Here is a 56,079-nt window from a genome sequence, read left to right as displayed (position 1 = left end):
CGCGTCCTCGACCGCGTCCTCGACCGCGTCCGCGACCGTGTCCGCGGCGGTCCCGTGTGACCTGCCTCGCCGCAGGTCAACGGCGAGTTGACGGGCGTTCGCGGTGCGTGGTGGACTGCCCGGGCCATCACGGCGGCACGGAGAGGAAGTCCGGTGAGATTCCGGCGCGGTCCCGCCACTGTCACCGGGGCGCACGCGGCACGTGCGGTCCGGGAGCCAGGAACTCTCGCCGCCGGACACGTCGAACCAGGGCGCGGACCCTGAGTGAGGACATACCTGCAACCATGCGTGCCGATCGCGTCTTCGCGTACGGCGCCACGGCGGGCCTGATCGGCGACCGGATCCTCGGGGATCCGCGCCGCGGGCACCCCGTGGCCGCTTTCGGACGGGCCGCCGCCGCCGTCGAACGCGCCCTGTGGCGCGACGACCGCGCCCGCGGCGTCGTCCACACCCTCGTCTGCGCGGGGGGCGCAGCCGCCGTCGGCGCGCTGGCCGCCCGCGCCGTGCGCTCCCGGTCCGCGGCCGCCCGGATCGCCGTGACCGCCGCCGCCACCTGGGCCGTCGTCGGCGGCACCACCCTGGGGCGGGAGGCCCGCGCCATCGGTGGGGCGCTCGCTGCCGGGGACGCCGAAGTGGCGCGCGAGCGGCTGCCGCACCTGTGCGGGCGCGACCCGCAGGCCCTGGACGAGCAGCAGATGGCCCGCGCCGTCGTGGAGTCGGTGGCCGAGAACACCTCCGACGCAGTGGTCGGGGCCCTGGTGTGGGGCGCCGTCGCCGGCGTCCCCGGGCTGCTCGCCTTCCGCGCCGTGAACACCCTCGACGCGATGGTCGGCCACAAGTCGCCCCGCCACCTGCGCTACGGCTGGGCCTCCGCCCGGCTCGACGATCTCGCGGGCTGGCCCGGCGCCCGGCTGACCGCACTGGCGGCCGTCGTCGCCGGCCCGGACCGGCGGGGGGCCGTACGGGCCTGGCGCGCCGACGCCGCCGAGCACCCGAGCCCCAACGCCGGGCCGGTGGAAGCATCCTTCGCGGGGGCCCTCGGCGTACGGCTGGGCGGCACCCTCTCGTACGGCGGGCGGGTCGAGCACCGGGCCGTGTTGAACGGCGCGGCCGGCCGGCCGGTGGAGCTCGCGGACATCGAGCGGGCGGTACGGCTCTCGCAACAGGTGACGTGGCTGGCGCTGGGGACCTGCGTGGCACTGCGGTACGCGGTGTCGCGACGGCCCGGCAGGCCCGGGGGGCCGGGCACACCGGGGAAGTCGGGGAAGTCGGGGACGTACGGGAGGGGACGGACATGAGCGGCCGGAAGCGGGCGGGGGGACTCCTCGTCGCCGGTACGACGTCGGACGCGGGCAAGAGCGTGGTCACGGCGGGCATCTGCCGCTGGCTGGTCCGCAAGGGCGTGAAGGTGGCGCCGTTCAAGGCGCAGAACATGTCGCTCAATTCGTTCGTGACCCGCGAGGGCGCCGAGATCGGGCGGGCCCAGGCCATGCAGGCGCAGGCGGCGGGCGTGGAGCCGACCGCGCTGATGAACCCGGTCCTGCTCAAGCCCGGCAGCGACCGCAGCAGCCAGGTGGTGCTGTTGGGAAAGCCGGTGGGCGAGATGAGCGCGCGCGGCTACCACGGCGGCCGGCAGGAGCAGCTGCTCGGCGTCGTCACGGACTGCCTGGAGCAGCTGCGGGGCACGTATGACGCCGTGATCTGCGAGGGGGCGGGCAGTCCGGCCGAGATCAACCTGCGCCGGACCGACATCGTGAACATGGGCATCGCGCGGGCCGCGCGCTTCCCGGTGGTCGTGGTCGGGGACATCGACCGGGGCGGGGTCTTCGCCTCCTTCTTCGGGACGACGGCACTGCTGTCGGAGCAGGACCAGTCCCTGATCGCCGGCTACCTGGTGAACAAGTTCCGCGGTGACGTGTCGCTGCTGGAGCCGGGGATGGAGATGCTCCGGTCGATCACCGGCCGGGCCACGTACGGGGTCCTGCCGTACCGGCACGGGCTCGGCATCGACGAGGAGGACGGCCTGCGGGTCTCCCTGCGCGGCGCCGTGCGCGAGTCGGTCGTCGCCCCGCCGGTCGGCGAGGACGTGCTGCGGGTCGCGGTCTGCGCGGTGCCGCTGATGTCCAACTTCACGGACGTCGACGCCCTGGCGGCGGAGCCGGGCGTGGTGGTGCGGTTCGTGGACCGGGCCGAGGAGCTGGCCGACGCGGACCTCGTCGTCGTACCCGGCACCCGCGGCACGGTGAAGGCCCTGCAGTGGCTGCGCGAGCGCGGACTGGCCGACGCCCTGGCGCGGCGGGCCGCGGAGGGCCGGCCGGTGCTCGGCATCTGCGGCGGCTTCCAGGCGCTCGGCGAGCGTATCGAGGACGAGGTCGAGTCGAAGGCGGGCGTCGTCGAGGGGCTCGGGCTGTTGCCGGTACGGGTCCGCTTCGCGCAGGAGAAGACCCTGGCCCGGCCGACGGGCTCGGCGCTGGGCGAGCCCGTCGACGGGTACGAGATCCACCACGGGGTCGCCGAGGTGCTGGGCGGGGAGCCGTTCCTGGACGGCTGCCGGGTGGGGTCGGTCTGGGGGACGCACTGGCACGGGTCGCTGGAGTCGGACGCCTTCCGCCGGGCCTTCCTGCGCGAGGTCGCGGCCGCGGCCGGACGGCGCTTCGTCCCGGCCCCGGACACCTCGTTCGCGGGGCTCCGGGAGGAGCAGCTGGACCTGCTCGGCGACCTGATCGAGGAGCACGCCGACACCGGAGCCCTGCTCCGCCTCATCGAGGCCGGCGCCCCCGTCGGCCTCCCGTTCCTCCCGCCGGGAGCACCATGACCACCACCGTCCCCGCACGTGCGGGGAGCACGGGAGCACCTCGACCAGGTGGTCGTGCAGGAGCGGGTCAGCCCTGCCGGGGCAGGGAGCATGCAGCGGGTCCGGTTCTCCCCGGACGCATGAGCGTGCGCATCGTCGACAAGCCACTCGAAGGAGTGATCGGTTCATGAGCAGCGCCCTCTTCCCCTTCTCGGCCGTGGTCGGCCAGGACGACCTCCGGCTGGCGCTGCTGCTGAACGCCATCAGCCCTGCGGTCGGCGGGGTCCTGGTGCGCGGTGAGAAGGGCACGGCCAAATCGACGGCGGTCCGTGCGCTGGCCGCCGTGCTGCCGGAGGTCGACGTCGTGCCCGGCTGCCGCTTCAGCTGCGCGCCCGCCGTCCCGGACCCGGCCTGCCCCGACGGCCCCCACGAGCCGGGCCCCGGTACGGCACGACCCGCGCGGATGGTGGAGCTGCCGGTCGGCGCCTCCGAGGACCGCCTGGTCGGCGCGCTCGACATCGAACGGGCCCTCGCCGACGGGGTGAAGGCCTTCGAGCCGGGCCTGCTCGCCGCCGCGCACCGCGGCATTCTCTACGTCGACGAGGTCAATCTGCTCCATGACCACTTGGTGGACTCGTTGTTGGACGCGGCCGCCATGGGCAGTTGCCACATCGAGCGCGAAGGAGTGTCCGTCCGGCACGCCGCCCGGTTCCTGCTCGTCGGCACGATGAACCCGGAAGAGGGCGAGCTTCGCCCGCAGTTGCTCGACCGGTTCGGGCTGACCGTGGAGGTGGCCGCCTCCCGGGAGCCGGGGCAGCGCGTCGAGGTGGTCCGGCGCAGGCTCGCCTTCGAGGACGACCCCACGGCTTTCGCCGCCCGCTGGGCCGGTGACGAGGCCGACGTACGGACCCGGGTGGTCGCCGCGCGGGCCCTGCTGTCGAAGGTCCGGCTCGGCGACAACGCGCTGCTCATGATCGCGGCGGTCTGTGCCGGCTTCGAAGTGGACGGCATGCGCGCCGACATCGTGATGGCCCGCACGGCGACCGCGCTGGCCGCCTGGGCCGGGCGTACGGCAGTGCTCAAGGAGGACGTGCGGCAGGCCGCACTGCTGGCCCTCCCCCACCGCCGTCGGCGGGCTCCCTTCGACGCGCCGGGGCTCGACCAGGAAAAGCTCGATGAGATCCTGGACGGCTTCGCCGACGAGGAGCCCGAGCCGGACCCGGAGCCGGACCCCGAGGGCCCGGACGACGACGGCGACGGCGACGGCGCCGGCCCCGACGGCGGCGGTGGCGGCCCCGACGGCGGCGGTGGCGGCCCCGACGGCGGCGGAGTCCCCCCGCAGGCCGGGCCCGAGGCGCCGGAGGCGTCCCATGAGTCGCCCGACTCCGCCGATGCCCCGGAGGTCGCCGACTCCCCCGCCCCGCAGCCATCCGCACCGCAGCCCGCCGCCGGGCAGGGCGGGGACTCCCCCGAGCAGGCCGCCGTACGGGCCGGGGAGCCGTTCCGGACGAAGGTGTTCAGCGTGCCGGGCCTCGGCGAGGGCGCGTCCGGGCGCCGCTCCCGGGCCCGCACCGCGCACGGCCGCACCACCGGCGCCCAGCGCCCCCGCGGCCAGCTGACGAAACTGCACCTGGCGGCGACCCTGCACGCCGCCGCCCCGCACCAGAAGGCGCGCGGGCGCAGCGGCCGCGGGCTCGTCGTCCGCAAGGACGACCTGCGGCAGGCCACCCGGGAGGGCCGCGAGGGCAACCTCGTGCTCTTCGTCGTCGACGCCTCCGGCTCGATGGCGGCCCGGCAGCGCATGGGTGCGGTCAAGGGCGCGGTGTTGTCGCTGCTGCTGGACGCCTACCAGCGCCGCGACAAGGTCGGACTGGTCACCTTCCGCGGCGCCGGCGCCGACCTCGCGCTGCCGCCCACCTCCTCGGTGGACGCGGCCGCGGCCCGGCTGGAGCGGCTGCCGACCGGTGGCCGGACCCCGCTCGCCGCGGGCCTGCTGAAGGCCCGTGAGGTGCTGCGGGTCGAGCGGCTGCGGGATCCGAGCCGGCGCCCGCTGCTGGTGGTCGTCACCGACGGGCGGGCCACCTCGGCCGGCACCCTCGCCGGCGACGCCCGCACGCTCGCGGCACGCAGCGCCCGGCTGCTGGCGGCCGAGGGGGTCGCCTCGGTGGTCGTGGACTGCGAGACGGGGCCGGTCCGGCTGGGCCTGGCCGGGGTGCTGGCCGCGGACCTCGGCGGGCCGGCCGTGACGCTGGAGGGGCTGCGGGCCGACGCGCTGGCCGGGCTCGTGAAGAACGTACGCACGTCGGCGATGGCGCCGTCGTCATCGCACACCAACAGGAGGGCAGCGTAATGCCGCAGGGACAGCCGACCGTCATCCCCGACGACGGACTCACCACCCGCCAGCGCCGCAACCGCCCGCTCGTCCTCGTCCACACCGGGCCGGGCAAGGGCAAGTCGACGGCGGCGTTCGGGCTGGCGCTGCGCGCCTGGAACCAGGGCTGGCCCATCGGGGTGTTCCAGTTCGTCAAGTCGGCCAAGTGGAGGGTCGGCGAGGAGAACGCGCTGAAGGTGCTCGGCGCCTCCGGCGAGGGCGGCAGCGTCGTCTGGCACAAGATGGGCGAGGGCTGGTCCTGGGTCCAGCGGGACGCGCAGCTCGACAACGAGCAGGCGGCCAAGGAGGGCTGGGAGCAGGTCAAGCGCGATCTGGCCGCCGAGACGCACCGGCTGTACGTGCTGGACGAGTTCGCGTACCCCATGAAGTGGGGGTGGATCGACGTCGACGAGGTCATCGAGGTGCTCCGCCACCGGCCCGGCACCCAGCACGTGGTCATCACGGGTCGGGACGCGCCGGAGAAGCTGATGGAGTTCGCCGACCTCGTCACGGAGATGACGAAGGTCAAGCACCCGATGGACGCGGGCCAGAAGGGCCAGAAGGGCATCGAGTGGTGACCTCGCAGGTGTTCGGCGTCCCGCGCCTGGTGATCGCCGCGCCCTCGTCGGGCAGCGGCAAGACCACCGTGGCGACGGGTCTGATGGCGGCCTTCACGGGACGCGGGCTGGCCGTCTCCCCGCACAAGGCCGGCCCCGACTACATCGACCCCGGCTACCACGCCCTGGCCACGGGGCGGCCGGGGCGCAACCTGGACGCGTATCTGTGCGGGCCGGAGCTGGTGGCTCCGCTGTTCGCGCACGGGGCGGCCGGCTGCGACCTCGCGATCGTCGAGGGCGTGATGGGGCTGTACGACGGGGCCGCGGGGCGCGGTGAGCTGGCGTCGACGGCGCAGGTCGCGAAGCTGCTGCGGGCACCGGTGGTGCTCGTCGTGGACGCCTCCTCGCAGTCGCGGTCGGTGGCGGCCCTGGTGCACGGGTTCGCGTCGTTCGACCCGCAGGTGCGGCTCGGCGGGGTGATCCTCAACAAGGTCGGGTCCGACCGGCACGAGGCGATGCTGCGGGAGGCGCTGGAGGAGGCGGGCACCACGGTGCTGGGCGTCCTGCGGCGGGCGCCGCAGGTGTCGGCGCCGTCGCGGCACCTGGGTCTGGTGCCGGTGGCCGAGCGCCGGGCGGACGCGGTCGCTTCGGTGGCTGCACTGGCGGAGCAGGTCCGGGCCGGCTGCGATCTGGAGGCGCTGCTGGCGCTGGCCCGGTCGGCGCCGGCGCTGGACTGTGCCGCCTGGTCGCCGGAGGGCGCGCTGGCCGCAGTCGGGACCGGTGCGACGGTCACGGCCGGGGCCGACGGGCCTGCGGCGGGCCGGGGTTCGGGGCGGCCCGTGGTCGCCGTCGCCGGCGGGGCGGCGTTCACGTTCTCGTACGCCGAGCACACCGAGCTGCTCGCCGCGGCCGGCGCCGAGGTCGTCACCTTCGACCCGCTGCGCGACGAGCAGCTGCCCGAGCACACCGCGGGCCTGGTCATCGGCGGCGGGTTCCCGGAGGTGTACGCCCCCGAACTCGCCGCCAACGAGCCGCTGCGCAAGGCCGTCGCGGACTTCGCGGCGGCGGGCGGTCCGATCGCCGCCGAGTGCGCCGGGCTGCTCTACCTGGCGCGGAGCCTCGACGGGAAGCCCATGTGCGGGGTGCTGGACGCCGACGCACGGATGTCGGAACGCCTGACCCTCGGCTACCGCGAGGCCGTGGCCGTGTCGGACAGCTCCCTCGCCGCGGCCGGAACCAGGCTGCGCGGCCACGAGTTCCACCGCACGGTGATCGAGCCGGGCGCCGGCGACACCCCCGCCTGGGGGTTCACGCACTCGGAGCGGCGCGTCGAGGGGTTCGTCCGGCAGGGCGTGCACGCCAGCTACCTGCACACGCACTGGGCGGCGGAGCCCTCCGTCGCCCGCCGCTTCACGGGAGCGGCGGCGTCCCGCCCGTGAGCTCATTCCGCCAGGCCCACCACGAGCCAGATCCCGGCCACCCCGCCCACCGTGCACAGCAGCGTGGACAGCGCCGGGTGCTCGTGGTGCGCCTCGGGCAGGATCTCGGCGGCCGCGAGGTAGAGCAGTGCCCCGCCGAAGAAGCCGAGGTACGCCCCGAGCGGTTCCTCCGGAAGGGTGAACAGCAGAGTGGACGCCGCGCCCACCACCGGGGCCGCGGCGTCCGCCAGCAGCATCAGCTGGGCCCGGCGGCGGGCGTTCCCGTACACGCGGGTGAGGGTGTACGTGTTGAAGCCGTCGGCGAAATCGTGGGTGACCACGGCCAGTGCCACGGCGAGCCCCATCCCCCCGCCGACCTGGAAGGCGGCGCCCAGCGCCACCCCGTCGGCGAGGCTGTGGCCGACCATCGCCGCGGCCGCCGCCAGGCCGACCTGCGGGACGCGGCCGTTCTCGGCGCCGTGCGCGGCGTGGCGCACGGCGAGCAGGCGCTCCCCGAGGTGCGCGGTGAGGAAGCCCGCGACGAAGAGCAGCAGGGCGAGCGGGACCCCGAACACGGGGCGGCCGGCCGCCCCCAACGATTCGGGCAGCAGGTCGAGACCGACCACGCCGAGCATCAGCCCGCCGGCCAGGCCCAGGACGAGGTGGCGGCGGTCGTTGACGCGCTGCGCCGTCCACCCGCCCGCGAGGGTCATCAGGAACGCGCCCAGCGCCACGATCACGGCCATGTGCCCCTGAATACCGACTGCGGGCCGCGCGTGCACATCCGCGCGCGGGCCGCGGGCGACGCAGCATTGACGACTACGGAGGGGGCTTGATCCCGGTGGGTGACTACGCGACGAAGCTGGTGGTCGGGGTCGGCGGACGGGCCGGGGTGTCCGTGGCCGAGGTCTGCGCCCTGGTCGAGGAGACGCTGCGCGGGGCCGGGCTGTCCGCCGGCGCGGTGAAGGCACTGGCCACGGTGGAGTCGAAGGCCTGCGAGGCGGGGATCGCGGGTGCGGCGGAACGTTTCGGCGTGCCACTGCTGAGCTACCCGGCCGAGCAGCTGGCCGGGATCTCCGTGCCGCACCCCTCGGACGTGGCGCGCGACGCCGCAGGGACCTCCTCGGTGGCGGAAGCCGCCGCGCTCGCGACCGGCGGCGAACTCCTCGTCCCGAAGCGGCGGTCGGTGGCCGCGACCTGCGCGGTGGCCACGGCGCAGGCGCACGACCTGCGGCACCACGGGGACGCGGAGGTGCGGGGTGACGGGGCGTCGCTGGTGGACCTCGCGGTGAACGTACGGGCGCACATGCCCCCGGCCTGGCTCAAGCAGCGCATCGCGGCTTCGCTCGACGTCCTCTCCGCGTACCCGGACGGGCGTGCCGCCCGCGCGGCGGTGGCGGACCGGCACGGGCTGCCGGTCGAGCGGGTGCTGTTGACGGCCGGGGCCGCGGAGGCGTTCGTCCTCATCGCGCGGGCCCTGGACGCGAAGCAGCCGGTGGTGGTGCACCCGCAGTTCACGGAGCCCGAAGCGGCGCTGCGGGACGCGGGGCACCGGGTGGAGCGGGTCGTGCTGCGGGCGGCGGACGGTTTCCGACTGGACCCGGCGGCGGTGCCGGAGGAGGCGGACCTGGTGGTGGTCGGCAACCCGACCAACCCGACGTCGGTCCTGCACCCGGCGGCGACGCTGGCCGCGCTGGCCCGGCCGGGCCGGGTGCTGGTCGTGGACGAGGCGTTCATGGACGCCGTCCCGGGCGAGCGGGAGGCGCTGGCCGGGCGGACGGACGTCCCGGGGCTGGTGGTGCTGCGGAGCCTGACGAAGACCTGGGGGTTGGCGGGGCTGCGGGTGGGCTACGTGCTGGCCGAGCCGGAGGTGATCGCGAAGCTGGCGGCCGCGCAGCCGCTGTGGCCGGTGTCGACGCCGGCCCTGGTGGCGGCCGAGGCGTGCGTGACGCCGGAGGCGCTGGCGGAGGCGGAGGCCGCGGCCCGGCAGATCGCGGTGGACCGGGCCCATCTGCTGGCCGGGCTCGCCGAGTTCGAGGAGATCACGGTGTCGGGGGTGGCGGAGGGCCCGTTCGTGCTGATCCGCGTGCCGGGGGCGGCGGAGGTGCGCACCCGCCTGCGGAACCTCGGCTTCGCGGTCCGTCGCGGGGACACCTTCCCGGGCCTGGACGACTCTTGGCTCCGGCTGGCGGTGCGCGACCGCGCGACGACGGGCCGCCTGCTGCAGGCCATGGACCACGCGCTCGCCCTGACGTCCCCCTGAGCCGCCCGCCGCCCACCCCGGCGCCGGCGCAGCGCTCTGACCTGCGGCTCAGCGAAATGTGCCGGGCGTCCCCGATTGGCGGTACGGGGTCGTGTGGGTGATGATCTGCGCATCGGCACGGAGTCACCGGGGGGATCCGCGATGAAGGCAGCCGCCAAGGCAGGCGTGGCAGTGGCAGGACTGGCAGTGGCGGGCGGCGCGGTGTTCGCCGTCCCCGCCCTGTTCGACGGGGGCGGCAAGGACGGCGGCGCATCCGGCGAGCAGCGGCTCGCCGGCGGCACGTCCGGCCAGGGGAAGAACAAGGACAAGGGCGAGGACCGGGCGGGGCCTGCCGCGCCGGCCGACGCCCGCCCGTTCACGCTGCTCGCGACGGGGGACACGATCCCGTACCCGTCGATCATCCAGCAGGCGGCGGACGACGCGAAGGGCAGCGGCCAGAGCCACGACTTCCGCGGGATACTCGCCGGGGTCAAGCCCCTGGTGGCCGCCGCCGACCTGGCGATATGCCACCACGAGATACCGTACGGCCGGCCCGGCGGCCCCTACACCGGGTACCCGGCCTTCAAGGCCCCGCACCAGCTGGCCGACGCGTTGAAGGACGCCGGCTACGACAGCTGCTCGACCGCTTCGAACCACACGCTGGACGACGGCTACGACGGTCTCGTCCGCACCCTCGACCACCTCGACCGGGTCGGCATCAAGCACGTCGGCTCGGCCCGCAGCGCCGAGGAGGCCAAGGCCCCGGCGGTGCTCTCCGCGGGTGGCGCCAAGGTCGCCCAGCTGGACTACACGTACGGCACGAACGGCATCCCGCTGCCGTCCGGCAAGCCGTGGGCGGTCAACCTCCTCGACCAGAACCGGATCATCGCCGACGCGCGGGCGGCGCGGGCGGCCGGGGCGCACGTGGTCGTCCTCAGCATCCACTGGGGCACCGAGTGGCAGACGGCGCCCGACCAGCAGCAGCGCGACCTGGCGCAGGCCCTCACCGCCTCGCGCGGTCCGGACGGCCTCCCCGACATCGACCTGATCCTCGGCACGCACAACCACGTGCCGCAGCCCTACGAGAAGATCAACGGCACCTGGGTGGTCTTCGGCATGGGCGACCAGATCGCGAGCTTCTACGAGCCCGAGAAGCTGCGCGGCAACATGTCGTCGATCCCGCGGTTCACCTTCTCCCCGTCTGCCGCCCACCCGGGCCGCTGGGAGGTGGTCAAGGCCGAGTACCTGACCCAGTTCTCGGACCGGGGCGGTCCGTTCCGCGTGGTGTGCACCTCCTGCGCCGCCGACGGCGGCGGGTCCGGTGCGGCCGGGCGGTCGGAGTACGCCGCGGTCGACAAGCAGATCAGCGAGGCCGTGCTGTCGCGCGGGGCCGACAAGCAGGGCCTGCAGCGCGCGACGCGCTGACCCGGCCCGCCCCCTCCAGCCGGGCCGGGTCCGCGCCCCGGTGCTGCGGTGGTGCCGCGCCCGGTGCTATGGGGTGCGGCTGCGCCGGGTCACGACCAGCGCGACCGCTCCGGTGCCCAGCAGGACCAGTGCGCCGCCCGCGACGTACGGGGTGGACGAACCGCCGCCGGTCTCGGCCAGGTTGGCGTCCGTGGTGATTCCCGACCCGGTGCCGGAGGCGCCAGTCTGCGGCTTGATGTCGGGCTGCCCGCCCGGGGCGGCGGCGGGCTTGGTGCCGGGGCCCGCGGAAGGGGGCGGACCGGCCGGGGACTCGCACCGTGCCTCCGCGAGGACGATCTCGCCGTCGACCTGCGCCACGTTCAGGTTCAGCGGGTTCACCGACACCTTGAGCCGGAGCGCGGCCGCGGCGGCGGTGGTGGACGTCGTCTCCTTGGCGGAGAGGTCCATGCTGACCAGGCCGACCCCCGGGACCTCCACCTTGGTCGGGCCGCCGGCGGAGAGGGTGACCTTCTTGCCGAGCACGGTGGCCGCGCCGAGCACGTTGGCCTCGGCCTGCGGCTTCTTCCCGGCCTCGCAGACGGCCTTGGAGGTCACCTTCTCCACCTCGATCAGGGAGAGCGCGGGCAGTCCGGGGACGTGCACCTCGGCGTGGGCGAGGTTGGCCTCGGCCACGGCGCGCTGCTGGTCCGCGGTGGCCTTGGAGGTGGCCACGTCGGCACGCAGCACGCTGACCGGCTTGCCGCCCTCGGCCCCGTCCACGGCGACGGTGAGGGCGGTCTTCTCGGCGGTCGCCGGTGCGCTGACCTCGTTCAGGGTGGTCTTCAGCGGGACGTGGACGGCCTTGTTGAGCAGGCCCACGTCCAGTCCGGCGCGCAGCACGGCAGCGCCGGCCTTGCCCCCGCCCGCGGCGGAGCCTGCGCCGGTGCCGCCCGTGCCGCCCGTGGCGGCGGCGGGCGGGGCGGCCAGCAGGGCGACCGCTCCCACGGCGAGCAGGGCGGCCGCGGGCGTGCGGAAGGTGTTGCGGTTCACGGTGGGAAACCCCCAGGGAGACGGGAGCCGTCGCGCGCCAATGGGGGACATCGCGCCCGGACGGCCTACTACCCCCGGAATCTTTTACGCACGGAGAGTGAAGGGACAGCCACCTGAGGTGAGTTCATCCCAACGGGTGGTTTCCACGCACGCATTCGATTAGTTCTGCATCAGAAGGCACGGGAGTTCATTTCCGCCACACGCACGTACGGGTAGCCCCGGCGCCGGAGCCCGGTCGGCCAGGGATAACGACCGCCGGGACGTCCGGGTCACGCGATGTCAACCACGGCGTCAACCGTGCGGTCAACCCGCGACGTCAACCGTGGCCCCCGTCCCACGGGAGCCCCAGTGCCCCGTCGCACCCCGCCCCGCCGCACCCCGCCCCGCCGCGCCGCGCTCGGGCGCCGCCCTCAGGCGCGGACCCTGCCGTCGACGACCACCCGCAGCGGCTGCGCCAGCGCCCGTACGTCGGCCCGCGGGTCGCTGCCGTACACCACGAGGTCCGCGGGCGCGCCCTCGGTGAGCCCGGGCCGGCCGAGCCACTCGCGCGCCGCCCACGTCGTCGCCGACAGGGCTTCCAGGGGCGGGATCCCGGCCCGCACCAGCTCCGACACCTCGTCCGCGACCAAGCCGTGCGGGAGGGAGCCGCCCGCGTCCGTGCCGACGTACACCGCGATGCCCGCGTCCCAGGCCGCGCGCACGGTGTCGTACCGGCGCTCGTGCAGCCGCCGCATGTGCGCCGACCAGCGGGGGAACTTGGTCTCGCCGCCCGCCGCCAGCTTCGGGAACGTGGCGATGTTGACCAGGGTCGGGACGATCGCGATCCCGCGCTCCGCGAACAGCGGGATCGTGTCCTCGGTGAGCCCGGTGGCGTGCTCGATGCAGTCGATGCCGGCCTCGACCAGATCGCGCAGCGAGTCCTCCGCGAAGCAGTGCGCGGTGACCCGGGCGCCCAGCCGGTGCGCCTCGGCGATGGCCGCCTCGACCTCGGCGCGCGGCCAGCAGGCCGTCAGGTCGCCGGCTTCCCGGTCGATCCAGTCGCCGACCAGCTTCACCCAGCCGTCTCCGCGCCGCGCCTCGCGGCCGACGTACGCGACGAGGTCTGCGGGCTCGATCTCGTGGGCGTAGTTGCGGATGTAGCGGCGGGTGCGGGCGATGTGCCGGCCGGCCCGGATGATCTTCGGTAGGTCGTCCCGGTCGTCGATCCAGCGCGTGTCGGAGGGAGAGCCGGCATCGCGGATGAGCAGGGTGCCGGCGTCGCGGTCCGTCAGGGCCTGCCGTTCGGCGGTCTCCGCGTCGACCGGGCCGTGGGCGTCCAGCCCCACGTGGCAGTGCGCGTCGACCAGGCCCGGCAGGACCCAGCCGGACACCGTGGTCGTATCGCGGGCACCGGCCGGACGCTCGTAGGAGATCCGGCCGCCGACCACCCAGAGCTCGTCGCGCACGTCCTCGGGTCCGACGAGCACCCGCCCCTTCACATGCAGCACGTCATCGGTCATGCCCGCACTGTACGTGCGCGCCCGATGGGCCCGTCCGGCGACCTAGGCCCAGGCGAGGCGCAGCCGCCGCTGGAGGGGTGCGTCCGCGGCGGGGGCGCGGCCCGGTTCAGCAGGACGCGTGGGCGTCGGCGACCTGTGCGCGAGCGGCGCGCAGTAGCTGTTGGACGGCCCGGCGGACATTCGGGCCGTGTCGCTGTCCTAAGCGGGCCGGGGAGCGGTTCGCGCGGAACCCAGCCGCGCCGGGCCGCTCGTACCTGTCCTCGCCGGACTGCAAGGAGCGCTGGATCGACGGCGGCCGCACGGCCCTGCTGCACGCGCCGGCGCTGCTGGAGACGCTCCCGGTGGAGACCCGCCCGGACCGGATCACGGCCGGGGGCCTGGGTGCGGTGACACCCCGTCATGCGACGCCAGCGGCAGCCACCCGGGCCGGTGCGGCGGCGCTCGGCTCCACCCCGTACGTGGTGCGTGCCGCGGAGGCGGCGCCGGTGGCCGCGACGCTGCGCGTGGGGACGCCTCGTCGGTGGCGGCCAAGGCGTCCGGACGCCTTGGCCGTCGGCCCCGGTCGCGGCGGGGGCCCTCGCCGGGGACATGGTTCGGGTCAACCACTACGGCCCGGCCGCATCCCGGGAGGCGGTGCGAACCGCCCTCGCGGCCTCGCGGTGGTCCTGTCGACGGAGCCGGCCGGGGCCAGCCGCAGCCGATGGGGCCTGGGCGGCGACCGCCGGCTGGCCCCCGCCCGCGTCCCGGCAGGGGGGCGGGCCGTGCCCGGCCCGACGGTGCGAACGCGCCGGCCCGGTACGGGTTCGCCGCCCGGAACCGCGCCGAGCCGTCCCCCGGCAGGTCAGCCGACCCGTCAGGCTCCCACGGGCCCCGGCCGGACGGGCCGAAAGACGGCCGGGGCCGGACGGGTCGGAAGACGGCCGGGGCGGGACGGGTCGGAAGACGGCCGGGGCCGGACGGGTCGGAAGACGGCCGGGCCGGCCCCCTGCGCGGTGGCGGGGCCGGGGCCGTCAGGCCTGGGGGACGGCGCAGGCGCCTTCCGGGTCGCAGGCGTCGGCCGTCGGAGCCGGCTCGGCCGGCTCGCGGCCGGCCCAGGCCTGCTCCAGGGCGCGGGTGAACACCTCGGCCGGCTGCCCGCCGGAGATCCCGTAGCGGCGGTCCAGGACGAAGAACGGCACGGCGTTGGCGCCGAGTTCGGCCGCCTCCCGCTCGTCGGCCCGCACCTGTGCGGCGTACGCGGAGTCGTCCGCGAGGACGGTGCGGACCTCGGCCTCCTCCAGCCCGGCCTCGACGCCCAGCGCGACCAGCACTTCGGGGTCGAAGACGGACCGCTCCTCGGCGAAGTTCGCGCGGAAGGCCAGGTCGAGCAGCGCCTCCTGGCGGCCGCGGGCGGCGGCCAGGTGCAGCAGCCGGTGGATGTCGAACGTGTTGCCGTGGTCGCGGCCCTCGGTCCGGTACTCCAGCCCCTCGGCACGGGCGGTCGCCGCGACGTGCTCCTCCATGCCGCGCGCCTCGTCGAGGGTGCGGCCGTACTTCTTGGCGAGCATCTCCACGACGGGCGCGGTCACGCCCTTGGTGCTGTGCGGGTCGAGCTCGAAGGACCGGAAGACGACCTCCACCTCGTCGCGGTGCGCGAACCCGGCCAGCCCTTCGGCGAAGCGGGCCTTGCCGATGTAGCACCACGGGCAAGCGATGTCGCTCCAGATCTCGACGCGCATGTTCCTTCTTCTCCCGGTTCAGATGGCGCCCCGGCGGGGCCCGAGGCGGTTTCACGTTCAACCACCGCCCGGAGCGTCTCATTCCCCGGACGGGGGCCCGATCTCCAACCACAGGGTGCGGTGCGAGCCGGATCGGGGGACGGCAGGGTCGGGGCGCCAGCCGTGGCGGGTGTAGAAGGCTTGGGCGCGGACGTTGTGCTCGTACACCTCCAACCGGACCCGGCCGACGCCGGCGGTGCGCCAGGCGTCGAGGCAGGCGGCGTGCAGGGCGGTGCCGATCCGACGCCGCCAGTGCGCCGGGTCGACGTGGAGCTGGGTCAGGGTGGTCCCGTCCGCGGCGGTGCGGAACGCGGCGACCCCGGTGAGCCGGCCGTCCTCCTCGGCGCACAGCACCCGCCCCTCGGCTGCGGTGCGGGCCACGGCGAGGGACCAGTTCTCGCGGGAGCGTGCGAGTTCGGCTTCGCCCGCGTAGGCCTCCTCGGGGATCCGGCCCCGGTAGTAGGTGGCGCGGGCCCGGGCGTGGAGGGCGGCTATGGCGTCGAGGTCAGCGGGACGCGCGGCTCTGATCATGGAACGGGAACGCGCCGGGAACCGTGTCGGTTCCCGGCGCGGGGGGGGCGTGCCGCAGGCGGCTACTTCTTCAGCCAGGCGTCCATCATCTTCTGGGCGATGGGGGCGGCCAGCCTGCCGCCGCCGATCTCGGACCGGTCCATGTCCGAGTTCTCGATCATGACGGCGACGGCGATCTGCTTGCCGTTCGCCTTGCCGTACGAGGTGAACCAGGCCAGCGGCGGCAGGCTGTTCTTCACGCCGCGCTGGGCCGTGCCGGTCTTGCCGCCGACCTCGGCGCCCGACACCTGCGCGGGCTTGCCGCCGCCCTCGGCGACGACCGTCCGCATGGCGTCCCGCAGCATGGCGGCGGTCTTCGGGCTCATGACCTGCTGGACCTTCGGGTTCTTGAAGCTCTCCAGCACGGTGCCGCCCGAGTCGGTGACCTCGGAGACCGAGTGCGGGGCGACGAGCTTGCCGTCGTTCTGGATCGCGGCGGTCACCATGGCCATCTGCAGCGGCGTGGCCTGCACGTCGAACTGGCCGATGCCGGTGAGGGCGACCTGGTCGACGGACATCTTCTTCGACGGGTACTTGCTCGGCACCCGGGTCGTGACCGGGGTCTCGACGTTCGTGTTGAAGCCGATCTTCTCGGCCGTCGCCCGCATCTTGTCCTGACCCAACTTGGACGCGAGTTCGGCGAAGACGTTGTTGCAGGACAGCCGGAGCGCGGTGCGCGCGGAGGCGTTGTTGCAGGCGGCGGAGCCCGCCTCGCTGGGCAGCAGGGTCTTCGTACCAGGAATGGTGTACGGGTCGGGGGTGCCCGTCGGTGCGTCCAGGTTCGTGACGAGCCCGTTCTCGATGGCCGCGGCCAGCGTGACCAGCTTGAAGGTGGAACCGGGCGCCTGCGGCTTGCGCAGCGCCACGTTCTCCATGGCCTTGCCGTTGTCGGCGGACAGCTCCTTCCAGGCCTCGGTGTCGTTGGCACCGGAGATGCGGCCCGGGTCGAAGGAGGGGTTGTTCACGAGGGCGAGGATCTCGCCGGTCGCGGGGTCGATCGCCACGGCAGAGCCCTGCTTGCCCTGGAGCGCGTCGTAGGCGGCCTTCTGGACGCCCTTGTCGACGGTGGTCAGTACGTTGCCCGGCGAGGCCCGCTTGTTGGTGAGGAGGTCCATCACGGTCTTCAGGCGGTCGTCCGAGCCGTTGAGGACCTTCTGGTACACGCCTTCGAGCATGCTCGTGCCGAACGCCTGCGAGCTGAAGCCGGTGAGGGGCGCGTACAGCGGACCGTCGACGTAGGTCCGCTTGTACCCGAAGTCCTTGCCGCCCGTCTTGACCGAGCCGGTGATGGCCTCCCCGCCCACGATGATGTTGCCCAGCGGGTTCTCGTACTGCCCGATGAGGTTCCGCCGGTTGTTCTCGTTGTCTGCGAGGGCCTGGCCTTGGTAGGCCTGCACCCAGGTGACCCGGAGAAGCAGGGCCAGCACGAGGAGCAGACAGAAGACCGACGCACGCCTGATCGTCTTGTTCATCTCCCGGAAGGACGTACGAGCGTGGCCGGGCGTTCCGCCCTGTCCCGTTTGTGGCCGGGTTCTCAGCTTTTCTTCATGATGCGGCGCCCCTCACGGCGCCCCTCGCGGCGCCCCTCACGATGAAGCCTCCTTCGTAGGCGGCGATGACGGCTTGGGTGCGGTCACGGGAACCGGTCTTGGACAGGACGGCGGCCACGTGCGTCTTGACGGTCTGCGGCCCGACCCCTAGGCGTTCGCTCATCTCGTGGTTGGACAGCCCGCTGGCCATCAGCCGCAGTACGTCCGCCTCCCGGTCGGTGAGCCGGGCCACCCACGGGGCCCGGCCCCCGGGCGCGGCGGCCGCGTGGGCGGCGGCCAGGGAGCGGACGGCCGCCGGGAACAGCAGCGAGTCGCCCCGCGCCACCAGCCGGACCGCGCCGAGCAACTCGTCCGGGTCGGCCCGCTTGAGGAGGAACCCGGCGGCGCCCGCGCGCAGCGCGTCGTAGACGTAGGCGTCGTTCTCGAAGGTGGTCACGACCATGATCCGCGGCGGTTCGGGCAGGGTGGCGAGGATCTGCTCGGTGGCCCGGATGCCGTCGATCCCGGGCATCCGGACGTCCATCAGCACCACGTCCGGTGCCAGCTCCCGGACCACGGAGACGGCCTCGGCGCCGGAGGCCGCCTCCCCGACGACCTCCAGATCGGGTTCGGCGTCGATGATGACCCGCAGGGCGGTGCGGACCATCCGCTCGTCGTCGGCGAGCACGATGCGCAACGGCGGCCGGCTCATCGGGAGCCCCCGCCGCTGCTCCCACCGGTGCCCCCGCCGAGGGGGAGGACGGCCCGCAGCCGCCACATCCCGTCGTGCGGGCCGGCGTCGACGCGGCCGCCCAGTAGGGCCGCCCGCTCGGCGGCCCCGTGCAGCCCGCGGCCCCCGGCGGTGCGGGGCGGGGCGCCCTCGCCGGTTCCCGGTGGATTGGTCATGGTGATCTCCAGTGAGCGGTGTGCGCTGTCCTTGCCTCCCGGCACGTCCCGCGCGTCCCCCCGGTCCGTGACGGTGATGTGCAGCTCGACGGGTCCGGTGCCGTGCCGCAGTGCGTTGCTCAAGCCCTCCTGCACGATCCGGTACGCCTCACGGGAGGCGATCGCCGGGAGCTGCGCCCAGTCCCCCACCGGTCCGGGGTCCTGGTGGGCGCTGACGGTGGTGCCGGAGGCGCGGGTCCGGTCCAGCAGCCCGCCCAGGTCGGCGGCGAGGGTCGGCGCGGGCGCGGCGTCCGGCCGGGCCGGGTCCCCGTCCCGCAGCAGGCCCAGGACGGTGTCCAGTTCGCCCACCGTCCGCCGCGTGGTGTCCTCGATCGCCGCCAGCGCCTCCCGTACGAACGCGGGGTCGCTGTCGAGGACCCGTCGGGCGGCGACCGCCTGGAGGGTGACGGCGCTCAGGGCGTGCCCGACCGCGTCGTGCAGCTCCCGGGCGAGCCGGTTGCGCACGGCGAGGTCGGCGGCCCGCTCCTCGGCTGCGGCCAGCCGGTCCGCCGGCGTCGGCCCCAGCAGGACGGGGGCGAGTCGGGCCAGCAGTGCCCCGGCCCCCGCGGCGCACAGCACGAGCCCCGCCAGCAGGCCGAACCCGAGGAACGGGGCGACGTACGGATCGGCGGCGGTGCTGAGCCAGCCCGACCCGACCGGCACCTCGCGCAGCGCGCTCACGAACGGCAGCAGGATCATCACCACGGCCATGGGCGGCACCGCGAGGCTCATCCCGCTGACCAGCGCGCCGACCCCCAGGTGCAGGGACCACCAGACGGCCGTCCTCCCCCGGGCCGCCCAGGACCGGGCCGGCCCCTCGGCCAGCAGCTCTCCTGGCACCCCGCACAGCGCCCGCACCGCGACCACCGACATCTGCCGGACCAGCCCGAAGACCGCGGTCGCCGCCGCCAGCGGCACCGAGAACCCGTAGGCGATGAAGATCAGCGGGGTGGAGGCGAGCGCGTTCACCCCGCCGGCGAGAACGCCGACGAACACCTGCGCCAGCAGGAAGTACGGCATCAGCAGGGCCCCGCCGAGTACCAGGTGCACCCAGCGCAGCCGGGCCCGCGCCCCCAGCAGCCGTCCCGGGCCGACCGGCAGCCGCACCACCCGCACCCCCGTGCGCATCACTCCACCCCCTCGTTCCCCTGCCTGCTTCCGTCCGTACCCGGCCCCCGCCAGGTCCGGCGCCTGCCCCCGGTCCGGCCCCTGCCCCGGTCCGGCCCCTGCCCCCGTTGTGCCGGCCCCGGCCCGCCCGCAGACGTCGCCGGCAGCCGCCTCAGGCCGTGAGCCGTGAGCGGGTGAACCGGGCCAGGACGGCCGCGGAGAGGCAGCCGGCGAGCACCTGGCCAATGTAGGCCACGAAGATCACCGACGAGGTGCGTTCGGGATCGCCGACCTCCGGCGCCAGCATCGCCGTGAACAGGAACAGCCCCCAGCTCAGCGCGGCCGACGACCCGACCCAGGCGAGCGCCAGCGGCCACCGGGCCGTGATCGCCCCGCCCCGCGCCAGCAGCAGCGCCCCTACACCCGCCGCCAGCGCGCACAGCCCGTGGACCGCCGAGACCAGGCCGCTCTCCACCGAGTACTGCGCCACCCGCTCGGCATCCAGCCAGGCGGTACCGCCGAAGGCCCAGTACAGGTGTATCGCTCCCACCGCTGCGCCGACCGCAGCCGCGGCTCCCGCCACCACCCCCGTGGGCGACGGGAGCCGCGCGCCCAGCACGCCCCGCAGGCACCGGCCCCAGCGCTCGCGCGCATAGGGGACGAACAACCCGGCCAGGGCGAGTCCTTGGATGATGAAGCCGGGGTAGACGACGAAGTACACCCAGTCGTCGAGGAACGGCGCCCGCGCGGCCTTCACCGCATCACCCGCCCCCCAACCCAGTGCCCTGACGAGGATTTGGCCGGGGAAGCCGGTCACGATCGGGGTGAGCAGCCCGGTGGCCGTGAACACGGGAACGACCAGCAGCCAGCCGGGCACCCGTCTGCCCCAGGGCCGGGTGAGCAACAGCGCGAGCACGATCACACAGGCGTCCATCACCAGTGTGACGGCGTTGGCCACGGTGAAGAACGGTCCGGGATCCAGCAGCACGCTGCCGTCCGGTATGCCGATGCGACTCCCCGCCAGCCAGGCGGCCTTGAGGGCCAGGTACGGAAGGGTGGCGATCACGGCCGCCGCCCGCAGGAGCCTTCGGATCGGCTCGGCCCCGCTCACCGGGGTCGGCGAATCGGCCAGAGTCGTCGGGTCGGCCGGGACCGTCGGGTCGGCCGGGACCGTGCGGTCGGTCGGGGTCTTCGTGCCGGTCGTCTGTCGCACCGCTCGTGTCGTCATGGCTCAACAGTCGCGTGCCCGGCGCCCCGCCACCTCCCCCGCGAAGGTGAACCGTCTCCCCCACGCGGGGGAGACGCCCTCCCTCCCGGCTCCCCCCCTCACATGCGCCGGGTCACCACCGACAGCCTGTCCCGGGCCGCGAACAGCGCGGCCTTGATCGCCTCCTCGTGGTCCGCGGTGAGCCTGGCCACCGGCACCGAGCAGCTCACCGCGTCCCGTGCGGGCGTCCGGTACGGCACGGCGACCCCGAAGCAGCTCAGCCCGAGCGTGTTCTCCTCCCGGTCCACCGCGTAGCCCTGCTCCCGCACCATCGCCAGTTCCTCGATGAGCCGCTCCCGGTCGGTGACGGTGTGCTCGGTGACCGCCTCCAGCCGCCGCGGCAGCAGCGCGCGCACCTCCTCGTCGGAGTGGGTGGCGAGCAGCGCCTTGCCCAGCGCGGTGGAGTGCACGGGCAACCGCCGCCCGACCCTGGTGAACGGCCGCAGGTAGTGCTGGGACTGGCGGGTGGCCAGGTAGACGACGCTGCACCCGTCGATCCGGGCCAGATGAATCGTTTCGGTGGTGTCCTCGGAGAGCCGGTCCAGAGTGGGCCGGGCCGCGGCGACCACCTCGTCCCCGTCGATGTAGGAACTCCCGACGAGCAGGGCCCGAACGCCGATGCCGTACCGGGTCCCCGTGGCGTCCGTCTCCACCCACCCCAGGTTCACGAGCGTGCGCAGCAGCATGTACAGGCTGGACTTGGGCAGGCCGAGGTCGTGCTGGATGTCGGCCAGGCTGTGCAGCCCGGGTCGCGCCGCGAAGTGCTCCAGCAACACGACCGTGCGGACGGCGGACTTCACGGCCGCCGGCGCCGCGCCCGCCACCCCGGCGGACTCACCGGAGCCGTCCGCACCACCCGCACCACCGGAGCCGCCCGAACGGCCGCCCCCGTCCGCCGCGGGTGCCACGGCGTCAGCCGATGCCACAGCCGCCGCAGCATCCGCGGCCGTTCCCGTGGCCGTGTCGAACTCGATGCGCTCACCTCTGGCCATTCGCCTTCCTGCCCCTTCTTGTCTCTTGTCACGCGCACGACGCGGAAATAGAGTCCGGAACGGATGGAGATCATTCACCCATCGGAACGGCGTTCAGAATACTGAACGCCACCGCGCGGGTCGGCGTAGATCCAGGAGGCAGTGCGGCATGGCAGGGACACCAGTCTGGAGTGTGGACCCCCGCACCGGGAAGCAGCGGGCCCAGGTTGCGGTGGAAGCCGGCTCCCCCGAGGTGGACGAAGCCGTCCGCGCGGCCCACGCCGCCCGCACGGCACTCGCGGACCGCACCGCCCGCATCGCGTTCCTGCGCGCCGCCGCCGACCTGCTCGACGCCTCCGCGGAGCAGGTGGTCGGGGCCGCCGACGCCGAGACGGCGCTCGGACCGGCCCGGCTCACCGGCGAACTCGCCCGAACCACCGGCCAACTGCGCGCCTTCGCCGACGCCGTCGCCGACGGCGGCTACCTCGACGTCCGGATCGACCGGGCGGACCCCTCCCTCACCCCGCCGCGCCCCGAACTGCGCCGCTACAAGGTGCCGCTCGGCGTGGTCGCCGTCTACGCCGCCTCCAACTTCCCGCTCGCGTTCTCCGTCCCCGGCGGGGACACCGCGAGCGCACTGGCCGCCGGCTGCCCCGTCGTCGTCAAGGCGCACCCCGACCACCCGGCCACCTCCGAGCTGTGCGCCTCGCTGCTGCGGCGGGCGGCGGTGGCCACCGGGCTGCCGGGTGAAGTGGTCACCGTCCTCCACGGGTTCGACGCGGGCCTGGAGCTGGTCCGCCACCCGCTGGTCACCGCCGCCGGGTTCACGGGCTCCCTGCGCGGCGGGCGCGCCCTGTTCGACGCGGCTGCCGCGCGGCCCGTCCCCATCCCCTTTCACGGCGAACTCGGCTCCCTCAACCCCGTCGTCGTCACCCCCGACGCCGCCGCCGAGCGCGCCGAGGAGATCGGCGCCGGACTGGCGGGCTCGGTCACCCTCGGCGTGGGCCAGTTCTGCGTCAAGCCGGGCCTGGTGCTGGTCCCGGAGGGCGCGGCCGGGGACCGGCTCGCCGAAGCCCTCGGCAAGGCCCTCGGCGAAACCGGTCCGGGCGTCCTGCTCGACCACCGGATGCGGGACGGCTTCATCGCCGGGGTCGCCGAGCGGGCGGCGCTGTCCGGCGTCACCGCGCCCGTCACGCCGGGCCCGGCCGGGGAGCACACCGTCGGCGCGGGCTACCTGTCCGTGTCCGCCGCGAGCCTGCTGGCGGGTCCCGCGTACGAGGTGCTGCTGGAGGAGTGCTTCGGCCCGGTGACCGTCGTCGTCCGGTACGCCGGCGAAAGCGAGGCCGGGGCCGTGCTCGACCTGCTCCCCGGCAACCTGACCGCCACCCTCCAGCTCTCCGCCGCCGAGGCGGAGGGCGCCCCGGGCCCGGCGGCGGAGCTGGTCTCCCGCGTCACGGCGCTGGCCGGGCGGGTCGTGGTCAACGGCTGGCCGACCGGCGTGGCGGTGGCTCCGGCCCAGCACCACGGCGGCCCGTACCCGGCGGCGACCTCGCACTCCACCTCGGTCGGGGCCACCGCGATCGAACGCTGGCTGCGCCCCGTGGCCTACCAGTCGGTGCCGGACCCGCTGCTTCCGGCGGAGCTGCGCGAGGCGAACCCGCTGGGCCTGCCGCGCCGCGTCACGGAAGCGGCGGCACCGGCCGCCCCGGCGGGTCCGGCGGGTCCGGCGGGTCGGGCGGGTCCGGCGAACTGAGGGCCCGGCACCCGGCGCGGCCCGGAGCCGCGGGCAAAACCCGTTGCCCGCCCCGTCCCGGGCGGGGCAGGCTGCGGCCCCATGCCGAAACCGCACGGATTCACGTACGAGCGAAGGGGCGACGGCACCGTCGTCATCACCCACCGCGACCGCGCCGCGGGCACCTTGCGCGGCGCCCGCGCCGAGAGGTTCCTGGCCGAGGTCGAGGCCGGGGACGCGCAGCTCGTGATGGCCCGCTGGACGGGCGCCTACAAGTTCGGGAACGAACGCACGGCCAAGAACCACCCGCGGAACCGCCGCTGAGCCCCCCGCCATCCCCCACCCGGCGACACCGGCGGTCCCTCGGGCCCCCGGCCCGCGACGCATCCCCCGTATGGCCGCTCTGCGGACCGGGAGGGAACGGCACGGCACCCCTGGTCGTTCTCCGGGCATGACCGCTATGACCCCTGGTTCCAATCTGCCGCTCAATGCCGTCCGGGTGACGGTGGACGTGGCGGCCCCGGTGCGGCTCGACGTGTCGGGGCTGCTCCTCGCGGCCGACGGCAAGGTGCGCTCCGACGCCGACTTCATCTTCTACAACCAGCCGTCCGGGCCCGGCGTCAGCCACCGATCCGGCGGCGGGACGGCCCCCGACTCCATCACCGTGGACACCGGCGGGCTGCCGCCCGGCATCGAGCGCATCGTGGTCACGGCCAGCCCCGACGCGGCGGGGCAGACCTTCCAGGGCATCGAGCCCACCGCCACCGTGCGGCAGGCGGACACCGGCGCGGTGATCGCCACCTTCACCCCGCCGCAGCTGGGCACGGAGACGGCGCTCGTGGTCGTCGAGGTCTACCAGCGGGGCGGCGTGTGGAAGGTTCGCGCCGTAGGCCAGGGGTACGCGAACGGCCTCGCCGGCATCGCCACCGACTTCGGGGTCTCGGTGGACGAGGAACCGGCCCCGGCCCCCGCCGCCCCGGTCGCCCCGCCCGTCACGGTTCCTCCGCCGGCCCCGGTCACGGCCCCGCCCGCCGCCGCCCCGCCCGCCCCGCCCGCCGCGCCCGCCGCCGCTCCGGCCGGCACCGGGAAGATCAACCTCGACAAGGGCCGGGTCAGCCTGCAGAAGAACCAGACCGTATCCCTCGTCAAGGGCGGCCGCCCACTGCTCTCCCAGGTGAAGATGGGCCTCGGCTGGGAGCCCGCCTACCGCGGCCGGGACATCGACCTCGACGCGTCGGTCATCGCGTACGGCCCGCAGCGCAACCACATCGACAGCTGCTACTTCGGCAGGCTGACCATCCTGGGCGGCGCCATCCAGCATTCGGGTGACAACCTCACCGGCGAGGGCGCCGGGGACGACGAGGTCATCGCCGTGGACCTCGGCCGGCTGCCCGCCGAGGCGACGGGCCTGGTCTTCACCGTGAACTCCTTCTCCGGCCAGAAGTTCACCGACGTCGCCAAGGCCTACTGCCGCCTCATCGACGGGGCGACGGGTGAGGAGCTCGTCCGCTTCGACCTCACCAGCGCCGAACCGCAGACCGGCGTGATGATGGCGAAACTGATCCGGCAATTCTCGGGCGAATGGGAGATGACGGCCATCGGGGAATTTGTGAAGTCCCGCACAGTACGCGGCATGGTGAAGCCCGGCGCCGAGGCGCTCTGAGCAGGTGGGCGGGCCGATCCGGTGGCGGCCGGCAGCCCGGCCGCAAGCGAAGGTGATGGATTACACCCTAAAAGCGGCGGTGACGGTCCGTGTTCGCCCGTAGCCTGGAAACCATGTACAGCACACTCAGGCCCGCGGGTCCCGCCCGCCCGTCCGCCGCCGAGGCGAACGAGGCGATACGGCACCTCGTCGAGACCCGGGTGGATGACGAGTGGCCTTCAGCGGCGTACGAGTTCCTGCTCGAGCAGTGGGCCAGCGCCAGCCACGCCGAGACCGCCGGGATAGCCGAGGTCGCCGCCGCCCCGTGAGGGCGGCGGCGCAGCCGTCCCCGCTCAGCGGGGACGGATTCGGCAACGGCACGAGCAGCGGGTAGCGGCCCGGAGGCAGCCGCAGCGGCGGCAGGACTCAGTGCCGCCCGCGCCGCCACGGCCCGGTGATGGCCAGCATGATGCCCGGCTCCTGGATGCAGGCGAACAGCGTGCGCCCGTCGGGCGAGAAGCAGACCCCCGCGAACTCGGAGTACTCCGGCTCCTCCACGGTCCCGATGTTCAGCTCGTTGCGCGCCAGCGGGTACGTGAGTCCCGACCCGGTGGCGCCGAACAGGTGCTGGAGGCCCTCTCCGTCCTCCGCGATGACCAGCCCGCCGTACGGGGAGACCGTGATGTTGTCGGGGCCGTCGTGGACCGCGCGCCCGGCGGGGTCCCGGTGCACCCCGAGCAGCACCTTCAGTGTGATCGTGCGCCGCTTGGGGTCGTAGAACCACACCTGGCCGTCGTGCGCGGCGCCCGGGCTCTCCTCACGCGCGTACGAGGAGACGAAGTACGCGCCGCCGTCGGCCCACCACATGCCCTCCAGCTTGCGTCCCCTGGTCACCGCGCCGTCCGCGAACTGCTTGCGCACCGGCACCGTCCGGGCGTCGCGGTCCGTTACGGCCACCCAGTCGACGCCGTACACGGTGCCGGTCTTCGTCGCCCGGGACAGGTCGTCGACGAACCGGCCCCCGCTGTCGAAGCACTTGGCGGCAGCGAGCACCCCGGCGTCGGCCGCGAGGGTACGCAACCTGCCGCGCCCGTGGCGGAAGCCGCTCGGCGGGGTCCAGCGGTAGAGCAGCCCGTTGGGGCCGGAGGCGTCCTCGGTCAGGTAGGCGTGGCCGAGGCGCGGGTCGATGATGACGGCCTCGTGCGCGTACCGCCCCAGGGCCTTGATCGGCTGTGGGTCGCGGTTGGCGCGCCGGTCGTGCGGGTCGACCTCGAACACGTACCCGTGGTCCTTGGTCATCCCGTTCTTGCCGGCCCGGTCCTCGGTCTCCTCACAGGTGAGCCAGGTGCCCCAGGGGGTGGCGCCGCCGGCGCAGTTGGTTGACGTACCGGCGACGCCGACCCATTCCGCGGCCTCACCGCCGCGGCGCACCTCGACGACGGTGCAGCCGCCGGCGGCGGCCGGGTCGTAGACGAGGCCCTCGGTGAGCGGGACGGGGTGGGCCCAGTCGGCGCGCTTGCCCTTGAGCTCGTGGTTGTTGACGAGGAGGGTGACTCCTCGGTGGCCCTCGAAGGCGGCGGTGCCGTCGTGCTTCTGCGGGGTGAACTCCCCCGAATCGAGGGTGGTGACGCCGCTGTGGGTGAGGACGCGGTACCGGAATCCGGCGGGGAGGGCGAGGATTCCGGCCGGGTCGGGCAGCAGCGGGCCGTAGCCGGGCTCGCAGGGGCGGCCGTGCTCGTCGCGGTGCGCGCTGTCGTCGGCCGCCAGCGCTCCCGGTGCGGTGGCGAGGGCGCCTACGGTCCCGCTGAGCGCGACTCCCGCACCGGCGATGACGGTACGGGCGGTGAAACCTCTACGGCTGAGCGGCATCGGTCACTCCAGGGGGTGAGGGTGGGGCGCTCGTCGTGGTGAGCGGACGTGCCGCGCGACGGCCGGGGGCCACCGTGCGGTGCGGCGCACACGGTCGCGCCCGCACGTGAACGGCGGCTGAATTACCCCCGGCGGCGAACCGTCCGTTGCTGCCCGGCAGGATTGACCGACACCCACTCAGGAACGTCTCGTTCCGCCCCTGCGCCCGTGTCTCGGCGCACCGCACCGCGCCACCCCGCCCTGGCCGGCGGGCTGACCGCCTGGCCGGGCCGGGTCAGTGCCGCCGCGAGCGGGCCTTGTACGCCGCCTTGCGGGCCTCCTTGGCCGCCTTCCGGTCCGGGTGCAGGCGGCCCATCGCCTCCAGCACGTCCGCCACCGCCGGGTGCTCCACCCGCCACGCCTGGTCGAAGAAGCCCGCGTGGTGGGCGGTCAGGGACTCCATCAGCAGCGGCAGTTCCACCGCCGCACCGTCCGCGGCCAGCTGCGCCGCGATCGTGTCGACGGTCAGCCAGTACACCATCGCCCCGTCCGGCGCCGGTACGTCCACCGTCCCGCGCTCGGCGAGCCACACCCGGGCCAGCCCGCCGAGCTCCGGGTCGTCCAGCACCGCCCGGACCGCCGGCTCCGCGGCCGCTCCGACGGAGGCGAGGGCCTGCTGGCAGCGCAGCCGGCGCAGCGGAGCACCCGCGTCCGCACCCCGGGCCGCGGTCAGCAGCTCGGCGACCGCGGCGGCCGACTCGCGTCCGGCGAGCCACTGCTCGATCTCCGCCTGGGCCGCGAACTCGGGGTAGTCGCAGACCGCGTCGAGCAGCGCGTCCGCACCCTTGTCGGCCAGTTCCCCTACGGCGGGGGCCGTGATGCCGGCCTCCCGCATCCGCGCGCGGAGCCCGTACAGGCCGAGCGGGGTGAGGCGGACCATCCCGTACCGGGACACCTCCTCCGCGTCGAGCTCGCGCGGGCCGGCCGCGGCGGGCTCCTCCTCGTCCGTCTCCTCCAGCACGCCTTCCTCGACGGGGTGGTACTCGACCAGCCCGATCGGCTCCAGCTGACGGAACTGGTCGTCCAGGCGCATCATCGCGTCCGAGACCTGCTCCAGCACGGCGTCCGTGGGCCGGGCCATACCGTCCGGAACCACCATGGAGGCGGCGAGCACGGGCAGCGGCACCGCCCCGCCCCGATCCGCTCCGCCCTCGTCGACGGTGATCAGGTAGAGGTTGGCGAGGATCCCGTCCAGGAAGTCGGCCTCCCGCTGCGGGTTCCAGTCGAGCCGGTCGAAGTCGATGGTGCCGCCCTCGCCCAGGGCGTCGACGAGGTCGTCCAGTTCGGGCACGGCCGCGTCCGCGAGGACGGCGTCCAGGGCGGACAGCCACAGGTCGAGGACCTCGGCGGGCGCGCCGCCGGTCACCCGCGCCAGGTCCTCGCCGGCCGCGGCGCCGCCGAACTCCCCCGCCCCGACTCCGGCCGTCTCGGGCGCCCCGTCCAGCCCCTCCGGCTCGCCCGCCCCGGTCAGCTCGACGAGGCCGGTGTCCAGGGCCGCCCGCCAGGCCCGGCTCGCATCCGCGCGGGCGCCCGCGTCGGCGGGGTCGAGGCCGAGCGCGGCCGCGGCGTCGGGGAGCTGGGCCCGGTCGAGTTCACCGTTTCCGTCCACGCGGGTGCCGGGACCGACCCAGCGGGCGAGCCGTACGGCGCGGGCGAACAGGGGGGCGACGAGGGCGTCACGGGCGAGTTCCGCGTCGGAGGGCAGCCGTACCGGCGGCAGGGTGGAACGCGGCTCTGCGGACATGGGGTGGTCTCCTCGCGGACGCAGTGGATCGGAGGCCGTCAGCGGCCGTCCGGCGCACCAGAGTAGACGCAATTCGGACGTGTCCGGCGGTCATACATTTGGTTCATCTCACAGTCAGCTTCCGTATGTCCTGGAGGTCTTGACAACGTCCCTGGTCACCCAGGAAATTGACGCGCGTAGACATCGGGGGACCCCCGGGGATCCCTGCGGACCACCCACGGCCAGCCCGTCGACCACCGCAGATTCCCGGCCATTTCGCACCGCAGTACCGCGTCTCGCACCACGGCAACACGCACCACGCACCACGCACCACCGCTGATACCGCACCACGCAGTACCGCGACCACCCCCTCCGCTTTCCTCCTCCACACACCGGAGTACCTGACCATGCACTCCTCACACCCCCGCTCCGCCGCCGTCGCGGCCCTCGTCGCGGGCGCCCTCGCCACCGGCCTGCTCACGGGCACGGCCGACGCGGCCGAAGGCACCGCGTCCGACGGTGCGGTGCGCATCCACGACATCCAGGGCACCACCCGGATATCCCCGCTGAACGGCAAGCAGGTCGCCGACGTCGCGGGCATCGTGACGGGTGTGCGCACCTACGGCTCGCGCGGCTTCTGGATGCAGGACCCCGACGCCGACGACGACGCCGCCACCAGCGAGGGCGTCTTCGTCTTCACGGGCTCGGCCCCGACCGTCGCCGTCGGCGACGCCGTCAAGGTCTCCGGCCTGGTCGGCGAGTACGTCCCCGGCGGCGCCAACTCGGGCAACCAGTCGGTCACCCAGCTCTCCAAGCCGACCGTCACCGTGGTCTCCTCGGGCAACGCCCTGCCCGAGGCCGCCGCCGTCAACGAGTACACCGTGCCCGCCGCGTACGCCCCCGCGGGCGACCCGGCCGCCGCCGGCAGCATCAACGGCCTGACCCTTGACCCCTCCCGCTACGCCCTGGACTTCTACGAGTCCCTGGAGGGCATGAACGTCGCGATCGGCACCTCGCGCGTGGTCGGCGCCACCGCCGCCGAGTACGGCGAGCTGTGGGTCACCGTCAAGGGCTGGGAGAACACCGCGAAGCGCGGCGGCACCCTCTACGGCTCCTACGAGTCCCAGAACACCGGCCGCCTGAAGGTCCAGCAGCTGGCCCCGCTCGCCCAGCAGCCCTTCCCGGTCGCCAACGTCGGCGACAAGCTGACCGGCACCACCGAGGGCCCGCTGGACTTCAACCAGTTCGGCGGATACACCCTGGTGGCCCGCACGCTGGGCACCCTCGCCAAGGGCACCCTCGCCCCCGAGAAGACCAAGGCGCAGGCGCCGGGCGAGCTCGCGGTGGCCACGTACAACGTCGAGAACCTCGACCCGTCCGACCCGCAGGAGAAGTTCGACGCGCTCGCGAAGGCGGTCGTGGAGAACCTGGCCTCGCCCGACATCCTCGCCCTGGAGGAGATCCAGGACGACAACGGCGCCAAGAACGACGGCACGGTGTCCGCGGAGCAGACCCTGTCCAAGTTCACTGCGGCGATCACGGCCGCGGGCGGCCCGGCCTACCAGTGGCGCACCGTCAACCCGTCGAACAACCAGGACGGCGGCGAGCCCGGCGGCAACATCCGCCAGGTGTTCCTGTTCAACCCCGCCCGGGTCTCCTTCACCGACCGCGCCGCCGGCGACGCCACCACCGCGACCGGTGTGACGACGGAGAAGGGCCGCGCGGCCCTCACCCACTCCCCGGGCCGCATCGACCCGGCGAACCCCGCGTGGAAGGACAGCCGCAAGCCGCTGGCCGGCGAGTTCGTCTTCCGCGGCCGCACGGTCTTCGTGATCGCCAACCACTTCGGTTCGAAGGGCGGCGACGAGGCCCTGACCTCCCACCACCAGCCGCCGGCGCGCCCCTCCGAGGCCAAGCGGCTCCAGCAGGCGCAGGCCGTCAACGCCTTCGTCAAGGAGATCCTGGCGGTCGACAAGAACGCCAAGGTCCTCGCCCTCGGCGACATCAACGACTTCGAGTTCTCCGACACGACGAAGGCGCTGGAGGACGGCGGCGCGCTGTACTCGGCCATCAAGTCGCTGCCGAAGTCGGAGCGCTACTCGTACGTCTTCCAGGGCAACGCCCAGGTGCTGGACCAGATCCTGGTCAGCCCGTCGATCAAGGGCTACACGTACGACAGCGTGCACATCAACGCGGAGTTCTCGGCGCAGAACAGCGACCACGACCCGCAGGTGCTGCGCTTCCGCCCGTAACACCCCCGCACCGCACCGCCGTGCCCCCGCACCGCCGTGCACCCCGCAGCCCCGTGGAACGTCCCGCGGGGCTGCGGCCTCCCCGGACCGCAGGGGGCCCGGCCGCCGTCCCGGCCGGGCCCCCTGCCACACTTCCGGCCATGATCTTCCGCGAAGCCACCCGCCGTGACCTGCCCGCCGTACTCGCCCTGATCGACGATGACCGCGCCGAGCGGGCCGAGGTCACCGAGGCCCACGAGCGGGCCTTCGCCGCCATCGAGGCGGACGCCCGCAACGAGGTACTGGTCCTCGCCGACGGGGACGTACTGGTGGGCTGCCTGCAGTTGACGTACGTACCCGGCCTGGGGCGGGGCGGCCGGGAGCGTGCGTTGGTGGAGGCGGTCCGGATCCGCCCGGACCGGCGCGGCGGCGGCCTCGGCGCCGAGCTGATGCGGCTCGCCGTGGAGCGCGCCCGCGGGCGCGGCTGCGGGCTGGTCCAGCTGACCAGCAACAAGAGGCGCGACGCCGCCCACCGGTTCTACGAGCGGCTCGGCTTCGCCCGCAGCCACGAGGGCTTCAAGCTGCACCTGGAACCGTGAGTTCCGGAGCCGCGGGGCCGGAGGCGGCGGCCCCGCGGTTCCAGCGCCGGTAATAACGGGCACAATGGGGAAGTTGGGAACTTTCACCCCTGGCGTGACGCTCACCACATCGTGGCCCCCTCGGCCCGGGTTGTGGTGTTGAGTGTGTCCACGCCCGGTCATGTCTTGCCCGTCGCCCGGAGGTCCGCGTGCTCCCCTCGATCTCCCCCGCCCAGGTCATCGGCCTCGCCGTCCTGCTCGTGGCCGTCATCGTGTGGCTGGCTGGATTCGGCCGCATGCTGTGGGGCGCCCGCCTCCACCACCCCGAGCCCGAGCCCCGTACGGGCTTCGCCGGGCTCGGCGCCATCCCCGCCCAGCGCCGCCGGGAGACGCACCCGATGGAGACGGTCGAGCTGACCGAGGCGGAGGAGGAGGCCTTCGCGAGCCTGGTCCGCTCCATCCGCACCCTGCCCCAGCACTGACCCACGGCCGCCCCGGCAGACCCCCGCCGCCCCACGGCCACCGGCCTCACCCGCCACCCGGCCCCTGTGGCCCGGCCCCCGAAACGCGCGCGGCCGGTGTGCGCTCCCCCGCTCGGGGAGGGAGCACACACCGGCCGGGCCGACCTCCGGGGGTCAGTTGTGGCTGTGCAGGACGTCGTTCAGGCCGCCCCAGACCGCGTTGTTCGGGCGCGCCTCGACGGCGCCGGTGACCGAGTTGCGGCGGAAGAGGATGTTGCTGGCGCCCGAGAGGGTCAGGGCCTTGACGATCTCGCCGTCCGGCAGGGTGACGCGGGTGCCCGCGGTGAGGTAGAGGCCCGCCTCGACGACGCACTCGTCGCCCAGTGCGATGCCGATGCCGGCCTCCGCGCCGATCAGGCAGCGCTCGCCGACCGAGATGATCTGCTTGCCGCCGCCGGACAGGGTGCCCATGGTGGAGGCGCCGCCGCCGATGTCGGAGCCGTCGCCGATCACGACGCCCGCGGAGATGCGGCCCTCGACCATGGAGGTGCCGAGGGTGCCCGCGTTGAAGTTGACGAAGCCCTCGTGCATGACGGTGGTGCCCTCGGCGAGGTGCGCGCCGAGGCGGACGCGGTCCGCGTCGGCGATGCGCACGCCCTTGGGGGCGACGTAGTCGGTCATCCGCGGGAACTTGTCGATCGAGGTGACCTGCAGGTGCAGGCCCGCGGCGCGCGCGTTCAGGCGCACGGTCTCGACCTGGTCCACGGCGACCGGGCCGAGCGAGGTCCAAGCGACGTTGGCGAGGAGGCCGAAGACGCCGTCCAGGTTCTGGCCGTGCGGCTTGACCAGGCGGTGGCTGAGCAGGTGCAGGCGCAGGTACGCGTCGTGCGCGTCCAGCGGCTTGTCGTCCAGGGAGGCGATCACGGTGCGGACGGCCACGACCTCGACGCCGCGGACCTCGTCCTTGCGGATCGCCCCGGCAGCGGCGGCGCCCAGCAGTTCCACGGCCTGCTCGGCGGTGAGGCGCTCGGTGGCGGCCGGGCCGGGCTCGGCGACCAGCTCGGGAGCGGGGAACCAGGTGTCGAGGACGGTGCCGTCGGCGGCGAGGGTGGCGAGTCCGGCGGCGGCGGCGCCGGTGGTACGGGTAGCAGTCATACGGGAAACCTAACCGGCCGCGACCCGAGGTTGCGAACCGGTCTCAGGTGCCGGGCTCAGCCCGTGTCGCACCGGGCGCCGGGCCGCGTACAGCACCGCGGCGCCCGCCCCGCCGGCCAGAACCGCGCACGTCGGCCACAGCAGCCCGGGCGCGGCCGCGTACAGGGCGCCGCCCAGCGGCGGGCCGAGGACGACGCCGCTGACGGAGACCCCCGCGTACAGGCTCTGGAACCGGCCGACGGCGTGCTCGGGCGCCTGGTCGGCGACGTAGGCGGTGGCCGTGGTCTTGTACAGGATCTCGCCGAGGCTCAGCAGGACGATCATCGAGGCCGCGGTCGCCACGCCCGCTCCGGGCAGCAGGGCTGCGTACCCGGCCCCGACCAGCAGCAGCCCGATCCCGATGACGGGCAGCGGCGGCCGGGCGCGCAGGGCGACGGCGGCCGGGAGCTCCAGCAGGAGGATGACGGCGCCGTTGAGGGCGATCACGAAGCCGAAGTCCCGGGTGTCGAGGCCGTGGTCGGCGAGGAAGACGGGGAAGGTGCCGTACTGCTGGCGGTAGACGAGGTCGGTCAGCAGGATCGCGCCGAGCAGGACGAGTACGGCGGGGCGGGCGCGGAGCTCCGCCCACAGCCCGCGCCCGGGCGCCCCGTCGGGGGCGGCGGCGGGGCTGCGGGCGGCCCCGCGGGCGGGGACGACCCGTGCGGTCCACAGGGCGAAGAGGAGGGTGCCGAGGCCGTCGCCGACGAAGAGCCAGTCGTACGAGAGCCCGGTCGCGACCAGCGCGCCCAACGGCGGGCCGAGGGTGAAGCCGCCGTTGGAGACGCAGCGTACGACGGCGAACGCCTGGCGGCGGGCGCCCTCGGGCACGGTCACCGCGACCAGCGCCGAGTTCGCGGCCCGGACCACGCCGGAGGCGTACTGGGCGAGCGGCAGGGCGGCGTACAGCCCGGGTGAGGGGAGCAGCGGGAAGGTCATGAGGGTGAGGCCGCCGAGGGTGGAGGCGGCCAGCAGCACCCGGCGGTGGCCGAAGCGGTCGCCGTACCAGCCGCCGGTGAAGTTGCCGGCGACGAGGCCGATTCCGCCGATGCCGGTGACCAGGCCCGCCTGGGCGGTGCCGAGGCCGCGCGGGCCGGTCAGGTAGAGGAACACGAAGACGAAGGTGAAGCTGACGACGGCGTTGACGAACACGCCCGCCGCCAGGAGCCACACCACTTTGGGCACGTCCCTCAGTCCCTGCACCATGCCGGTCCGCCACCCCAACGCTCAGTGAGTTTCTTTTGGGAACGGACTATGCCAGCATGACAGCCTTGGGTCAACGGACGAAGGAGTGCCCATGGCCCAGCGCACGCACCTCGGCGATGCTGACTGCTCGATCGCCCAGGCCCTCGACGTCGTGGGCGACTGGTGGACGCTGCTGATCGTGCGCGACGCCGCGCGCGGGCTGCACCGCTTCGAGGAGTTCCAGCGCGAGCTGGGAGTGTCCCGGAAGGTGCTGGCCGAGCGGCTGAAGCTGCTGGTCGAGGCCGGGGTGCTGACGCGCGAGCCGTACCAGGAGCGCCCGGTGCGGCACGAATACCGGCTGACCCCGCGCGGACGGGGTCTGCTGCCGGTCCTGGTGGCCCTCCAGGACTGGGGGGACGCCTGGGTCTTGGGAGAGGGAGAGATGACGGCGACGACGCAGGAGGCCTCGCGGGAGGCGGAGCGGGTGCACGGGCTGCGCGGCAGGCGCGTACCGGAGCTGCTGCTGCCGGACCGGTTCGGTGAGCTCCGCGACCCGGTCGCGGGCGACACGCCGTTCACCGTCCTGTACTGCTTCCCCGGCGCGTACGCCCGCGCCGAGTCCTACCCGCCCGGCTGGGCCGGGATCCCGGGCGCGAAGGGCTGCACGCTGGAGTCGTGCACGTACCGCGACCAGCTCGCGGAGTTCGCGGCGGCGGGGGCGACGGTCCACGGGGTCTCCACCCAGCGGCCGGACGAGCAGCGCGCGTTCGCGGAGGCCGAGCGGCTGCGCTTCCCGCTGCTCTCGGACGTGGACCTGGGCCTGACGACGGCCCTGCGGCTGCCGACGTTCCGCGCGGCAGGGGTGAGCCGGATCAAGCGGCTGACCCTGGTGCTGGACCGGGACCGGACGGTGCGCGAGGTGATCTACCCGATCACGGACATCGGGGCGAGCGTCACCGCGGCCCTGACGGCGGTCCGCGACGCCACCTGACACGGTGCCGGACGCCGGACGCCGGACGCCGGCCCGAAGCCCGCACACCCGCGCAGCCCTTGGAACCGGCGCACCCGCGGACCGTCAGTCCTGGCGGCTTCCGACCGGCCGCTCCGCGCCGCCGGTCGCCGCAGCCGACCGTTCACCACCGGCCGGGCCCCGGTCCCCGGTCGGGTCCGCCGCCGGGCGCAGGACGCGGTCCAGCACCTCGCGCGCGTACGCCCCGTCGTACCGGCCGTCCGTCAGCAGCACTTGGAGGCTGATCCCGTCCATCACCGCCACCAGCGCCCGCGCGGTGACCGGATCGGTCCGCTCCGCCAGAGCCTCGGCCACCGACTCGCACCATTCGGCGGCCACCGGCCGCAGTGCGGGGCGGCGCAGCGCCGCGAGGTAGAGCTCGTACTCCAGCTCCGCCCGTCCCCGGTCCGCCCCGAGGAACTCCCCGAGCAGCGCGGCCAGCGCCCCGGCGAGGTCGGCCTCCGGGTCCGCGAGGGCGGGCGAGGCGGCGACGGTCTCGGCGAAGCCCTCGTTCGCCTGCCGGAGGGCCGCGACCAGCAGGTCGTCCAGGGTGGCGAAGTGGTAGGTGGTCGAGCCCAGCGGTACGTCCGCCTCCGCGGCCACCGTACGGTGACTCAGCCCGGAGATGCCCTTCGCGCCGACCACCCGGATCGCCGCGTCGATGATCCGCTGTCGTCGCTCCGGGTCGTACCGGCGGACGGCTCCGGCCGTCATCAGTGCGCCCCGCTCAGGTTCACGAGCACCACCCCGGCAATGATCAACGCGATTCCGGCGAGCTTCGCGGCGGTCGCCGCCTCGCCCAGGAACGCCATGCCGATGGCGGCGATGGCGGCGGTGCCCACGCCGGCCCATATCGCGTAGGCCGTCCCCACCGACATCGACTTCAGGGTCTGCGCGAGCAGCGTGAAGGCGACGAGGTACCCCACGACCGTGCCCAAGGACGGCCACAGCTTCGTGAAGCCGTCGCTGAACTTCATCGCGGTGGTCCCGGCGACCTCGGCGGCGATGGCGGCGGCAAGCAGTACGTAGGGCATGTGTACGACGGTACACAACGTTGTGGACGCCCGTACACAACTACCGGGGACCCATCCCGGCCCGGCCCCCGGGGCCCCGAAGTGCCCGGCCGCACGCTCACCGGGAACACGAACGCCCACCGGGGATCACGAACGCCCACCGGAACACGAACGGCGAGGGCCCCCGGCACTGTCGTGCCGGGGGCCCTCGCGGCGCCCGCTCCGCGGGGTGCGGAATGCAATGCGTCAGACGTTGAAGCCGAGCGCGCGCAGCTGCTCGCGGCCGTCGTCCGTGATCTTGTCCGGGCCCCACGGCGGCATCCAGACCCAGTTGATGCGCAGCTCGTTGACGATGCCCTCGGTCGCCGACTTCGCCTGGTCCTCGATGACGTCCGTCAGCGGGCAGGCCGCCGAGGTGAGCGTCATGTCGAGGGTGGCGATGTTCGCGTCGTCGATGTGGATGCCGTAGATCAGGCCCAGGTTGACGACGTCGATGCCCAGCTCGGGGTCGACGACGTCGTAGAGGGCCTCGCGGACCTCCTCCTCGGTGGCCGGCTTGATCGACGCCTCGGGCGTCGCGTTCTCGGTCATGCCGTCTTCCTCTCCGCGTCGCCCAGCACCTGGGCGGTCGCGTCCTTCCACGCCATCCAGCTCAGCAGAGCACACTTGACGCGCGCGGGGTACTTGGAGACGCCGGCGAACGCGACCGCGTCCTCCAGCACCTCCTCCATCTCCTCGTCCGGCTCGATCTTGCCCTTGGACTGCATCAGCTCCAGGAAGGTGGCCTGGATCCGCTGCGCCTCGGACAGCTGCTTGCCGACGAGCAGCTCGTTCAGCACGGACGCGCTGGCCTGGCTGATGGAGCAGCCCTGGCCCTCGTACGAGACGTCGGTGAGCGTCTCGCCGTCGTACTTCACACGCAGCGTGATCTCGTCGCCGCACGTCGGATTGACGTGGTGCACCTCGGCGTCGCCCTCGCGCAGGCCACGCCCGTGCGGGTGCTTGTAGTGGTCCAGGATGAGCTCCTGGTACATCGAATCCAGCTTCACAGCGTCCTCGTCCTCGTGGCCCTGGTCAGGCGAAGAAGTTCCGTACGTGCTCCAGCCCGTCGACCAGCGCGTCGACGTCGGCCGGAGAGGAGTACAGATAGAAAGACGCTCGCGTCGTCGCCGGAATTCCGTACCGCAGGCAGACCGGGCGGGCGCAGTGGTGTCCCACGCGGACGGCGATGCCCTGCTCGTCCAGGACCTGCCCGACGTCGTGCGGGTGGATGTCGCCGAGCACGAAGGAGATCGCGGCACCCCGGTCCTCGGCCGTGGTCGGGCCGATGATCCGCAGGTCGGGAACCTCCTGCAGGCGCTTCACCGCGTACTCGGTGATCGCGTGCTCATGGGCGGCGATCTTGTCCATACCGATCGCGGACAGGTAGTCCACGGCCGCGCCGAGGCCCACGGCCTGGGCGATCGGGGGCGTACCGGCCTCGAACTTGTGGGGCGCCGGGGCGTACGTCGACGAGTGCATCGAGACCGTCTCGATCATCTCGCCGCCGCCGAGGAACGGCGGCAGGTCCTCCAGGAGCTCCTGCCGGCCCCACAGGACGCCGATGCCGGTCGGACCGCACATCTTGTGGCCGGTGAAGGCCACGAAGTCGGCGCCGAGGGCCTGGACGTCCAGGGGCATGTGCGGAGCGGCCTGCGAGGCGTCGATCAGCACCAGCGCGCCGACCTCCTGCGCGCGCCGGACGATCGTCTCGACCGGGTTGACGGTGCCGAGCAGGTTGGAGACCAGCGTGAAGGAGACGATCTTCGTCTTCTCCGTGATGACCTCTTCGATGTTCGACAGGTCGAGCCGGCCGTCGTCGGTCAGGCCGAACCACTTCAGCTTCGCGCCGGTGCGCTGCGACAGCAGCTGCCACGGAACGATGTTGGAGTGGTGCTCCATCTCGGTGATGGCGATCTCGGTTTCGCGGTCCACCCGGTAGGGCTCTTCGGCCCAGCCGAGCATGTTCGCGACGAGGTTGAGCGACTCCGAGGCGTTCTTGGTGAAGATCACCTCGTCGCGGCTCGGCGCGTTGATGAAGGCGGCCACCTTGTCGCGGGCGCCCTCGTACAGTGCCGTGGCCTCCTCGGCGACCAAGTACACGCCGCGGTGGACGTTGGCGTTGTGCCGCTCGTAGTACTCGTTCAGCGCGTCGAGCACCTGGCGCGGCTTCTGCGAGGTCGCCGCGGAATCCAGGTAAACGATCTTCTTCCCGTCGTGGACCACACGATCCAGCAGGGGGAAGTCCTTGCGGATCGCCTCGATGTCGAGGAGGCCAGGCAGCTGTGTCACGCGGTCGCGCCACCCTTCACGTACTTGTCGTAGCCCTCCGACTCCAGCTGGTCGGCCAGCTCGGCGCCGCCGGACTCGGCGATGCGGCCGTTGGCGAAGACGTGCACGAAGTCGGGCTTGATGTAGCGCAGGATGCGCGTGTAGTGGGTGATCAGCAGGGTGCCGACCTCGCCGGTCTCGCGGACGCGGTTGACGCCCTCGGAGACGATGCGCAGGGCGTCGACGTCGAGGCCGGAGTCGGTCTCGTCGAGGATCGCGATCTTCGGCTTGAGGAGCTCCAGCTGGAGGATCTCGTGCCGCTTCTTCTCACCGCCGGAGAAGCCCTCGTTGACGTTGCGCTCGGCGAAGGCGGGGTCCATCTGGAGACGCTCCATGGCCTCCTTGACCTCCTTCACCCAGGTGCGCAGCTTGGGGGCCTCGCCGCGGACGGCGGTGGCGGAGGTGCGCAGGAAGTTGGAGACCGAGACACCGGGGACCTCGACCGGGTACTGCATGGCGAGGAAGACGCCGGCGCGGGCGCGCTCGTCGACGGACATCTCCAGGACGTCCTCGCCGTCGAGGGTCACCGAGCCACCGGTGATGGTGTACTTCGGGTGGCCGGCGAGCGAGTACGCCAGGGTGGACTTGCCGGAGCCGTTGGGGCCCATGATGGCGTGCGTCTCACCCTGCTTGACGGTGAGGTCGACACCCTTGAGGATCTCGCGGGTGCCACTCGCCGAGTCACCAGTCTCGACGGAGACGTGCAGGTCGTGGATTTCAAGCGTTGCCATGGGTGCCTCAGGACTCCTGGGTGAGGGAGACGAGCACGTCGTCCCCTTCGATCTTTACGGGGTATACGGGAACGGGGCGCGTCGCGGGCAGCCCGGACGGCTTGCCGGTGCGCAGGTCGAAGGCCGATCCGTGCAGCCAGCACTCGATCATGCAGTCCTCGACCTCGCCCTCCGAGAGCGAGACGTTCGCGTGCGAGCAGATGTCGTTGATCGCGTACACCGATCCCTCGGTGGACACGATGGACACCGGCGTGCCGTCGAGCTCCACCCGCTTGGGGGTGTTCTCCTCCAGCTCGCTCAGCGCACAGGCCTTGACGTAGGTCATCAGACGGACGCCTCGAGCTCGGCCTCGATCTTGGCGATGAGGCGCTCCTCGATGTCGTCGACACCGATCTGCTGGACGAGCTCGGCGAAGAAGCCGCGCACGACCAGGCGGCGGGCCTCGTCGGCCGGGATGCCGCGGGCCTGCAGGTAGAACAGCTGCTCGTCGTCGAAGCGGCCGGTCGCGGAGGCGTGGCCGGCGCCGACGATCTCGCCGGTCTCGATCTCCAGGTTCGGCACCGAGTCGACCCGCGCGCCGTCCGTGAGGACGAGGTTGCGGTTCATCTCGTAGGTGTCGGTGCCCTCGGCGCTCTTCTGGATGAGGACGTCGCCGATCCAGACGGCGTGGGCGTCCTGGCCCTGGAGCGCACCCTTGTAGACCACGTGGGACTTGCAGTGCGGGGCGTCGTGGGTGACGAGGAGGCGGTGCTCCTGGTGCTGGCCGGCGTCGGTGAAGTACAGGCCGAGCATCTCGGCCTCGCCGCCGGGGCCGGCGTAGCGCACGCGCGGGTGGATGCGGACGACGTCGCCGCCGAAGGTGACGACGACCGACTTGAAGCTCGCGTCGCGGCCGAGCAGCGCGTTGTGCTGGGAGGTGTGGACGGCGGTGTCGTCCCAGTCCTGGACGGACACGAAGGTCACCTTCGCGCCGTCGCCGACGAGGACGTCGACGTTGGCGGCGCGCACGCCGTCACCGGTGTGGTCGATGACGATGATCGCCTCGGCGAACGGCTTGACGTCGAAGACGGTGTGGCCGAAGGTCGTGCCGCCCTCGCCGTGCAGGGCGACGCGGATCGGCTCGGCGAGCACGGTCTCCTTGGGCACGGTGACGACCGTGGCCTTGGCGAACGAGGTGAAGGCCTGGGCGGCGACCCGGTCCACCGGGGTGCCGGCCTTGCCGATGCGCTCGTCACCGCGCTCGACCGTCTCGACCGTGACGCCCTCGGGCGCGTCGATCTGGGCCTTCATGGTGCCGCTGGCCACCGCGGTGCCGTCGTGGAGTCCGCGCAGCCGCCCCAGCGGGGTGAAGCGCCACTCCTCCTCGCGGCCGTGGGGGATGGGGAAGTCCGCGACGTCGAAGGACGGCGGCGCGCTCATCCGGGTGGCGACGGTGGACTCTGCGGCCACCGCGATGGAGCCGGCGGTGGTGGAGCCCACCGGAATGTTCTGAGCCTCAGCCATGGCTGTCGTTCTGCTCTCTTCCTACGTCAAAGAATGTGCTGCGGGACAGTGGCGGGCCGGGACTAGCCGACCGAGCCCTCCATCTGCAGCTCGATCAGCCGGTTGAGCTCCAGCGCGTACTCCATCGGCAGCTCCTTGGCGATCGGCTCGACGAAGCCGCGCACGATCATCGCCATGGCCTCGAACTCGCTCATGCCGCGGGCCATCAGGTAGAAGAGCTGGTCCTCGGAGACCTTGGAGACGGTCGCCTCGTGGCCCATGGTCACGTCGTCCTCGCGGACGTCGACGTACGGGTAGGTGTCGGAGCGGGAGATGGTGTCGACGAGCAGGGCGTCGCACAGGACGTTGCTCTTCGATCCGGCCGCGCCCTCGCCGATCTCGACCAGGCCGCGGTAGGAGGTGCGGCCGCCGCCTCGCGCCACCGACTTGGAGACGATGTTCGAGGAGGTGTTCGGCGCCATGTGGACCATCTTGGAGCCGGCGTCCTGGTGCTGGCCCTCGCCCGCGAAGGCGATGGACAGGGTCTCGCCCTTGGCGTGCTCGCCCATCAGGTAGACGGCCGGGTACTTCATGGTGACCTTGGAACCGATGTTGCCGTCGATCCACTCCATGGTCGCGCCCTCGTAGGCCACGGCGCGCTTGGTGACCAGGTTGTAGACGTTGTTCGACCAGTTCTGGATCGTCGTGTAGCGGCAGCGGCCGCCCTTCTTCACGATGATCTCGACGACCGCGCTGTGCAGCGAGTCGGACGAGTAGATCGGGGCGGTGCAGCCCTCGACGTAGTGGACGTACGCGTCCTCGTCGACGATGATCAGCGTCCGCTCGAACTGGCCCATGTTCTCCGTGTTGATGCGGAAGTAGGCCTGCAGCGGGATCTCGACGTGGACGCCCTTGGGCACGTAGATGAACGAGCCGCCGGACCATACGGCGGTGTTCAGCGACGCGAACTTGTTGTCGCCGACCGGGATGACGGTGCCGAAGTACTCCTTGAAGAGCTCCTCGTGCTCCTTCAGCGCGGTGTCGGTGTCGACGAAGATGACGCCCTGCTCCTCCAGGTCCTCGCGGATCTGGTGGTAGACGACCTCGGACTCGTACTGGGCCGCGACACCGGCGACGAGGCGCTGCTTCTCCGCCTCCGGGATGCCGAGCTTGTCGTACGTGTTCTTGATGTCCTCGGGCAGTTCCTCCCAGGAAGCGGCCTGCTTCTCGGTGGAGCGCACGAAGTACTTGATGTTGTCGAAGTCGATGCCGGACAGGTCGGAACCCCAGGTCGGCATGGGCTTCTTGTCGAAGAGCTTCAGGCCCTTGAGGCGGAGCTTGAGCATCCACTCGGGCTCGTTCTTCTTCGCCGAGATGTCCCGGACGACCTCTTCCGACAGACCTCGCTTGGCAGCCGCGCCCGCCTCGTCGGAGTCGGCCCAGCCGTACTCGTAGTTGCCCAGACCCTCGAGCTCAGGGTGAGCAGTCTCCGTGGTCATGCGGGGTTCCTCCCGGCCGTGCTTGCAGATGCTGATGTGTTGGACTGTGCTGTGCCCGCGCCACGCGGGATGAAGGTGGTGCACACCCCGTCGCCGTGGGCGATGGTGGCGAGGCGCTGCACGTGGGTCCCGAGCAGACGGGAGAAGACCTCGGTCTCCGCCTCGCAGAGCTGCGGGAACTGCTCGGCTACGTGGGCCACCGGGCAGTGGTGCTGGCAGAGCTGTTCACCGCTGTGCGGACCGGGAGCGCTCTTCGCCGTAGCAGCGTACCCGTCCGCGGTCAACGCCTTGGCAAGGGCCTCGGCGCGGTCCGCGGGGGCGGCTGCGGCGACCGACGTGCGGTAGGCCTCGGCCTGCGCCTCCATCCGCGCCCTGGCGAATGCGGCCACGGCCGCCTCGCCCTTCTCGCCTCCGCCGGCGGTCTGCGCGATCCAGCGCATGGCGTCCGCGGCGAGCGAGTCGTAGGACTGGTCGAAGGCGTCGCGCCCGCAGTCGGTGAGCGCGAACACCTTGGCCGGCCGGCCCCGGGTGCGCGTGCCGTACACCCGCTGCTCACGGGCCTCGACCACGTCGTCGGCGACGAGTGCGTCGAGGTGGCGGCGGACGGCGGCCTGGGTGAGGCCGAGACGCGCTGCGAGGTCGGCGACGGTGGACGGACCGTGGTCCAGGATGGACCGCGCGACCCGGTTGCGGGTTGACCGCTCCCCGGTAGCGAGCTCCCCCTGGGGGGTCTCGATCAGCCGTTCGCCGTATTTCACAACGCCATTGTTGCGTAATTACCAGAGGGGCGACAAGCCGTGACGGACGCCACCCCTGGTGTCCTCCATCACTAAGGGTTACCTAACCTATGTACGGAGAGTGAGGAAAGAACCCGGGTCCGAGGGGCCTGGCCAGCGGCGATGCACCGGGGGGCGGAACCTCGCCCCGGCGCCCGTACGCGCCCGTACGGCTCCGTAGACTCACCCGCATGAGCAACGACCCCGCCGTGGAGATCCGCGGACTGGTGAAGCGGTACGGCCCCAAGACGGCGGTGGACGGTCTCGACCTCACCGTCCGCAGGAGCGCGGTCACCGCCGTCCTCGGCCCGAACGGCGCGGGCAAGACCACCACCGTGGAAACCTGCGAAGGGTACCTGCGCCCCGACGCCGGGACCGTACGCGTCCTCGGCCTCGACCCGGTCGCCCAGGCCGCTGCCCTGCGCCCGCGCCTCGGGGTCATGCTCCAGTCCGGCGGCGTCTACTCCGGGGCCCGCGCCGAGGAGATGCTGCGCCACATGGCCCGGCTGTACGCCGACCCGCTCTGCGTGGACACCCTCGTGGAGCGGCTCGGACTGGGCGGCTGCGGCCGCACCCCGTACCGCCGGCTCTCCGGCGGCCAGCAGCAGCGCCTGTCGCTGGCCATGGCCGTGGTGGGCCGCCCCGAGCTGGTCTTCCTGGACGAGCCCACGGCGGGCCTGGACCCGCAGGCCCGCCGCGCCACCTGGGAGCTCGTGCGGGAGCTGCGCGCCGACGGGGTCGGCGTCGTCCTCACCACCCACCACATGGACGAGGCCGAGCAGCTCGCCGACGAGGTGGCCGTCGTCGACGCCGGCAAGGTCATCGCGCACGGCAGCCCCGAGCAGCTGTGCCGCGGTGGCGCCGAGAACACGCTGCGCTTCACCGGCCGTCCCTCCCTCGACCTCGCCTCGCTGCTCAAGGCGCTGCCCGACGGCACCGAGGCCGCGGAGCTCACCCCGGGTGTCTACCGGGTCACCGGAGACGTCGACCCGCAGATGCTGGCCACCGTCACCTCCTGGTGCGCCCAGAACGGGGTGATGCCGGACAGCCTCTCGGTGGAGCGGCACACCCTCGAAGACGTCTTCCTGGAGCTCACCGGTAAGGAGCTGCGCGCATGAGCGCCGGTACGTTCGCCCCCCGCCCGGGGGCCGCGCCCGTGTCCCGCATGATCCTCGCCCAGACGGCGCTGGAGACCCGGATGCTGCTGCGCAACGGGGAGCAGCTGCTGCTGACGGTGGTCATCCCGGCGCTGCTGCTGACCCTGTTCTCGGTGGTCGACATCGTCGACACGGGCGAGGGCAGGCCGGTGGACTTCCTGGCCCCGGGCGTGCTCGCGCTCGCCGTGATGTCCACCGCCTTCACCGGGCAGGCCATCGCCACCGGCTTCGACCGGCGCTACGGGGTGCTCAAGCGGCTCGGCGCCTCGCCGCTGCCCCGCTGGGCGCTGATGGCCGCCAAGACGCTGTCCGTGCTGGTCACGGAGGTGCTCCAGGTCGCCCTGCTGACGGTGATCGCGCTGGCCCTGGGCTGGTCCCCGCAGGGCAACCCGCTGTCGGTGGCGCTGCTGCTCCTGCTGGGCACGGCCGCCTTCTCCGGGCTCGGGCTGCTGATGGCGGGCACGCTGAAGGCCGAGGTGACGCTGGCCGCCGCCAACCTGGTGTTCCTGCTGCTCCTGGTGGGCGGCGGGGTGATCGTGCCGCTGGACAAGTTCCCCGGCACGGTCCAGGCGGTGCTCGGCCTGCTGCCGATCTCGGCGCTGTCCGGCGGGCTGCGCGAGGTGCTCCAGCACGGGGCCGCGCTGCCCTGGGGCGACGTCGCCGTTCTGGCCGGCTGGGCCGTTCTCGGCCTCGGCGCCGCCGGGAAGCTCTTCCGCTGGGAGTGAATCCCGGCCCCCGGACGTTGGTCTGGCAGACCACGGGCGCCACCGCACAGGGGCGGCGCCCAACAGGACGCCGGGGGGCGGACGCATGGGGGAACGGGAAGCCGCATTGCGGCTGGACGAGCAATGGGCACGGATCCGGTCGGGGGCGGAGCAGGCCGAGTACGCCGCTGCGGAGGCACTGCTCGCGGAGCTGATCGCCGCGCTGCGCGGGCCGGCCGCGGGCGATCCGGAATGCGCGGCGCGGCTCGGGCTGCGCCTGGGCGACCTGGCGGCCCGCCGGTTCGCCGGCGGTGACCGGGCCGGGGCGCTGGCGGCGGTCGAGGAGGGGCTGCGGTACGCGCAGCAGGCCGCCGGGTACGGGCCGCAGTACGCCCGCTGGTACGCCCGGGGACTGATCAACCAGGGGGTCTGGCTGGCCTGGCCGCTCAGCAACGGCGACCGACTGCCCCGCTACCCGTTCGGTGCGGCGGCGGAGCACGGCCCGAGCGCCATCGAGCGGGCTGCGGGCGAGCGGGCCCGGGACCTGACCCGGACCGCCGTCGAGGTCTGGGGCGCCCTGGACCAGCAGGACCCGGTCAACCGGCGGGGACTGGCCCAGGCCGAGGTGTTCCTAGGGGACCGCCTGGCGGAACTGGGTCTCGCCGAGGAGGCGGTGGCCTGGGCGGTGGACGCCGAGGAGGGCTTCCGCCGGTTGCTGCTCTCCGGCCCCGGCCCGGAGGAGGCCCGGGAGGCGGAGGAGGCCCTGGACCACATCGGCCGGCAGCTCCAACTGCGGCTGCGCCTGCTGTCCTTCGACTCGCTGGCGAACCTCCGCGCCCGGGGGCTGCTGCCCGAGCGGCTCCTGCCGCAGGCCGTGGTGGCGGCCCGGATCGGCGGGGCCGACGAGCCCTCGATCGCGGACCGGCTCCGGCTGGACGCCGAGCAGGTGCGGACGATGCTGGAGGTCACGCCCTGGGTGGCCGCGTGGCGCTTCGACGTGCGCGGACCCGACGGGCTGTGGGAGGGCCGGGGGGACGCTTGGCGCGGCAGCTCGGAGGTGAGGAACAGAACGGCCGAGGACGTAGGGGCCGAACTCATACGCACCTTCCGGACGTCCCCGCACTACCCCGGCGACGGCGCCCATTGGCGCGTCCTCGTCTGGTGGCACGAGGAAGCCGATCCCGCCGGGGCCCGGTTCCGGCTGCTCGCGGGCCCCGAGACGCGTGGGGGCGTGCCCGGGGCCACCCCCTCGTGAAAGTTTGCACAAGGGGCCGCCTACGATGGGGGGCGTGTTTAACCCCCTCGCCTACCTCGCCGCCCGCTGGACACCCTCACCCCGGATCGTCCAGCGTGCCGCGCTCGCCGCGCTCACCATGACCGTCGTCATCGTCGTCACCGGCGGCGCCGTGCGGCTGACCGGATCCGGTCTGGGCTGCGACACCTGGCCCAAGTGCACCGACGACAGCCTGATCACCACGCAGGCCCAGGGCATCCACGGCGCCATCGAGTTCGGCAACCGCATGTTGACCTACGTGGTCAGCGCGGCCGTCGGCTGGTGCATCCTCGCCGCCCGGTGCGCCAAGCCGTGGCGCCGGTCACTGACCAAGCTCGGCTGGGCGCAGTTCTGGATCGTGGGTGCCAACGCCGTGCTCGGCGGGATCACCGTCCACACCAAGCTCAACCCGTGGAGCGTGGCCGGGCACTTCCTGCTCGCCACCGCGCTGATCACCGTCACGACGCTCACCTGGCAGCGCGCCCGCGAGGGCGACGGCGCTCCCAAGCCGCGGGTGCCGGGGCCGGTGCGCAAGCTGTCGTGGGGCCTGCTCGCCACCAGCGCCGTACTGATCGCCGCGGGCACCGCGGTGACCGGCTCGGGGCCGCACGCCGGCGACAGCAGCGATGTGCCGCGCATGCCCTTCGACTGGGAGGCCACGGCCCACGTGCACGCCATCGCCGCCTGGGTGGTGTGCGCGCTCGCCGTCGCCATGTGGCTGGTGCTGCGGGTGGTGGACGCCCCCGACGACACCCGGGCCCGCGCCCGGGACCTGCTCGTCGTCCTCCTCGCGCAGGGCGCCATCGGATACGTGCAGTTCTTCACGGACCTGCCCGAGGTCCTGGTCGGCGCCCACATGCTGGGGTCCTGCCTGGTGTGGATCGCGGTGCTCCGGGTTGCGCTGAGCCTGCGGGAGCGCCCGGTCGAGCAGGCGGAGATCCCGGCGCAGAGCGACCCGCAGCTCACCGCGCTCTGATCCACCCGGGTCCGCTCCGCCCGCTGGTCCCGCGCCCGAGCCGGGCCGTCCACCGCGACGGCCCGGCTCCGCCGTGCCGGCGACCGCTGCACCTTCCGCGCCCTCCCCGTCAGGCGCGATCACCGGTCCGGCCGCGCCCGCCGCGCCCGCCGCTTCAACAGCGCTCGTCGAGCCGGTGGACCCGCCGGGCGTTGCCCGCCGCGACCATCGCGGCCACCCGCTCGGCGTCCCGCCAGGACCAGGCCCCCTCCCCCACCCCACCACCGAGCACCCGGCCCAGTGCCTCCCGGAACACCAGGGCCCCGACCGCGTGCAGCTCGGGGAGCCGGCGCCCGCCGCTGGAGAAGGGCAGTTTGCCGAGACGGGGCGAGCTCCAGCAGCTCGGCGAGGACCGCGGGGCCCGCGCGCCGCTGCGCGACGGCCGCCCCGAGGTCGGCGTGGACGTGCGGGAACGCGGCCGCCAGCTGCGCCGGGCGCCGGTGGTACGGGTAGCCGCCGAGCAGCACCAGCCGGCTCCCGAGCCCCTCGGTGGCCCGCAGGAAGTCCGCCAGCAGCGCCGGATCGGCCTGCTCCGGCCGCCGCCCCGGCTCCGCCCCGCCCGTGTGCAGGGGGAGCGGCAGCCCGGTCGCCACCGCGCTCCACAGCAGGTGTCGCAGGAGTACGGGGTCCCGTACGGCCCCGCCCGCGGCGCGGCGGGTCAACCAGCGCCCGGCGGCCCCGCGCACCTCCCCCGGCCCGGGCGGCTCGGGGCGCCGGGCCAGGGCGGCCGGATACCTGGCGTCGGGCCCGCGGGTGAAGGCCACGGGCCCGGCGGCGGCGTGGTGGACGGCCCCGGCGAGGTCGGCAAGGAAGGCGGGGACGGTCCCGGATGTGTCGGCGACCTGCTCGGCCAGCGGCTCCGGCCGGACGAGTTCGAAGGCCCCGGCGTCCCCGGCGAGGGCGAGTTCCCCGGGCCCGGTGAGTTCGGCGGACTCGCCGGTGTCGACCAGGTAGGCGGTGACGCCGGAGCCGCGGAGCAGTCTGCGTCCGGACTCGGCCGCGCCGAGCTCGCGCCGGCGGGCCAAGTAGCGGGCGGGGGCGCAGTGCGGTTCCGGGCCGAGTAGCGGCGGGGGCACCAGCGGCGCACGGCGAAGCCGGTCTGGGTGTCGAAGGAGGTGGTCCCGGGGGCGGCCGGCCGTGCCGGGGCGAACGGCTGGGCCTCGAAGGTGCCCAGGCCCAGCTATGTGCGGAGCAGTCCGTGGCCGTACTGGTCCACCAGGGGCGGCATTTCGATCATCCGGGCATCCCGATGCGGACGTGGGGGCTTCCACACGTCCTCAAAGGGTGAGCGGGGTGTGAGGTGTTGCTCGCGCTGTTGACCGAGCGGCCGGCGGAAGGCTCAGGCCGCGTACGGAGCCGGGCCGCCGTACGGGCTCAAGCCGCCGGGTGGGACGTCCCGCCGAGCTGGATGCCGGCCATCCGGCTCCACTCGTACGGGCCGGTCTTCACGCGGGCGGCGAAGTCGCCGTCGAACTCCTCGTGCAGGGTCAGCCCGGCCTTCTCGGCGGCCTTCTCGGCCACCGCGTAGCTCGGTGCGACCAGGTCGCCCCAGCCGCCGTCCGTGCCCACGAGCACGATCCGGGTGCCGGCCTGGCCGATGTGCGCGAGCTGGCCCTCGGCGCCGCCGTGCTCCCGCGCGAAGGCGCCGATCTGCTTGGCCAGCTTCGCTGCGGCCCGGTCCTGCTTCTTGGTGTCTGCGGTGGTGTCAGCCATGCACATCATGCTACCGGCGAGTAATCAGCGGAGGAAGGGATCCACGGCCACGGCCACGAAGAGCAGCGACACGTAGGTGATCGACCAGTGGAACAGGCGCATCTCCTTGAGCTTCGCGCCGGTCACGCCCGCCTTCGCCCGCGCGTGCAGCGCGTGCGCCTCCCACAGCCACCAGCCGCCCGCCGCCAGCGCGACCGCGGTGTAGAACCAGCCGGTGTAGCCCAGCGGGGTCAGCAGCAGCGAAACGCCGACCATCACCCAGCTGTAGAGGACGATCTGCCGCGCGACGGCCTTGTTGCCGGCGACGACCGGCAGCATGGGCACGCCCACGCGTGCGTAGTCGTCCTTCACCTTCATCGACAGGGGCCAGTAGTGCGGGGGCGTCCAGAAGAAGATGACGAGGAAGAGGATGACGGCGGCCCAGGAGACCTCGTTGCGCACCGCGGACCAGCCGATGAGCACCGGCATGCAGCCCGCGATGCCGCCCCAGACGATGTTCTGGGTGGTGCGCCGCTTCAGCAGCATCGTGTAGACGACGACGTAGAAGAGGAGTGCACCGAGGGCGAGCGCGGCGGACAGCCAGTTGACGAGCAGCCCGAACCACAGCGTCGACACCACTCCGAGGGTGATGCCGAAGACCAGGCACTCGCGCGGGCTGACCATGCCGGTGACCAGGGGCCGCTGTGCCGTGCGGTCCATGAGCGCGTCGATGTCGCGGTCGATGTACATGTTCAGCGCGTTCGCGCCGCCCGCGGACATGTAGCCGCCGAAGCAGGTCGCGAGGACCAGCCACAGTGACGGCACGCCCTGCTCGGCGAGGAACATCACCGGCACTGTGGTGATCAGCAGAAGTTCGATGATTCGCGGCTTGGTCAAAGCCACAAAAGCCTTCGCACGGGCCCCGAACGGCCGGTGGCCGGGGCTCGTCCCGAGCACCCCCGAAGGACGGGATTCGACGGCCGTCACGCACACCCCTGACAGAGAATCCAGCAAGTTCCGGACATGTTGGACCGGTAAAGACTTGCGCGTACCACGCCACTTTAGACGTTGCGCTCAGCTCGCCCTGCGCGGGGGTCGCCTCGTGTTGGTCCGATCGGACTCGGTGACGTTGTGACGGACTGCGGGCACTCGAATAGCTGCATGCCGCGGCGGGGGTAGGCTCGGAATCGCCGGTGCACGGTACGTCACCGGGAACCGACATCTGGAGAGGAGCCCTGACCCACGGTGACCACCAAGCCGACGACCACAGAGCTCGAATGGACCGATCTGGACCAGCGGGCCGTCGACACCGCCCGCATCCTGGCAGCCGATGCGGTCCAGAAAGTCGGGAACGGCCACCCCGGCACGGCCATGAGCCTGGCCCCGGCCGCGTACACCCTCTTCCAGAAGGTGATGCGGCACGACCCGGCGGACCCGGACTGGGTCGGGCGTGACCGCTTCGTGCTTTCCGCCGGTCACTCCTCCCTGACCCTCTACACCCAGCTGTACCTGGCCGGCTTCGGCCTGGAGCTGGACGACCTGAAGGCCTTCCGCACCTGGGGCTCGAAGACCCCCGGCCACCCGGAGTACGGCCACACCAAGGGCGTCGAGACCACCACCGGCCCGCTCGGCCAGGGTGTCGCCAACGCGGTGGGCATGGCCATGGCCGCCCGCTACGAGCGCGGCCTGTTCGACCCGGATGCCGCCCCCGGCACCTCCCCGTTCGACCACATGGTCTACTGCATCGCCGGCGACGGCTGCCTCCAGGAGGGCATCTCCGCCGAGGCCTCCTCCCTCGCGGGCCACCAGAAGCTCGGCAACCTGGTGCTGCTGTGGGACGACAACCACATCTCCATCGAGGGCGACACGGAGACCGCCGTCTCCGAGGACACCGTCAAGCGCTACGAGGCGTACGGCTGGCACGTCCAGCGCATCGAGCAGCAGGCCAACGGCGACATCGACCCCAAGGCCCTGTACGAGGCCCTGGCCGCCGCCAAGGCCGAGACCGAGCGCCCCTCCTTCATCGCGATGCGCTCGATCATCGCCTGGCCCGCCCCGCACGCCCAGGGCACCGAGGCCTCCCACGGCTCGGCCCTCGGTGACGACGAGGTGGCCGCCACCAAGCGCGTCCTCGGCTTCGACCCGGAGCAGGCCTTCGAGGTCTCGGACGCCGTCATCGGCCACACCCGCAAGGCGCTGGACCGCGGCCGCGAGGCCAAGGCCGCCTGGGAGAAGGACCTCTCCGCCTGGCGCACCGCCAACCCGGGGCGGGCGGCCGAGTTCGACCGCATCCAGGCCAACGAGCTGCCCGAGGGCTGGGAGGACAAGCTCCCCGTCTTCGAGCCCGGCACCGGTGTCGCCACCCGTGCCGCCTCCGGCAAGGTGCTCCAGGCCCTCGGCGCGGTCATCCCGGAGCTGTGGGGCGGCTCGGCCGACCTGGCCGGCTCGAACAACACCACCATCGACAAGAACTCCTCGTTCCTGCCGGAGGGCAACCCGCTGCCGGAGGCCGACCCGTACGGCCGCACCATCCACTTCGGCATCCGCGAGCACGCCATGGCCGCCGCCATGAACGGCATCGCGCTGCACGGCCACTCCCGCATCTACGGCGGCACCTTCCTGGTGTTCTCCGACTACATGCGCAACGCCGTGCGCCTGTCGGCCCTGATGCACCTGCCGGTGACGTACGTGTGGACGCACGACTCCATCGGCCTCGGCGAGGACGGCCCGACCCACCAGCCGGTCGAGCACATCGCCTCGCTGCGCGCCATCCCGGGCCTGAACGTCGTCCGCCCGGCCGACGCCAACGAAACGGCCGTCGCCTGGCGCGAGATCCTCAAGCGCCACACCAAGGTCTTCGGCAAGGGCACCCCGCACGGCCTTGCACTGACCCGCCAGGGCGTTCCGACGTACGAGCGCAACGAGGACGCGGCCAAGGGCGGCTACGTCCTGTTCGAGGCCACGGGCCCCTCGGGCGAGACCGCCGACGCCCGGGTCGTGCTCATCGGCACCGGCTCCGAGGTCCAGCTCGCCGTCGCCGCCCGCGAGGCACTGCAGGCCGAGGGCATCCCCGCCCGGGTCGTCTCGATGCCGTCCGTCGAGTGGTTCGAGGAGCAGGACCAGGCGTACAAGGACAGCGTCCTGCCGCCGTCGGTGAAGGCGCGCGTCGCGGTCGAGGCCGGCATCGGCCTGACCTGGCAGCGCTACGTCGGCGACGCGGGCCGCATCGTCTCCCTGGAGCACTTCGGTGCCTCCGCGGACGCCAAGGTGCTGTTCCGCGAGTTCGGCTTCACCGCCGAGGCCGTTGCCGCGGCCGCCAAGGAATCGATCGAAGCCGCGCGCTGACGCCGGTACGAGAACCAGTAGGAGATGCAATTCCCATGACAGACGCACTCAAGCGCCTCTCCGACGAGGGCGTGGCGATCTGGCTGGACGACCTGTCCCGCAAGCGCATCACGTCGGGCAACCTGGCGGAGCTCGTCGACGAGTCGCACGTCGTCGGCGTCACCACCAACCCGTCGATCTTCCAGAAGGCGATCAGCAGCGGCGACGGCTACGAGCAGCAGCTCGCGGACCTGGCGGCCCGCAAGGTCACCGTGGACGAGGCCATCCGCATGATCACGACGGCGGACGTCCGCGACGCCGCCGACATCCTGCGCCCGGTCTTCGACCGGACCGACGGCCAGGACGGCCGCGTTTCGATCGAGGTCGACCCGCGCCTGGCGCACAACACCGCGGCGACGATCGCCGAGGCCAAGCAGCTCGCCTGGCTGGTGGACCGCCCGAACACGCTGATCAAGATCCCTGCGACCAAGGCCGGCCTGCCGGCGATCGCCGAGGTCATCGGCAAGGGCATCAGCGTCAACGTCACGCTGATCTTCTCGCTGGAGCGCTACCGCGAGGTCATGGACGCGTACCTGACGGGTCTGGAGAAGGCGAAGGCCGCCGGCCTGGACCTCTCGGAGATCCACTCGGTCGCCTCTTTCTTCGTCTCCCGCGTGGACACCGAGATCGACAAGCGCCTGGACGCGCTGGGCACGGACGAGGCGAAGGCCCTGAAGGGCAAGGCGGCCCTCGCCAACGCCCGTCTGGCCTACGAAGCCTACGAGGAGGTCTTCTCCTCCGACCGCTGGGCCGCCCTGGAGCGCCTGGGCGCCAACAAGCAGCGCGCGCTGTGGGCCTCGACCGGCGTGAAGGACCCGGCGTACAAGGACACCCTGTACGTGGACGACCTGGTCGCCCCGAACACGGTGAACACCATGCCGGAGGCCACCCTGGAGGCCACCGCCGACCACGGTCAGATCACGGGCGACACGGTGCGCGGCACCTACGAGCAGTCGCGCGCCGAGCTCGACGCGGTCGCGAAGCTGGGCGTCTCGTACGACGATGTGGTCCAGTTGCTTGAGGACGAGGGCGTCGAGAAGTTCGAGGCGGCCTGGAACGACCTGCTGAAGTCCACCGAGGCGGAGCTGGAGCGCCTCGCTCCCACGGAGGCCTGAGCACCTTGTCTGTAAACGGAGCGAACCCGCTTCGTGACGCACAGGACCGGCGGCTCCCGCGCATCGCGGGGCCGTCCGGTCTGGTCATTTTCGGCGTTACGGGTGACCTGTCGCGCAAGAAGCTGATGCCCGCCGTCTACGACCTGGCCAATCGCGGCCTCCTCCCGCCGGGCTTCTCGCTGATCGGCTTCGCCCGCCGGGAATGGGAGCACGAGGACTTCGCCCAGGAGGTGTACGAGGCTGTCAAGCAGCACTCGCGCACGCCCTTCCGGGAGGAGGTCTGGCAGCAGCTGGTGCAGGGCTGCCGCTTCGTGCAGGGCGATTTCGACGACGACCAGGCCTTCGAGACGCTGAAGGCGACGATCGAAGAGCTCGACAAGCAGCAGGGGACGGGCGGCAACTTCGCCTTCTACCTGTCCGTGCCGCCGAAGTTCTTCCCGAAGGTGGTCCAGCAGCTCAAGGACCACGGGCTGGCCCAGAAGGAGGGCTCCTGGCGGCGCGCCGTCATCGAGAAGCCCTTCGGCCACGACCTCAAGAGCGCCGAGGAGCTCAACAAGGTCGTCCACGAGGTGTTCCCCCGGGACGAGGTCTTCCGCATCGACCACTACCTGGGCAAGGAGACCGTCCAGAACATCCTGGCGCTCCGCTTCGCGAACACGATGTTCGAGCCGATCTGGAACCGGTCGTACGTCGACCACGTGCAGATCACCATGGCCGAGGACATCGGCATCGGCGGCCGGGCCGGCTACTACGACGGCATCGGCGCTGCCCGCGACGTCATCCAGAACCACCTGCTCCAGCTGCTCGCGCTGACCGCGATGGAGGAGCCCGGCTCCTTCCACCCCAAGGCGCTGGTGGCGGAGAAGCTGAAGGTGCTCAGCGCCGTGCAGATCCCCGAGGACCTGGGCAAGCACACGGTGCGCGGCCAGTACACCTCGGCGTGGCAGGGTGGCGAGAAGGTCGTCGGCTACCTCGAAGAGGACGGCATCGACCCGAACTCGAAGACCGACACCTACGCGGCCATCCGCCTGGAGATCAACAACCGCCGCTGGGCGGGCGTCCCGTTCTACCTGCGGACCGGCAAGCGCCTGGGCCGCCGGGTCACCGAGATCGCGGTGGTCTTCAAGCGGGCCCCGTACCTGCCGTTCGAGTCGGGCGCGACCGAGGAGCTGGGGCAGAACGCCCTGGTCATCCGGGTCCAGCCGGACGAGGGCGTGACGGTCCGCTTCGGCTCCAAGGTCCCGGGCACCTCCATGGAGGTCCGGGACGTCACGATGGACTTCGCGTACGGCGAGTCCTTCACGGAGTCGAGCCCCGAGGCGTACGAGCGGCTGATCCTCGACGTCCTGCTGGGTGACGCGAACCTCTTCCCGCGCCACCAGGAGGTCGAGCTCTCCTGGCACATCCTCGACCCGATCGAGGAGTACTGGGACAAGCACGGCAAGCCCGCGCGGTACGCGGCGGGTACCTGGGGGCCGGTCGAGGCGGACGAGATGCTCGCACGAGACGGACGGAGCTGGCGCCGGCCATGAAGATCGACCTCACGGAGACCACCTCCAGCAAGATCAACGCCGCGCTGGTGCAGGCTCGCCGGGACATCGGCACGCCGGCCGTCGGCATGGTCCTCACGCTGGTGATCGTGACCGACGAGGAGAACGCGTACGACGCGCTCAAGTCGGCGAACGACGCGTCCCACGAGCACCCCTCGCGGATCATCGTCGTCATCAAGCGGGTCAGCCGCTCGCCACGCAGCCGCCGCGACGCCCGTCTCGACGCGGAAGTCCGCGTCGGGGCGGACGCCGGCTCGGGTGAAACGGTTGTACTCCGCCTTCACGGTGAGCTGGTCAACCACGCCGACTCGGTGGTTCTCCCGCTGCTCCTCCCGGACGCCCCGGTGGTCGTCTGGTGGCCGGAGGGTGCCCCGTCGGACCTGGCGGGCAACCCGCTGGGTGCGCTCGGGCAGCGCCGGATCGCGGACACGTACGCCTGCGAGGACCCCATCGGGGTCCTGTCGGCGCGGGCGGGCGCGTACGCCCCGGGCGACACGGACCTGTCCTGGACCCGGATCACGCCGTGGCGCTCCATGCTGGCGGCGGCCCTGGACCAGCAGGCCTTCCAGGTGACCTCGGCGGTCGTCGAGGGCGAGGACGAGAACCCGAGCTGCGAGCTGCTGGCCATGTGGCTGGCTGACCGCCTGCAGGTTCCCGTCCGGCGCACGCTGTCGGCGGGCCCCGGCCTGACCTCGGTCCACTTGGAGACCAAGGACGGCGAGATCGTCCTGGACCGTGCGGACGGTTCGCTGGCGACGCTGCGGATGCCTGGCCAGCCCGACCGGAGCGTGGCGCTCAAGCGTCGCGACACGGCCGAGCTGTTGGCGGAGGAGCTGCGCCGGCTCGACCCGGACAACACCTACGCGTCCGCGCTGAAGTTCGGCGTGGCGAAGCTGGAGTCGGCCCGGGCGCAGGCGGCTCCGGCCGGGGCGGAGCGGGCCGCGGCCGAGGCGGAGGCCGTGGCGGAAGCCGTGGCCGACGACGAAGTCGCGTCCGGAGCCGCCGGGTCCGCGGCGGCGGCGAAGGGCGGCAAGTCCGCCGGCAAGGCGGCCCCGGCTGCCAAGAAGGCCTCGGCCAAGCAGTGAAGCACGTCGGCCGCCGGCCGGCCCGCCCCCGTCCTCGGGGGGGGGGGGCGGTCGGCGGCCCCGGCAAATTCATAAGAAAAAATGGGGAAAAA

At 73.1% G+C, this 56,079-nt stretch carries 49 protein-coding genes, 1 pseudogene and 1 riboswitch; of the genes and pseudogenes, 23 read left to right on the top strand and 27 right to left on the bottom strand.

Going from position 1 to position 56,079, the window contains the following annotated elements; all coding sequences use genetic code 11:
* The first annotated feature begins 141 nt into the window (after positions 1-141).
* A riboswitch (cobalamin riboswitch) is annotated at positions 142-226 on the top strand.
* 58 nt (positions 227-284) lie between these two features.
* The 5 genes from ACFV7Q_RS04705 to ACFV7Q_RS04685 all read left to right on the top strand — a co-directional run bounded on the left by ACFV7Q_RS04705 (position 285) and on the right by ACFV7Q_RS04685 (position 7,161).
* On the top strand, positions 285-1,298 hold the full coding sequence (locus ACFV7Q_RS04705; RefSeq protein ID WP_385423557.1) for a cobalamin biosynthesis protein: 1,014 nt from the start codon (positions 285-287) through the stop codon (positions 1,296-1,298).
* Entirely contained in the window at positions 1,295-2,815 is a 1,521-nt protein-coding gene (locus ACFV7Q_RS04700) for a cobyric acid synthase (protein ID WP_385423555.1), read from the top strand. Before ACFV7Q_RS04705 ends, ACFV7Q_RS04700 begins: the two co-directional genes overlap by 4 nt.
* Positions 2,816-2,981: 166 nt before the next feature.
* Positions 2,982-5,144, top strand: a complete 2,163-nt coding sequence (locus tag ACFV7Q_RS04695) for a putative cobaltochelatase (protein ID WP_385423553.1) — start codon at positions 2,982-2,984, stop codon at positions 5,142-5,144.
* Positions 5,144-5,743, top strand: a complete 600-nt coding sequence (gene cobO, locus ACFV7Q_RS04690; protein WP_385423551.1) for a cob(I)yrinic acid a,c-diamide adenosyltransferase — start codon at positions 5,144-5,146, stop codon at positions 5,741-5,743. The genes ACFV7Q_RS04695 and cobO overlap by 1 nt, the downstream gene beginning before the upstream one ends.
* Positions 5,744-5,751: 8 nt before the next feature.
* Positions 5,752-7,161, top strand: a complete 1,410-nt coding sequence (locus ACFV7Q_RS04685) for a cobyrinate a,c-diamide synthase (protein ID WP_385423669.1) — start codon at positions 5,752-5,754, stop codon at positions 7,159-7,161.
* A 2-nt stretch (positions 7,162-7,163) separates the two neighbouring features.
* Here ACFV7Q_RS04685 and ACFV7Q_RS04680 read toward each other — a convergent pair whose 3' ends face one another.
* Complete coding sequence (locus ACFV7Q_RS04680; protein ID WP_385423549.1) at positions 7,164-7,886, bottom strand: ZIP family metal transporter; 723 nt, start codon at positions 7,884-7,886, stop codon at positions 7,164-7,166.
* A gap of 86 nt (positions 7,887-7,972) precedes the next feature.
* Here ACFV7Q_RS04680 and cobC point away from each other — a divergent pair, with 86 nt between their 5' ends.
* Both cobC and ACFV7Q_RS04670 read left to right on the top strand, forming a co-directional pair.
* The gene (cobC, locus tag ACFV7Q_RS04675; protein ID WP_385423547.1) at positions 7,973-9,403 is read left to right on the top strand and encodes an Rv2231c family pyridoxal phosphate-dependent protein CobC; all 1,431 of its coding nucleotides are present in this window, start codon (positions 7,973-7,975) and stop codon (positions 9,401-9,403) included.
* A 141-nt stretch (positions 9,404-9,544) separates the two neighbouring features.
* Positions 9,545-10,807 (top strand): CapA family protein, encoded by a 1,263-nt coding sequence (locus ACFV7Q_RS04670; protein ID WP_385423545.1) that lies wholly within the window; start codon positions 9,545-9,547, stop codon positions 10,805-10,807.
* A gap of 66 nt (positions 10,808-10,873) precedes the next feature.
* Here ACFV7Q_RS04670 and ACFV7Q_RS04665 read toward each other — a convergent pair whose 3' ends face one another.
* The 9 genes from ACFV7Q_RS04665 to ACFV7Q_RS04625 all read right to left on the bottom strand — a co-directional run bounded on the left by ACFV7Q_RS04665 (position 10,874) and on the right by ACFV7Q_RS04625 (position 21,502).
* Positions 10,874-11,836, bottom strand: a complete 963-nt coding sequence (locus tag ACFV7Q_RS04665) for an SCO1860 family LAETG-anchored protein (RefSeq protein ID WP_385423543.1) — start codon at positions 11,834-11,836, stop codon at positions 10,874-10,876.
* 410 nt (positions 11,837-12,246) lie between these two features.
* Entirely contained in the window at positions 12,247-13,335 is a 1,089-nt protein-coding gene (locus ACFV7Q_RS04660; RefSeq protein WP_385423541.1) for an amidohydrolase family protein, read from the bottom strand.
* A gap of 1,010 nt (positions 13,336-14,345) precedes the next feature.
* Positions 14,346-15,053, bottom strand: a complete 708-nt coding sequence (locus ACFV7Q_RS04655) for a DsbA family oxidoreductase (protein WP_385423539.1) — start codon at positions 15,051-15,053, stop codon at positions 14,346-14,348.
* Between the two features lie 78 nt (positions 15,054-15,131).
* On the bottom strand, positions 15,132-15,623 hold the full coding sequence (locus ACFV7Q_RS04650; protein WP_385423537.1) for a GNAT family N-acetyltransferase: 492 nt from the start codon (positions 15,621-15,623) through the stop codon (positions 15,132-15,134).
* A 62-nt stretch (positions 15,624-15,685) separates the two neighbouring features.
* On the bottom strand, positions 15,686-17,134 hold the full coding sequence (locus tag ACFV7Q_RS04645; protein ID WP_385423535.1) for a peptidoglycan D,D-transpeptidase FtsI family protein: 1,449 nt from the start codon (positions 17,132-17,134) through the stop codon (positions 15,686-15,688).
* Positions 17,135-17,207: 73 nt separating this feature from the next.
* Complete coding sequence (locus ACFV7Q_RS04640; RefSeq protein WP_385423533.1) at positions 17,208-17,903, bottom strand: response regulator; 696 nt, start codon at positions 17,901-17,903, stop codon at positions 17,208-17,210.
* Positions 17,900-19,264 carry a sensor histidine kinase gene (locus ACFV7Q_RS04635; protein ID WP_385423531.1) on the bottom strand — a complete coding sequence of 455 codons (1,365 nt, stop codon included), beginning with the start codon at positions 19,262-19,264 and terminating at the stop codon, positions 17,900-17,902. The genes ACFV7Q_RS04640 and ACFV7Q_RS04635 overlap by 4 nt, the downstream gene beginning before the upstream one ends.
* A gap of 151 nt (positions 19,265-19,415) precedes the next feature.
* Entirely contained in the window at positions 19,416-20,471 is a 1,056-nt protein-coding gene (locus tag ACFV7Q_RS04630) for a hypothetical protein (protein ID WP_385423529.1), read from the bottom strand.
* Positions 20,472-20,569: 98 nt separating this feature from the next.
* On the bottom strand, positions 20,570-21,502 hold the full coding sequence (locus tag ACFV7Q_RS04625) for an IclR family transcriptional regulator (protein WP_385423527.1): 933 nt from the start codon (positions 21,500-21,502) through the stop codon (positions 20,570-20,572).
* Positions 21,503-21,650: 148 nt separating this feature from the next.
* On the opposite strand from ACFV7Q_RS04625, the gene ACFV7Q_RS04620 reads away from it, so the two are divergent.
* From ACFV7Q_RS04620 to ACFV7Q_RS04605, 4 genes are all read left to right on the top strand, one after another.
* On the top strand, positions 21,651-23,234 hold the full coding sequence (locus ACFV7Q_RS04620) for an aldehyde dehydrogenase (NADP(+)) (RefSeq protein WP_385423525.1): 1,584 nt from the start codon (positions 21,651-21,653) through the stop codon (positions 23,232-23,234).
* 81 nt (positions 23,235-23,315) lie between these two features.
* Positions 23,316-23,537, top strand: a complete 222-nt coding sequence (locus ACFV7Q_RS04615; RefSeq protein ID WP_385423523.1) for a hypothetical protein — start codon at positions 23,316-23,318, stop codon at positions 23,535-23,537.
* A 127-nt stretch (positions 23,538-23,664) separates the two neighbouring features.
* Positions 23,665-24,876: a TerD family protein gene (locus tag ACFV7Q_RS04610; protein WP_385423521.1), complete on the top strand. Its 1,212-nt coding sequence runs from the start codon at positions 23,665-23,667 to the stop codon at positions 24,874-24,876.
* Positions 24,877-24,989: 113 nt separating this feature from the next.
* A complete protein-coding gene (locus ACFV7Q_RS04605) occupies positions 24,990-25,184 on the top strand; it encodes a hypothetical protein (RefSeq protein ID WP_385423519.1) in 195 nt (64 codons plus the stop codon).
* A 97-nt stretch (positions 25,185-25,281) separates the two neighbouring features.
* On the opposite strand, the gene ACFV7Q_RS04600 is transcribed toward ACFV7Q_RS04605, so the two are convergent.
* Both ACFV7Q_RS04600 and ACFV7Q_RS04595 read right to left on the bottom strand, forming a co-directional pair.
* Positions 25,282-26,724: an alkaline phosphatase PhoX gene (locus ACFV7Q_RS04600; RefSeq protein WP_385423517.1), complete on the bottom strand. Its 1,443-nt coding sequence runs from the start codon at positions 26,722-26,724 to the stop codon at positions 25,282-25,284.
* A 274-nt stretch (positions 26,725-26,998) separates the two neighbouring features.
* Complete coding sequence (locus ACFV7Q_RS04595; RefSeq protein WP_385423515.1) at positions 26,999-28,507, bottom strand: hypothetical protein; 1,509 nt, start codon at positions 28,505-28,507, stop codon at positions 26,999-27,001.
* Between the two features lie 386 nt (positions 28,508-28,893).
* On the opposite strand from ACFV7Q_RS04595, the gene ACFV7Q_RS04590 reads away from it, so the two are divergent.
* The 3 genes from ACFV7Q_RS04590 (at position 28,894) to ACFV7Q_RS04580 (ending at position 31,777) form a co-directional block, all read left to right on the top strand.
* A complete protein-coding gene (locus tag ACFV7Q_RS04590) occupies positions 28,894-30,738 on the top strand; it encodes an endonuclease/exonuclease/phosphatase family protein (RefSeq protein WP_385423513.1) in 1,845 nt (614 codons plus the stop codon).
* Between the two features lie 140 nt (positions 30,739-30,878).
* A complete protein-coding gene (locus ACFV7Q_RS04585) occupies positions 30,879-31,316 on the top strand; it encodes a GNAT family N-acetyltransferase (RefSeq protein WP_385423511.1) in 438 nt (145 codons plus the stop codon).
* A 188-nt stretch (positions 31,317-31,504) separates the two neighbouring features.
* Complete coding sequence (locus tag ACFV7Q_RS04580) at positions 31,505-31,777, top strand: hypothetical protein (protein ID WP_385423509.1); 273 nt, start codon at positions 31,505-31,507, stop codon at positions 31,775-31,777.
* 153 nt (positions 31,778-31,930) lie between these two features.
* On the opposite strand, the gene dapD is transcribed toward ACFV7Q_RS04580, so the two are convergent.
* Complete coding sequence (gene dapD / locus ACFV7Q_RS04575) at positions 31,931-32,911, bottom strand: 2,3,4,5-tetrahydropyridine-2,6-dicarboxylate N-succinyltransferase (RefSeq protein ID WP_385423507.1); 981 nt, start codon at positions 32,909-32,911, stop codon at positions 31,931-31,933.
* A 9-nt stretch (positions 32,912-32,920) separates the two neighbouring features.
* The gene (locus tag ACFV7Q_RS04570) at positions 32,921-34,153 is read right to left on the bottom strand and encodes an MFS transporter (RefSeq protein ID WP_385423505.1); all 1,233 of its coding nucleotides are present in this window, start codon (positions 34,151-34,153) and stop codon (positions 32,921-32,923) included.
* A 91-nt stretch (positions 34,154-34,244) separates the two neighbouring features.
* Here ACFV7Q_RS04570 and ACFV7Q_RS04565 point away from each other — a divergent pair, with 91 nt between their 5' ends.
* Positions 34,245-35,123: a winged helix-turn-helix transcriptional regulator gene (locus ACFV7Q_RS04565; RefSeq protein ID WP_385423503.1), complete on the top strand. Its 879-nt coding sequence runs from the start codon at positions 34,245-34,247 to the stop codon at positions 35,121-35,123.
* 84 nt (positions 35,124-35,207) lie between these two features.
* Here ACFV7Q_RS04565 and ACFV7Q_RS04560 read toward each other — a convergent pair whose 3' ends face one another.
* The 10 genes from ACFV7Q_RS04560 to ACFV7Q_RS04515 all read right to left on the bottom strand — a co-directional run bounded on the left by ACFV7Q_RS04560 (position 35,208) and on the right by ACFV7Q_RS04515 (position 42,994).
* On the bottom strand, positions 35,208-35,855 hold the full coding sequence (locus ACFV7Q_RS04560) for a TetR/AcrR family transcriptional regulator (RefSeq protein WP_385423501.1): 648 nt from the start codon (positions 35,853-35,855) through the stop codon (positions 35,208-35,210).
* Positions 35,855-36,175: a DMT family transporter gene (locus tag ACFV7Q_RS04555; RefSeq protein ID WP_385423499.1), complete on the bottom strand. Its 321-nt coding sequence runs from the start codon at positions 36,173-36,175 to the stop codon at positions 35,855-35,857. The genes ACFV7Q_RS04560 and ACFV7Q_RS04555 overlap by 1 nt, the downstream gene beginning before the upstream one ends.
* A 225-nt stretch (positions 36,176-36,400) precedes the next feature.
* On the bottom strand, positions 36,401-36,745 hold the full coding sequence (locus tag ACFV7Q_RS04550; protein ID WP_007263433.1) for a metal-sulfur cluster assembly factor: 345 nt from the start codon (positions 36,743-36,745) through the stop codon (positions 36,401-36,403).
* On the bottom strand, positions 36,742-37,203 hold the full coding sequence (sufU, locus tag ACFV7Q_RS04545; protein ID WP_360626521.1) for a Fe-S cluster assembly sulfur transfer protein SufU: 462 nt from the start codon (positions 37,201-37,203) through the stop codon (positions 36,742-36,744). Before sufU ends, ACFV7Q_RS04550 begins: the two co-directional genes overlap by 4 nt.
* A gap of 25 nt (positions 37,204-37,228) precedes the next feature.
* Entirely contained in the window at positions 37,229-38,485 is a 1,257-nt protein-coding gene (locus ACFV7Q_RS04540; RefSeq protein ID WP_361087777.1) for a cysteine desulfurase, read from the bottom strand.
* On the bottom strand, positions 38,482-39,255 hold the full coding sequence (gene sufC, locus ACFV7Q_RS04535) for a Fe-S cluster assembly ATPase SufC (RefSeq protein ID WP_385423496.1): 774 nt from the start codon (positions 39,253-39,255) through the stop codon (positions 38,482-38,484). The genes ACFV7Q_RS04540 and sufC overlap by 4 nt, the downstream gene beginning before the upstream one ends.
* Before the next feature lie 7 nt (positions 39,256-39,262).
* Positions 39,263-39,580, bottom strand: a complete 318-nt coding sequence (locus ACFV7Q_RS04530) for a bifunctional 3-phenylpropionate/cinnamic acid dioxygenase ferredoxin subunit (protein ID WP_385423494.1) — start codon at positions 39,578-39,580, stop codon at positions 39,263-39,265.
* Positions 39,580-40,758 (bottom strand): Fe-S cluster assembly protein SufD, encoded by a 1,179-nt coding sequence (gene sufD / locus ACFV7Q_RS04525; RefSeq protein WP_385423492.1) that lies wholly within the window; start codon positions 40,756-40,758, stop codon positions 39,580-39,582. Before sufD ends, ACFV7Q_RS04530 begins: the two co-directional genes overlap by 1 nt.
* A gap of 62 nt (positions 40,759-40,820) precedes the next feature.
* Positions 40,821-42,236 carry a Fe-S cluster assembly protein SufB gene (gene sufB / locus ACFV7Q_RS04520; protein ID WP_385423490.1) on the bottom strand — a complete coding sequence of 472 codons (1,416 nt, stop codon included), beginning with the start codon at positions 42,234-42,236 and terminating at the stop codon, positions 40,821-40,823.
* Positions 42,233-42,994, bottom strand: coding sequence for a helix-turn-helix transcriptional regulator (locus ACFV7Q_RS04515; RefSeq protein ID WP_385423488.1), 762 nt, complete (start codon positions 42,992-42,994; stop codon positions 42,233-42,235). Before ACFV7Q_RS04515 ends, sufB begins: the two co-directional genes overlap by 4 nt.
* Positions 42,995-43,203: 209 nt before the next feature.
* Between ACFV7Q_RS04515 and ACFV7Q_RS04510 the strand changes: the two genes are divergently transcribed.
* The 4 genes from ACFV7Q_RS04510 (at position 43,204) to ACFV7Q_RS04495 (ending at position 47,122) form a co-directional block, all read left to right on the top strand.
* Complete coding sequence (locus tag ACFV7Q_RS04510; RefSeq protein ID WP_385423486.1) at positions 43,204-44,130, top strand: ABC transporter ATP-binding protein; 927 nt, start codon at positions 43,204-43,206, stop codon at positions 44,128-44,130.
* Entirely contained in the window at positions 44,127-44,894 is a 768-nt protein-coding gene (locus tag ACFV7Q_RS04505) for an ABC transporter permease (protein WP_385423484.1), read from the top strand. The genes ACFV7Q_RS04510 and ACFV7Q_RS04505 overlap by 4 nt, the downstream gene beginning before the upstream one ends.
* An 85-nt stretch (positions 44,895-44,979) precedes the next feature.
* Positions 44,980-46,128 carry a hypothetical protein gene (locus ACFV7Q_RS04500; RefSeq protein WP_385423482.1) on the top strand — a complete coding sequence of 383 codons (1,149 nt, stop codon included), beginning with the start codon at positions 44,980-44,982 and terminating at the stop codon, positions 46,126-46,128.
* A gap of 25 nt (positions 46,129-46,153) precedes the next feature.
* Positions 46,154-47,122, top strand: a complete 969-nt coding sequence (locus tag ACFV7Q_RS04495) for a heme A synthase (RefSeq protein ID WP_385423480.1) — start codon at positions 46,154-46,156, stop codon at positions 47,120-47,122.
* Positions 47,123-47,276: 154 nt separating this feature from the next.
* Here ACFV7Q_RS04495 and ACFV7Q_RS04490 read toward each other — a convergent pair.
* The 3 genes and pseudogenes from ACFV7Q_RS04490 to ACFV7Q_RS04480 form a co-directional block, all read right to left on the bottom strand.
* Positions 47,277-48,341: pseudogene (locus tag ACFV7Q_RS04490) on the bottom strand (amidohydrolase).
* Positions 48,342-48,535: 194 nt separating this feature from the next.
* On the bottom strand, positions 48,536-48,874 hold the full coding sequence (locus ACFV7Q_RS04485) for a hypothetical protein (RefSeq protein ID WP_385423479.1): 339 nt from the start codon (positions 48,872-48,874) through the stop codon (positions 48,536-48,538).
* A 24-nt stretch (positions 48,875-48,898) separates the two neighbouring features.
* On the bottom strand, positions 48,899-49,840 hold the full coding sequence (locus tag ACFV7Q_RS04480; RefSeq protein WP_385423477.1) for a heme o synthase: 942 nt from the start codon (positions 49,838-49,840) through the stop codon (positions 48,899-48,901).
* Positions 49,841-50,098: 258 nt separating this feature from the next.
* Here ACFV7Q_RS04480 and tkt point away from each other — a divergent pair, with 258 nt between their 5' ends.
* From tkt to opcA, 4 genes are read left to right on the top strand one after another with little or no spacing between them, the layout of a single operon-like run.
* Positions 50,099-52,198, top strand: coding sequence for a transketolase (gene tkt, locus ACFV7Q_RS04475; RefSeq protein WP_385423475.1), 2,100 nt, complete (start codon positions 50,099-50,101; stop codon positions 52,196-52,198).
* A gap of 35 nt (positions 52,199-52,233) precedes the next feature.
* Complete coding sequence (tal, locus tag ACFV7Q_RS04470) at positions 52,234-53,352, top strand: transaldolase (RefSeq protein WP_385423473.1); 1,119 nt, start codon at positions 52,234-52,236, stop codon at positions 53,350-53,352.
* Positions 53,353-53,357: 5 nt separating this feature from the next.
* On the top strand, positions 53,358-54,884 hold the full coding sequence (gene zwf / locus ACFV7Q_RS04465; RefSeq protein ID WP_385423471.1) for a glucose-6-phosphate dehydrogenase: 1,527 nt from the start codon (positions 53,358-53,360) through the stop codon (positions 54,882-54,884).
* A complete protein-coding gene (gene opcA / locus ACFV7Q_RS04460) occupies positions 54,881-55,987 on the top strand; it encodes a glucose-6-phosphate dehydrogenase assembly protein OpcA (protein WP_385423470.1) in 1,107 nt (368 codons plus the stop codon). Before zwf ends, opcA begins: the two co-directional genes overlap by 4 nt.
* The last annotated feature ends 92 nt before the right edge of the window (positions 55,988-56,079 follow it).

Origin of the sequence: Streptomyces sp. NPDC059851 (genome assembly GCF_042732005.1) — a bacterium.
Taxonomy (GTDB): Bacteria; Actinomycetota; Actinomycetes; order Streptomycetales; family Streptomycetaceae; genus Streptomyces.
Note: the sequence above shows the minus strand (reverse complement) of the source record. Positions and strands in the feature narration are given on the sequence as shown.

Excerpts from the sequence above, each read along its gene's own strand:
- ACFV7Q_RS04510 (WP_385423486.1), top strand. The coding sequence starts at position 43,204 with ATGAGCAACGACCCCGCCGTGGAGATCCGCGGACTGGTGAAGCGGTAC.
- ACFV7Q_RS04700 (WP_385423555.1), top strand. The coding sequence starts at position 1,295 with ATGAGCGGCCGGAAGCGGGCGGGGGGACTCCTCGTCGCCGGTACGACG.
- ACFV7Q_RS04615 (WP_385423523.1), top strand. The coding sequence starts at position 23,316 with ATGCCGAAACCGCACGGATTCACGTACGAGCGAAGGGGCGACGGCACC.
- tal (WP_385423473.1), top strand. The coding sequence starts at position 52,234 with ATGACAGACGCACTCAAGCGCCTCTCCGACGAGGGCGTGGCGATCTGG.
- ACFV7Q_RS04630 (WP_385423529.1), bottom strand. The coding sequence starts at position 20,471 with ATGACGACACGAGCGGTGCGACAGACGACCGGCACGAAGACCCCGACC.
- ACFV7Q_RS04640 (WP_385423533.1), bottom strand. The coding sequence starts at position 17,903 with ATGAGCCGGCCGCCGTTGCGCATCGTGCTCGCCGACGACGAGCGGATG.
- ACFV7Q_RS04555 (WP_385423499.1), bottom strand. The coding sequence starts at position 36,175 with ATGCCCTACGTACTGCTTGCCGCCGCCATCGCCGCCGAGGTCGCCGGG.
- ACFV7Q_RS04620 (WP_385423525.1), top strand. The coding sequence starts at position 21,651 with ATGGCAGGGACACCAGTCTGGAGTGTGGACCCCCGCACCGGGAAGCAG.
- ACFV7Q_RS04660 (WP_385423541.1), bottom strand. The coding sequence starts at position 13,335 with ATGACCGATGACGTGCTGCATGTGAAGGGGCGGGTGCTCGTCGGACCC.
- ACFV7Q_RS04550 (WP_007263433.1), bottom strand. The coding sequence starts at position 36,745 with ATGACCGAGAACGCGACGCCCGAGGCGTCGATCAAGCCGGCCACCGAG.
- ACFV7Q_RS04645 (WP_385423535.1), bottom strand. The coding sequence starts at position 17,134 with ATGAACAAGACGATCAGGCGTGCGTCGGTCTTCTGTCTGCTCCTCGTG.
- ACFV7Q_RS04635 (WP_385423531.1), bottom strand. The coding sequence starts at position 19,264 with ATGCGCACGGGGGTGCGGGTGGTGCGGCTGCCGGTCGGCCCGGGACGG.
- ACFV7Q_RS04585 (WP_385423511.1), top strand. The coding sequence starts at position 30,879 with ATGATCTTCCGCGAAGCCACCCGCCGTGACCTGCCCGCCGTACTCGCC.
- sufD (WP_385423492.1), bottom strand. The coding sequence starts at position 40,758 with ATGGCTGAGGCTCAGAACATTCCGGTGGGCTCCACCACCGCCGGCTCC.
- ACFV7Q_RS04670 (WP_385423545.1), top strand. The coding sequence starts at position 9,545 with ATGAAGGCAGCCGCCAAGGCAGGCGTGGCAGTGGCAGGACTGGCAGTG.
- ACFV7Q_RS04595 (WP_385423515.1), bottom strand. The coding sequence starts at position 28,507 with ATGTCCGCAGAGCCGCGTTCCACCCTGCCGCCGGTACGGCTGCCCTCC.
- ACFV7Q_RS04600 (WP_385423517.1), bottom strand. The coding sequence starts at position 26,724 with ATGCCGCTCAGCCGTAGAGGTTTCACCGCCCGTACCGTCATCGCCGGT.
- ACFV7Q_RS04610 (WP_385423521.1), top strand. The coding sequence starts at position 23,665 with ATGACCGCTATGACCCCTGGTTCCAATCTGCCGCTCAATGCCGTCCGG.
- cobO (WP_385423551.1), top strand. The coding sequence starts at position 5,144 with ATGCCGCAGGGACAGCCGACCGTCATCCCCGACGACGGACTCACCACC.
- ACFV7Q_RS04560 (WP_385423501.1), bottom strand. The coding sequence starts at position 35,855 with ATGACGGCCGGAGCCGTCCGCCGGTACGACCCGGAGCGACGACAGCGG.
- ACFV7Q_RS04655 (WP_385423539.1), bottom strand. The coding sequence starts at position 15,053 with ATGCGCGTCGAGATCTGGAGCGACATCGCTTGCCCGTGGTGCTACATC.
- ACFV7Q_RS04605 (WP_385423519.1), top strand. The coding sequence starts at position 24,990 with ATGTACAGCACACTCAGGCCCGCGGGTCCCGCCCGCCCGTCCGCCGCC.
- ACFV7Q_RS04650 (WP_385423537.1), bottom strand. The coding sequence starts at position 15,623 with ATGATCAGAGCCGCGCGTCCCGCTGACCTCGACGCCATAGCCGCCCTC.
- ACFV7Q_RS04495 (WP_385423480.1), top strand. The coding sequence starts at position 46,154 with ATGGGGGGCGTGTTTAACCCCCTCGCCTACCTCGCCGCCCGCTGGACA.
- sufB (WP_385423490.1), bottom strand. The coding sequence starts at position 42,236 with ATGACCACGGAGACTGCTCACCCTGAGCTCGAGGGTCTGGGCAACTAC.
- ACFV7Q_RS04530 (WP_385423494.1), bottom strand. The coding sequence starts at position 39,580 with ATGACCTACGTCAAGGCCTGTGCGCTGAGCGAGCTGGAGGAGAACACC.
- ACFV7Q_RS04590 (WP_385423513.1), top strand. The coding sequence starts at position 28,894 with ATGCACTCCTCACACCCCCGCTCCGCCGCCGTCGCGGCCCTCGTCGCG.
- ACFV7Q_RS04625 (WP_385423527.1), bottom strand. The coding sequence starts at position 21,502 with ATGGCCAGAGGTGAGCGCATCGAGTTCGACACGGCCACGGGAACGGCC.
- ACFV7Q_RS04565 (WP_385423503.1), top strand. The coding sequence starts at position 34,245 with ATGGCCCAGCGCACGCACCTCGGCGATGCTGACTGCTCGATCGCCCAG.
- ACFV7Q_RS04500 (WP_385423482.1), top strand. The coding sequence starts at position 44,980 with ATGGGGGAACGGGAAGCCGCATTGCGGCTGGACGAGCAATGGGCACGG.
- ACFV7Q_RS04680 (WP_385423549.1), bottom strand. The coding sequence starts at position 7,886 with ATGGCCGTGATCGTGGCGCTGGGCGCGTTCCTGATGACCCTCGCGGGC.
- ACFV7Q_RS04505 (WP_385423484.1), top strand. The coding sequence starts at position 44,127 with ATGAGCGCCGGTACGTTCGCCCCCCGCCCGGGGGCCGCGCCCGTGTCC.
- ACFV7Q_RS04705 (WP_385423557.1), top strand. The coding sequence starts at position 285 with ATGCGTGCCGATCGCGTCTTCGCGTACGGCGCCACGGCGGGCCTGATC.
- dapD (WP_385423507.1), bottom strand. The coding sequence starts at position 32,911 with ATGACTGCTACCCGTACCACCGGCGCCGCCGCCGCCGGACTCGCCACC.
- ACFV7Q_RS04695 (WP_385423553.1), top strand. The coding sequence starts at position 2,982 with ATGAGCAGCGCCCTCTTCCCCTTCTCGGCCGTGGTCGGCCAGGACGAC.
- ACFV7Q_RS04570 (WP_385423505.1), bottom strand. The coding sequence starts at position 34,153 with ATGGTGCAGGGACTGAGGGACGTGCCCAAAGTGGTGTGGCTCCTGGCG.
- sufC (WP_385423496.1), bottom strand. The coding sequence starts at position 39,255 with ATGGCAACGCTTGAAATCCACGACCTGCACGTCTCCGTCGAGACTGGT.
- ACFV7Q_RS04485 (WP_385423479.1), bottom strand. The coding sequence starts at position 48,874 with ATGGCTGACACCACCGCAGACACCAAGAAGCAGGACCGGGCCGCAGCG.
- opcA (WP_385423470.1), top strand. The coding sequence starts at position 54,881 with ATGAAGATCGACCTCACGGAGACCACCTCCAGCAAGATCAACGCCGCG.